The organism is Rhodococcus sp. AB351 (genome assembly GCF_049538275.1).
Lineage (GTDB): Bacteria > Actinomycetota > Actinomycetes > Mycobacteriales > Mycobacteriaceae > Rhodococcus.
This window is the reverse complement of the sequence record NZ_JBMVFW010000009.1, coordinates 57,304-108,326: the sequence shown is the minus strand read 5'-3', so window position 1 is coordinate 108,326 and position 51,023 is coordinate 57,304. Positions and strand designations below refer to the sequence as shown.

49 protein-coding genes and 1 tRNA gene (1 of these 50 running past the window's edge) are annotated in these 51,023 nt (G+C 68.5%); 12 read left to right on the top strand and 38 right to left on the bottom strand.

Annotation, left to right across the window (positions count from 1 at the left end):
• Positions 1 to 291: 291 nt before the first annotated feature.
• Entirely contained in the window at positions 292 to 1,572 is a 1,281-nt protein-coding gene (gene murA, locus ACPCXD_RS17940; protein ID WP_088899309.1) for a UDP-N-acetylglucosamine 1-carboxyvinyltransferase, read from the bottom strand.
• Between the two features lie 58 nt (positions 1,573 to 1,630).
• Between murA and ACPCXD_RS17935 the strand changes: the two genes are divergently transcribed.
• On the top strand, positions 1,631 to 2,203 hold the full coding sequence (locus ACPCXD_RS17935) for a cob(I)yrinic acid a,c-diamide adenosyltransferase (protein WP_026061187.1): 573 nt from the start codon (positions 1,631 to 1,633) through the stop codon (positions 2,201 to 2,203).
• 10 nt (positions 2,204 to 2,213) lie between these two features.
• Here ACPCXD_RS17935 and ACPCXD_RS17930 read toward each other — a convergent pair whose 3' ends face one another.
• From ACPCXD_RS17930 to prmC, 13 genes are all read right to left on the bottom strand, one after another.
• Positions 2,214 to 2,612 carry a DUF2550 domain-containing protein gene (locus tag ACPCXD_RS17930; RefSeq protein WP_370670867.1) on the bottom strand — a complete coding sequence of 133 codons (399 nt, stop codon included), beginning with the start codon at positions 2,610 to 2,612 and terminating at the stop codon, positions 2,214 to 2,216.
• A gap of 75 nt (positions 2,613 to 2,687) precedes the next feature.
• On the bottom strand, positions 2,688 to 3,056 hold the full coding sequence (locus tag ACPCXD_RS17925; RefSeq protein WP_006552597.1) for a F0F1 ATP synthase subunit epsilon: 369 nt from the start codon (positions 3,054 to 3,056) through the stop codon (positions 2,688 to 2,690).
• Positions 3,057 to 3,062: 6 nt separating this feature from the next.
• Positions 3,063 to 4,511 carry a F0F1 ATP synthase subunit beta gene (atpD, locus tag ACPCXD_RS17920; protein WP_016692470.1) on the bottom strand — a complete coding sequence of 483 codons (1,449 nt, stop codon included), beginning with the start codon at positions 4,509 to 4,511 and terminating at the stop codon, positions 3,063 to 3,065.
• 6 nt (positions 4,512 to 4,517) lie between these two features.
• Entirely contained in the window at positions 4,518 to 5,501 is a 984-nt protein-coding gene (locus tag ACPCXD_RS17915) for a F0F1 ATP synthase subunit gamma (protein WP_006552595.1), read from the bottom strand.
• A gap of 48 nt (positions 5,502 to 5,549) precedes the next feature.
• Positions 5,550 to 7,193, bottom strand: a complete 1,644-nt coding sequence (gene atpA, locus ACPCXD_RS17910; protein ID WP_016692469.1) for a F0F1 ATP synthase subunit alpha — start codon at positions 7,191 to 7,193, stop codon at positions 5,550 to 5,552.
• A 60-nt stretch (positions 7,194 to 7,253) separates the two neighbouring features.
• Complete coding sequence (locus ACPCXD_RS17905; protein WP_088899335.1) at positions 7,254 to 8,069, bottom strand: F0F1 ATP synthase subunit delta; 816 nt, start codon at positions 8,067 to 8,069, stop codon at positions 7,254 to 7,256.
• Positions 8,070 to 8,074: 5 nt separating this feature from the next.
• Positions 8,075 to 8,635 carry a F0F1 ATP synthase subunit B gene (locus ACPCXD_RS17900; RefSeq protein ID WP_016693805.1) on the bottom strand — a complete coding sequence of 187 codons (561 nt, stop codon included), beginning with the start codon at positions 8,633 to 8,635 and terminating at the stop codon, positions 8,075 to 8,077.
• Positions 8,636 to 8,648: 13 nt separating this feature from the next.
• Positions 8,649 to 8,897, bottom strand: coding sequence for an ATP synthase F0 subunit C (locus tag ACPCXD_RS17895; protein ID WP_006552591.1), 249 nt, complete (start codon positions 8,895 to 8,897; stop codon positions 8,649 to 8,651).
• Positions 8,898 to 8,987: 90 nt separating this feature from the next.
• Positions 8,988 to 9,767: a F0F1 ATP synthase subunit A gene (gene atpB, locus ACPCXD_RS17890; RefSeq protein ID WP_170318521.1), complete on the bottom strand. Its 780-nt coding sequence runs from the start codon at positions 9,765 to 9,767 to the stop codon at positions 8,988 to 8,990.
• Positions 9,768 to 10,094: 327 nt separating this feature from the next.
• Complete coding sequence (locus tag ACPCXD_RS17885; RefSeq protein WP_020371189.1) at positions 10,095 to 10,574, bottom strand: Cg1360 family ATP-synthase-associated protein; 480 nt, start codon at positions 10,572 to 10,574, stop codon at positions 10,095 to 10,097.
• Positions 10,575 to 10,585: 11 nt separating this feature from the next.
• Positions 10,586 to 11,791, bottom strand: coding sequence for an MraY family glycosyltransferase (locus ACPCXD_RS17880; RefSeq protein WP_016693802.1), 1,206 nt, complete (start codon positions 11,789 to 11,791; stop codon positions 10,586 to 10,588).
• Between the two features lie 19 nt (positions 11,792 to 11,810).
• Positions 11,811 to 12,473: an L-threonylcarbamoyladenylate synthase gene (locus ACPCXD_RS17875; RefSeq protein ID WP_016693801.1), complete on the bottom strand. Its 663-nt coding sequence runs from the start codon at positions 12,471 to 12,473 to the stop codon at positions 11,811 to 11,813.
• A 51-nt stretch (positions 12,474 to 12,524) separates the two neighbouring features.
• Positions 12,525 to 13,448, bottom strand: coding sequence for a peptide chain release factor N(5)-glutamine methyltransferase (gene prmC, locus ACPCXD_RS17870; RefSeq protein ID WP_016693800.1), 924 nt, complete (start codon positions 13,446 to 13,448; stop codon positions 12,525 to 12,527).
• A 184-nt stretch (positions 13,449 to 13,632) separates the two neighbouring features.
• Between prmC and ACPCXD_RS17865 the strand changes: the two genes are divergently transcribed.
• Positions 13,633 to 14,103 (top strand): hypothetical protein, encoded by a 471-nt coding sequence (locus tag ACPCXD_RS17865; protein ID WP_160877206.1) that lies wholly within the window; start codon positions 13,633 to 13,635, stop codon positions 14,101 to 14,103.
• A gap of 33 nt (positions 14,104 to 14,136) precedes the next feature.
• Here ACPCXD_RS17865 and prfA read toward each other — a convergent pair whose 3' ends face one another.
• The 8 genes from prfA to argS form a co-directional block, all read right to left on the bottom strand.
• Positions 14,137 to 15,216 carry a peptide chain release factor 1 gene (gene prfA / locus ACPCXD_RS17860; RefSeq protein WP_016693798.1) on the bottom strand — a complete coding sequence of 360 codons (1,080 nt, stop codon included), beginning with the start codon at positions 15,214 to 15,216 and terminating at the stop codon, positions 14,137 to 14,139.
• Positions 15,217 to 15,304: 88 nt separating this feature from the next.
• Positions 15,305 to 15,538, bottom strand: a complete 234-nt coding sequence (rpmE, locus tag ACPCXD_RS17855; RefSeq protein WP_006552583.1) for a 50S ribosomal protein L31 — start codon at positions 15,536 to 15,538, stop codon at positions 15,305 to 15,307.
• A 122-nt stretch (positions 15,539 to 15,660) separates the two neighbouring features.
• On the bottom strand, positions 15,661 to 17,631 hold the full coding sequence (gene rho / locus ACPCXD_RS17850; RefSeq protein ID WP_237451359.1) for a transcription termination factor Rho: 1,971 nt from the start codon (positions 17,629 to 17,631) through the stop codon (positions 15,661 to 15,663).
• A 515-nt stretch (positions 17,632 to 18,146) separates the two neighbouring features.
• Complete coding sequence (thrB, locus tag ACPCXD_RS17845; protein WP_016693796.1) at positions 18,147 to 19,076, bottom strand: homoserine kinase; 930 nt, start codon at positions 19,074 to 19,076, stop codon at positions 18,147 to 18,149.
• 37 nt (positions 19,077 to 19,113) lie between these two features.
• The gene (gene thrC, locus ACPCXD_RS17840) at positions 19,114 to 20,205 is read right to left on the bottom strand and encodes a threonine synthase (RefSeq protein ID WP_016693795.1); all 1,092 of its coding nucleotides are present in this window, start codon (positions 20,203 to 20,205) and stop codon (positions 19,114 to 19,116) included.
• Positions 20,202 to 21,488 carry a homoserine dehydrogenase gene (locus ACPCXD_RS17835; protein ID WP_016693794.1) on the bottom strand — a complete coding sequence of 429 codons (1,287 nt, stop codon included), beginning with the start codon at positions 21,486 to 21,488 and terminating at the stop codon, positions 20,202 to 20,204. Before ACPCXD_RS17835 ends, thrC begins: the two co-directional genes overlap by 4 nt.
• Positions 21,489 to 21,526: 38 nt before the next feature.
• Positions 21,527 to 22,948, bottom strand: coding sequence for a diaminopimelate decarboxylase (gene lysA / locus ACPCXD_RS17830; protein WP_145691566.1), 1,422 nt, complete (start codon positions 22,946 to 22,948; stop codon positions 21,527 to 21,529).
• Positions 22,945 to 24,597 (bottom strand): arginine--tRNA ligase, encoded by a 1,653-nt coding sequence (gene argS, locus ACPCXD_RS17825; RefSeq protein WP_277371383.1) that lies wholly within the window; start codon positions 24,595 to 24,597, stop codon positions 22,945 to 22,947. Before argS ends, lysA begins: the two co-directional genes overlap by 4 nt.
• Before the next feature lie 155 nt (positions 24,598 to 24,752).
• Between argS and ACPCXD_RS17820 the strand changes: the two genes are divergently transcribed.
• The 3 genes from ACPCXD_RS17820 (at position 24,753) to ACPCXD_RS17810 (ending at position 26,487) form a co-directional block, all read left to right on the top strand.
• Positions 24,753 to 25,574, top strand: coding sequence for a thioredoxin-like domain-containing protein (locus ACPCXD_RS17820; RefSeq protein WP_160877198.1), 822 nt, complete (start codon positions 24,753 to 24,755; stop codon positions 25,572 to 25,574).
• A 2-nt stretch (positions 25,575 to 25,576) separates the two neighbouring features.
• Complete coding sequence (locus ACPCXD_RS17815; RefSeq protein WP_423660569.1) at positions 25,577 to 26,290, top strand: DUF305 domain-containing protein; 714 nt, start codon at positions 25,577 to 25,579, stop codon at positions 26,288 to 26,290.
• Between the two features lie 121 nt (positions 26,291 to 26,411).
• Positions 26,412 to 26,487, top strand: a tRNA-Arg gene (locus ACPCXD_RS17810).
• Between the two features lie 64 nt (positions 26,488 to 26,551).
• On the opposite strand, the gene ACPCXD_RS17805 is transcribed toward ACPCXD_RS17810, so the two are convergent.
• From ACPCXD_RS17805 to ACPCXD_RS17780, 6 genes are all read right to left on the bottom strand, one after another.
• On the bottom strand, positions 26,552 to 26,914 hold the full coding sequence (locus tag ACPCXD_RS17805; RefSeq protein WP_016693789.1) for a nuclear transport factor 2 family protein: 363 nt from the start codon (positions 26,912 to 26,914) through the stop codon (positions 26,552 to 26,554).
• Positions 26,911 to 27,909 carry an MBL fold metallo-hydrolase gene (locus ACPCXD_RS17800; protein ID WP_088899317.1) on the bottom strand — a complete coding sequence of 333 codons (999 nt, stop codon included), beginning with the start codon at positions 27,907 to 27,909 and terminating at the stop codon, positions 26,911 to 26,913. The genes ACPCXD_RS17805 and ACPCXD_RS17800 overlap by 4 nt, the downstream gene beginning before the upstream one ends.
• A 52-nt stretch (positions 27,910 to 27,961) precedes the next feature.
• Positions 27,962 to 29,143: a 3'(2'),5'-bisphosphate nucleotidase CysQ gene (locus ACPCXD_RS17795; RefSeq protein WP_423660566.1), complete on the bottom strand. Its 1,182-nt coding sequence runs from the start codon at positions 29,141 to 29,143 to the stop codon at positions 27,962 to 27,964.
• Positions 29,140 to 30,975: an adenylyl-sulfate kinase gene (gene cysC / locus ACPCXD_RS17790; RefSeq protein WP_423660564.1), complete on the bottom strand. Its 1,836-nt coding sequence runs from the start codon at positions 30,973 to 30,975 to the stop codon at positions 29,140 to 29,142. The genes ACPCXD_RS17795 and cysC overlap by 4 nt, the downstream gene beginning before the upstream one ends.
• Positions 30,975 to 31,907 carry a sulfate adenylyltransferase subunit CysD gene (gene cysD, locus ACPCXD_RS17785; protein ID WP_423660562.1) on the bottom strand — a complete coding sequence of 311 codons (933 nt, stop codon included), beginning with the start codon at positions 31,905 to 31,907 and terminating at the stop codon, positions 30,975 to 30,977. Before cysD ends, cysC begins: the two co-directional genes overlap by 1 nt.
• A gap of 115 nt (positions 31,908 to 32,022) precedes the next feature.
• Positions 32,023 to 32,964 carry an IclR family transcriptional regulator gene (locus ACPCXD_RS17780; RefSeq protein ID WP_088899321.1) on the bottom strand — a complete coding sequence of 314 codons (942 nt, stop codon included), beginning with the start codon at positions 32,962 to 32,964 and terminating at the stop codon, positions 32,023 to 32,025.
• 82 nt (positions 32,965 to 33,046) lie between these two features.
• Between ACPCXD_RS17780 and ACPCXD_RS17775 the strand changes: the two genes are divergently transcribed.
• From ACPCXD_RS17775 to ACPCXD_RS17760, 4 genes are all read left to right on the top strand, one after another.
• A complete protein-coding gene (locus tag ACPCXD_RS17775; protein ID WP_088899322.1) occupies positions 33,047 to 34,213 on the top strand; it encodes a hypothetical protein in 1,167 nt (388 codons plus the stop codon).
• On the top strand, positions 34,210 to 35,001 hold the full coding sequence (locus ACPCXD_RS17770; protein WP_145691559.1) for an SDR family oxidoreductase: 792 nt from the start codon (positions 34,210 to 34,212) through the stop codon (positions 34,999 to 35,001). Before ACPCXD_RS17775 ends, ACPCXD_RS17770 begins: the two co-directional genes overlap by 4 nt.
• Positions 35,002 to 35,013: 12 nt before the next feature.
• Positions 35,014 to 36,162 carry a sulfotransferase family protein gene (locus tag ACPCXD_RS17765; RefSeq protein WP_145691558.1) on the top strand — a complete coding sequence of 383 codons (1,149 nt, stop codon included), beginning with the start codon at positions 35,014 to 35,016 and terminating at the stop codon, positions 36,160 to 36,162.
• Between the two features lie 72 nt (positions 36,163 to 36,234).
• Complete coding sequence (locus ACPCXD_RS17760) at positions 36,235 to 36,762, top strand: MarR family winged helix-turn-helix transcriptional regulator (protein WP_006552564.1); 528 nt, start codon at positions 36,235 to 36,237, stop codon at positions 36,760 to 36,762.
• Positions 36,763 to 36,836: 74 nt separating this feature from the next.
• On the opposite strand, the gene ACPCXD_RS17755 is transcribed toward ACPCXD_RS17760, so the two are convergent.
• The 8 genes from ACPCXD_RS17755 to ACPCXD_RS17720 all read right to left on the bottom strand — a co-directional run bounded on the left by ACPCXD_RS17755 (position 36,837) and on the right by ACPCXD_RS17720 (position 46,677).
• Entirely contained in the window at positions 36,837 to 37,613 is a 777-nt protein-coding gene (locus ACPCXD_RS17755; protein ID WP_006552563.1) for an enoyl-CoA hydratase, read from the bottom strand.
• Positions 37,610 to 38,518 (bottom strand): 3-hydroxyisobutyrate dehydrogenase, encoded by a 909-nt coding sequence (gene mmsB / locus ACPCXD_RS17750; protein ID WP_145691556.1) that lies wholly within the window; start codon positions 38,516 to 38,518, stop codon positions 37,610 to 37,612. Before mmsB ends, ACPCXD_RS17755 begins: the two co-directional genes overlap by 4 nt.
• Positions 38,515 to 39,579: an enoyl-CoA hydratase/isomerase family protein gene (locus ACPCXD_RS17745; protein WP_145691555.1), complete on the bottom strand. Its 1,065-nt coding sequence runs from the start codon at positions 39,577 to 39,579 to the stop codon at positions 38,515 to 38,517. Before ACPCXD_RS17745 ends, mmsB begins: the two co-directional genes overlap by 4 nt.
• Entirely contained in the window at positions 39,576 to 40,730 is a 1,155-nt protein-coding gene (locus ACPCXD_RS17740; protein ID WP_088899327.1) for an isobutyryl-CoA dehydrogenase, read from the bottom strand. The genes ACPCXD_RS17745 and ACPCXD_RS17740 overlap by 4 nt, the downstream gene beginning before the upstream one ends.
• Before the next feature lie 11 nt (positions 40,731 to 40,741).
• Positions 40,742 to 42,274 (bottom strand): CoA-acylating methylmalonate-semialdehyde dehydrogenase, encoded by a 1,533-nt coding sequence (locus ACPCXD_RS17735; RefSeq protein WP_145691554.1) that lies wholly within the window; start codon positions 42,272 to 42,274, stop codon positions 40,742 to 40,744.
• A gap of 163 nt (positions 42,275 to 42,437) precedes the next feature.
• Positions 42,438 to 42,989, bottom strand: coding sequence for a DUF1360 domain-containing protein (locus ACPCXD_RS17730; protein ID WP_145691553.1), 552 nt, complete (start codon positions 42,987 to 42,989; stop codon positions 42,438 to 42,440).
• A 109-nt stretch (positions 42,990 to 43,098) separates the two neighbouring features.
• Entirely contained in the window at positions 43,099 to 43,869 is a 771-nt protein-coding gene (locus ACPCXD_RS17725) for an SWIM zinc finger family protein (protein WP_145691552.1), read from the bottom strand.
• On the bottom strand, positions 43,870 to 46,677 hold the full coding sequence (locus tag ACPCXD_RS17720) for a DEAD/DEAH box helicase (protein ID WP_202400356.1): 2,808 nt from the start codon (positions 46,675 to 46,677) through the stop codon (positions 43,870 to 43,872).
• Positions 46,678 to 46,726: 49 nt separating this feature from the next.
• Here ACPCXD_RS17720 and ACPCXD_RS17715 point away from each other — a divergent pair, with 49 nt between their 5' ends.
• Positions 46,727 to 47,650 carry an alcohol dehydrogenase catalytic domain-containing protein gene (locus tag ACPCXD_RS17715; RefSeq protein ID WP_160877182.1) on the top strand — a complete coding sequence of 308 codons (924 nt, stop codon included), beginning with the start codon at positions 46,727 to 46,729 and terminating at the stop codon, positions 47,648 to 47,650.
• 70 nt (positions 47,651 to 47,720) lie between these two features.
• Positions 47,721 to 48,392, top strand: coding sequence for an HNH endonuclease family protein (locus ACPCXD_RS17710; RefSeq protein WP_160877210.1), 672 nt, complete (start codon positions 47,721 to 47,723; stop codon positions 48,390 to 48,392).
• A 62-nt stretch (positions 48,393 to 48,454) separates the two neighbouring features.
• Here the strand turns inward: ACPCXD_RS17710 and ACPCXD_RS17705 are convergent, their stop codons facing one another.
• Entirely contained in the window at positions 48,455 to 49,237 is a 783-nt protein-coding gene (locus tag ACPCXD_RS17705; RefSeq protein ID WP_088899332.1) for an enoyl-CoA hydratase/isomerase family protein, read from the bottom strand.
• 92 nt (positions 49,238 to 49,329) lie between these two features.
• Between ACPCXD_RS17705 and ACPCXD_RS17700 the strand changes: the two genes are divergently transcribed.
• Positions 49,330 to 50,148, top strand: a complete 819-nt coding sequence (locus ACPCXD_RS17700) for a shikimate 5-dehydrogenase (RefSeq protein WP_229567806.1) — start codon at positions 49,330 to 49,332, stop codon at positions 50,146 to 50,148.
• Positions 50,149 to 50,176: 28 nt separating this feature from the next.
• Here ACPCXD_RS17700 and ACPCXD_RS17695 read toward each other — a convergent pair whose 3' ends face one another.
• Positions 50,177 to 51,023: the 3' portion of a DUF5995 family protein gene (locus ACPCXD_RS17695; protein ID WP_423660555.1), read on the bottom strand. 5 nt of this gene lie beyond the right edge of the window; the window shows 847 of its 852 coding nt (coding positions 6-852); its start codon lies beyond the right edge, outside the window; the stop codon is at positions 50,177 to 50,179.

Genomic DNA, 51,023 nt, shown 5'->3' with positions numbered 1-51,023 from the left:
AGGAGGTGTCTTCGACCTCCGGGGCCACCGACCTTACCAGAATAATCGGGGGCTCGTAACCAAGTTCAGGCGCCTTCGTCCAACCTCGTTGTCCCGTTCCTCTCGGCCCGGGTCGGTGTCCGTGTCGCTCTGACCTGGAATAAGTTACGCGAGGATCAACTGCCTGCCAAATCGCCTGGTCGGAGGGGGTAAGCCTCGAGGAAAGCCCAGGTGGATGTCCGTGAAAGGCGCCGACCGGACCGAAATCGCCTCCGGTGACGCCGGACACAGGCCACGATCAAGGGTTTCTCCCTAGTGCGACAGGAGCCGGCCTTCTTCGACACCCACCCGCTCGATGGTTCCGCCGAGCTCCTGGAGGATCTCGACGAACCGCGGATAACCACGATCGATGTGGTAGACGTCGTGCACTTCCGTGACCCCGTCCGCACACAGGCCGGCGAGCACCAGACCTGCGCCCGCACGGATGTCCGATGCCCACACGGGAGCACTCGACAACTGCTCCACTCCCCGCACGACCGCGTGATGACCGTCGGTGCGGGCGTCCGCTCCGAGACGCACCATCTCCTCGACGAACCGGAACCGCGCTTCGAAGACGTTCTCGGTGATCATCGACGTCCCGTCGGCGATCGCCGCGAGACCGATGGCCATGGGCTGCAGGTCGGTCGGGAATCCCGGATACGGCAGCGTCGCGAAGTTGACGGCACGGGGCCGCTCCTTCTGCACGACATGGAATCCGTCGGCCAACGGCGTGACTTCGGCGCCGGCACTTCGCAATTTGTCCAGCACCAACGCGAGGTGCTTCGGATTGACGCCACGGACGGTGAGGTCGCCCCGCGTCATCGCTGCTGCGATCCCCCATGTGGCCGCGACGATCCGGTCGCCGATGCACCGGTGTTCGGTGGGACGGAGGGACGAGACTCCCGAGACCCGCAGCGTCGTACTGCCCGCTCCGGTGATCCGCGCCCCCATGCGGACGAGCATGTTGCACAGGTCGACGATCTCGGGTTCGCGGGCCGCGTTGTCGATGGTCGTGTCCCCCTTGGCGAGGACCGCGGCCATGAGGATGTTCTCCGTCGCTCCCACCGAGGGGAACGCCAGGCGGATGGTCGCGCCGTGCAGGTCGTCCGCTTCCGCCACGACGCACCCGTGCTCGATCGACGAATGGGCGCCGAGCAGGCGCAGACCCGCCTGGTGCATGTCGAGCGGACGGGAGCCGATGGCGTCGCCGCCGGGCAGAGCCACGATCGCCTTGCGGCAGCGTGCGACCAGCGGGCCGAGTACACAGACGGACGCCCGGAACTGCCGGACGGCCGCGAAGTCGGCGCGGTACTCGGGTTCGGCAGGCGTGGTGATGCGCACGGCGTCGCCTTCGAGTACGACCTCACATCCGAGTCCGCGCAGGACATCGGCCATCAGGGGCACGTCGAGGATGTCGGGGCAGTTGGTGATCGTGGTGGTGCCCTCGGCGAGCAGCGCCGCAGCCATCAACTTGAGGACGCTGTTCTTGGCGCCCCCGACGACGACGTCGCCGGAAAGGCGGTTCCCACCTGTGACAAGAAAGCGTTCACTCACAACGACACAGCGTAACGGGCGTGTCCGTGGGGAGAGCAGAGCCGGTACCGTGACGCTCATGGCAGTCCACTTGACACGGATCTATACCCGCACCGGAGACGACGGAACGACGGGGCTCAGCGACTTCTCGCGCGTCTCGAAGAACGACCCTCGTCTGGTCGCCTACGCCGATTGCGACGAGACCAACGCGGCGATCGGTGTGGCGCTCGCACTGGGAGCGCTCCCGGAACGGCTCGTCCCGGTACTCCGGCAGATCCAGAACGATCTCTTCGATGCCGGCGCGGATCTGTCGACGCCCGTGGTCGAGAACCCGAAGTACCCGCCGCTGCGGATCACCCAGCAGTACATCGACCGGCTCGAGGGCTGGTGCGACGAGTTCAACGAGGAGCTGGAACCGCTCAACTCGTTCATTCTTCCGGGCGGCACGCCGGGGGCTGCTCTGTTGCACACCGCCAGGACGGTGGCACGACGTGCGGAACGGTCGGCGTGGGCGGCGGTGGACGCGGCTCCGGACGACACGAACGTCCTGCCGGCGAAGTACCTGAACCGGCTCTCGGATCTGCTGTTCATCCTGTGCCGGATCGCGAACCCGGACGGCGACGTGCTGTGGAAGCCGGGAGCGGGCGCGTGAGGAAGTCCCTCTAGAGGGGGCGGCGGCGCTGCGACCGGCCGTCGGGCCTGGATTCGACCCAGGACATGAAGGCCATCAAAGCGCCGCTGTCGAGCGCGATCTCGTAGGAGTCGTCGCGGTCGATCACATCGAGGATCACGATGTCCTCGGTCATGATGTCGAATTCACTGCCTTCCGGCTTGCGTCGCGAACGCACATCGATGCCCTGACGGGTCAGTCGTACGTCGGGTCCGGGCCGAAGGCTCGAAAGCTTGTAGAACGCGAGTGTCTCGTCGCCGTACCGAACGATTCCATGCCTCCAGCCGGAACCCTCGTTCTGAGGCATCACTCGCAGAATGGCGGCGGTACCCCCGCCGCGCAGGGTGAAGAGGCGGTACAACAAAGCCGCGACGGAGACCGCGAGCAGCACCACAAGGATATTGAGAATCAGAAATCCAGGTGACACTGCTCGTCGGCTCCGTCGCGGCTTCTCGTTGTTCGACGATCAGGCTCGTTCGACAGCCCGCAGGCGGCCGCGGGCCGCTGCGATCTCCGACTCGTCACGATCTGCATCGTTCAGAGTCGACTTGGCTGCCTCGACGTCGATGTCCTCCACGCGGTCGGCGGCTTCGGCGAGCACCGTCACCGTCGTCGCGGTCACCGAGAGGAATCCGCCATGGACGGCCATGACGATCCGCTCACCGTCCGCCGTCCTGACGGACACGACGCCACCCTCGACGAGCTGGCCGAGCACGGGCTCGTGACCGGGCATGATGCCGATCTCGCCCTCGGTGGTCTGGGCGGTGACGAGAGTCGCCGATCCGGACCACACACGCTCCTCGACGGCAACGATGTCCACGCTCATCTCAGCCACGGTGGCCTACTTTCCGGCGATCTTCTTGGCTGCAGCCTCGACGTCGTCGAGTCCACCGCAGCTGTTGAACGCCTGCTCGGGCAGGTGGTCGAACTCGCCCTTGCACACGCGGTCGAAGGCCTCGATGGTGTCGGCGAGCGGCACGACCGAACCCGGCTGACCCGTGAACTTCTCGGCGACGATGAAGTTCTGGCCGAGGAACTTCTGGAGACGACGGGCACGGGCGACCGTGACCTTGTCCTCTTCGGAGAGCTCGTCCATACCGAGGATGGCGATGATGTCCTGCAGTTCCTTGTACTTCTGCAGGATGCGCTTGACCTCGTTGGCCACCCGGAAGTGATCGGCACCGACGATGCCCGGCTCGAGGATTCGCGAGGTCGACGTCAGCGGGTCCACAGCGGGGTAGATACCCATCTGCGAGATGGGACGCGAGAGCTCGGTGGTCGCATCGAGGTGAGCGAACGTCGTGGCCGGCGCGGGGTCGGTGTAGTCGTCGGCGGGCACGTAGATCGCCTGCAGCGAGGTGATCGAACGGCCACGCGTCGAGGTGATGCGCTCCTGGAGCTCACCCATCTCGTCCGCGAGCGTGGGCTGGTAACCCACGGCCGACGGCATACGACCGAGGAGGGTCGAAACCTCCGAGCCGGCCTGCGTGAAGCGGAAGATGTTGTCGATGAACAGGAGCACGTCCTGTCCCTGGACGTCGCGGAAGTACTCCGCCATCGTCAGGGCCGACAGGGCGACGCGCATACGCGTTCCCGGCGGCTCGTCCATCTGACCGAAGACAAGGGCGGTGTCCTGGAGGACGCCCATCTCTTCCATCTCGAGGTGGAGGTCGGTGCCCTCACGGGTGCGCTCACCGACGCCGGCGAACACCGACGTACCGGAGAACTCACGCGCGATACGGGTGATCATCTCCTGGATCAGAACGGTCTTGCCGACACCGGCACCACCGAACAGACCGATCTTGCCGCCCTTCACGTACGGGGTCAGCAGGTCGATGACCTTGATGCCGGTCTCGAGGATCTCGGTCTTGCCCTCGAGCTGGTCGAAGGCCGGGGGCTTGCGGTGGATGCCCCACTGCTCGCCGTCGCGGCCGGTGCCCGGCGCGTCGAGGCAGTCGCCCAGCGCGTTGAACACGTGGCCCTTGACGACGTCGCCGACGGGAACCGAGATCGGCTTGCCGGTGTCGCTGACGGGGGCGCCACGCACCAGGCCGTCGGTGGGCTGCATCGAGATCGTGCGGACCAGGTTGTCACCCAGGTGCTGCGCGACCTCGAGGGTCAGGGTCTTCGCCACGGACGGCAGAGTGACCTCTGCGTGCAGGGCGTTGAACAGCTCGGGCACGGCGCCACGCGGGAATTCCACGTCGACGACGGCGCCGATGACGCGGACGACGCGCCCGGCAAGGGCCGACGCCGCACCGGCGTTGTTGTCGGTTACTGCTGCGGTCATTGTGGTTCAGTCACTTCCTGCACTCGAGGCGAGCGCACCGGCACCGCCGACGATCTCGCTGATTTCCTGGGTGATCTGGGCCTGGCGGGCCTGGTTCGCCTGACGGCTGAGGGTGTTCACCAGTTCCGTGGCGTTGTCCGTCGCGGCCTTCATGGCGGTACGACGGGCTGCCGACTCGGAGGCCGCCGCGTCCAGCAGCGACGCGTAGATGCGCGTGCTGATGTACTTCGGCAGGAGAGCCTCGAGCAGAACTCCGGCCTCCGGCTCGAAGTTGTACACGGCCTGCGGTCCCTCGTTGTCCGTGGCGCGGCGTCCGTCGGTGAGCATGTCCTCGCCGAGGTCGATCTCGTCCTCGGTGATGCTCACCTCGAGCGGAGCCATCCTGCGAACCTGGGGGGTCTGGGTCAGCATCGACACGAAGCGGGTGTAGACGATGTGCAGTTCGTCGACGCCCTCGATGGTGCCCTCGCCGTTCGGGGCGGGCACCTCGGTGCCCGAACCCGCCATGAACAGTTCGACCAGGTGACGGCTCGCCTTCGCGGCGTCCGTGTAACGGGGGTCCTGCGAGAAGCCCGTCCAGGCAGCGGCCACTTCACGCTCACGGAACGTGTAGTAGCCGAGGCCCTTGCCGCCCATCACGTACAGCACAGGCTCCTTGCCCTCGCTGAGGAGCAGCTGACGCAGCTCCTCGGCTTCCTTGAGGACGTTGGAGTTGTAACCGCCGGCCATACCGCGGTCGCTGGTCACGACCAGCACTGCGGCACGCTTGGGGTTCTCGCGCTCGTTGAGCAGGGGGTGATCCAACGAGGCCGACGCACTCGCCAGCTCGGAGAGCACCTTGGTGATCTCCTCGGCGTACGGCTTGGACGCTGCCACTCGGGCCTGGGCCTTCGTGATACGCGACGTCGCGATCAGTTCCTGCGCCTTGGTGATCTTCTTGGTCGAGTTGACCGACTTGATCCGCGAGCGCAGTTCGCGCAAGTTCGCCATTCGTCGATCACACTCCCTTCACTGGACGCTGGGTCATGGACTCCCCGCTCACTTGCGAACGGTGGTGCGCTTGACGGAGACCTGCTCCTGCTGGACCTCGTCGGCACCGAGGGCCTCGGCCTCTGCCTCGTTCACGACACGGCTGCCGTCGGAGGCGATGAAGCCCTCCTTGAACTTGGCGGTCGCGGCGGTGAGAGCCTCGATCGACTCGTCGGACAGGGCCTTGCCACCGGCGATCTGCTCGTAGACGCCTGCGGCGTTGCGGTGCAGATCCTCGAGGAGCTCGGTCTCGAAGCGACGCACGTCCTCGACCGGAACCGAGTCGAAGACACCTTCGCCGGCGAGGTAGATCGACACGATCTGGTCCTCGACCGCGATGGGCGCGTACTGGTCCTGCTTGAGGAGCTCGACGAGACGCTGACCGCGCTCGAGCTGAGCCTTCGAAGCGGCGTCGAGGTCGGAGGCGAAGGCGGCGAAGCCTTCGAGCTCACGGAACTGCGCGAGCTCGAGGCGCAGCGAACCGGAGACCTTCTTCATGCCCTTGGTCTGGGCGGCGCCACCGACTCGGGAAACCGAGATACCGACGTTGATGGCGGGGCGGACACCCTTGTTGAACAGGTCGGACTCGAGGAAGACCTGGCCGTCGGTGATGGAGATGACATTGGTCGGGATGTAGGCCGACACGTCGTTCGCCTTGGTCTCGATGATCGGCAGGGCCGTCAGCGAGCCGCCACCGAGCTCGTCGGAGAGCTTGGCGGAGCGCTCCAGCAGACGCGAGTGCAGGTAGAACACGTCGCCGGGGTATGCCTCGCGGCCCGGCGGACGACGCAGCAGCAGCGAGATGGCGCGGTAGGCCTCGGCCTGCTTGGTCAGGTCGTCGAACACGATGAGGACGTGCTTGCCCTGGTACATCCAGTGCTGGCCGAGGGCCGAACCGGTGTAGGGGGCGAGCCACTTGAAGCCGGCGGAGTCGGAGGCCGGAGCCGCGACGATGGTGGTGTACTCCATCGCGCCGTTCTCCTCGAGTGCCTGCTTGACACCCGCGATGGTCGAGCCCTTCTGGCCGATCGCGACGTAGATGCAGCGGACCTGCTGCTTCGGGTCGCCGGTCTCCCAGTTCGCCTTCTGGTTCAGGATCGCGTCGATGCAGACCGCGGTCTTGCCCGTCTTGCGGTCGCCGATCACGAGCTGACGCTGGCCGCGGCCGATCGGGGTCATCGCGTCGATGGCCTTGATGCCGGTCTGCAGCGGTTCCTCGACCGGCTGGCGCTCCAGCACGGTCGCGGCCTGCAGCTCGAGGGCGCGGGTCTCATCGGCTTCGATGTCGCCGAGACCGTCGATCGGCTGACCGAGCGGGTTCACGACGCGACCGAGGAAGTTGTCGCTCACCGGCACCGACAGAACGTCGCCGGTCCGCTTGACTTCCTGGCCTTCTTCGATGGTCTGGAAGTCGCCCAGGATAACGGCACCGATCTCGGTGGCCTCGAGGTTGAGGGCCACGCCGAGGACGCCACCGGGGAACTCCAGCAGCTCGTTCGCCATCGCCGACGGCAGACCGCTGATGTGCGCGATGCCGTCACTGGTGTCGACGACCACGCCGACCTCCTCGCGGGAGGCCTCCGGGGAGTAGCTCGCGGTGTAATTGTCAATCGCGCTACGGATCTCGTCGGAGGAGATCGTCAGCTCCGCCATGTTCTTCCTGCTCTCGGTATCTGGTCTTCGAAAAGATCTATGTGTGTGTTCGGTAGTGGACTACGTGAGGCTCTTGCGCACTGCAGCGAGTCGACCCGCGGCACTACCGTCGATGACCTCGTCGCCCACCCGGACGACCAATCCACTGAGAAGCTCGGGATCGACCTCGACGTGCACCGTCACAGGCTTCCCGTAGATGCGGGTCAGGGTCGCGGTGAGCCGCTCCTCCTGCTTCGCATCGAGCGGTGCCGCACTGCGGACGTGCGCGACGGCACGGTCCCGCTGGGCCGCGGCGAGCGCCGACAACTCGTCGAACGTCTCGGCCGGCGACTTGCTCAGCCGACCGACCGCGTGGACCGCCAGCGCCTCGGTGACCGCGGTCACCTTGCCGTAGAGCAGGCGCGTCAGCAGATCGCGCTTGGCCGAAGCCGGGGTGCTGCGATCCGAGAGCGTCTGCTCGAGCTCGGGGTCGCCGGCCACGATGCGACCGAGGCGGAACAGTTCGTCCTCGACGGTGTCGAGCTGGTCCTGGTCCGCTGCGGCCTTCAGCAGTGCCTCACGGCCGAGCTGGACGAGCGAGCCGGTCAGGTCGGACTGTGCCGACCAGTCCTGCCCCGCTGCGGCCTTGACGGTCGCGAGGGTCTGGGCCGAAACCTTGCCGCCGAAGACCTGCTCGGCCAGCCGCTCGCGAACGGCAGCCGGGGCCGAGGCGTCGGCCAGCGCGGTCCGGAGAGCCCGCTGGCTGTCGAGCGCCTCGACCACCGAGAAGAGTTCGGAACCGGCCTGAGCCGCAGCGGCAGTCGCGGCACCCGAGCCCAGGGCGGACTGCAACGCGGAACGCGTATGAGCGAGTGCCTCACGGCTTGCTGCGTACATGGTGCTCACTTTCCGGATGCAGAGTCAGCGCTGAGGGAGTCGAGTTCGTCGAGGAACCGATCGATCGAGCCGGCACGCTTCACGTCGTCCGCGAGCGCTTCGCCGAGGATCTTCTCGGCGAGATCCACGGAGCTGCGTCCGAGATCGCTACGCAGCTCGGCCACGATCTGCTGGCGCTGGGCCTGCAGCTGGTTGTGACCGGCGGCGACGATACGGTCGCTCTCCTCCTGGGCCTGCGCCTTCATGTCGGCGATGATCTGCTGGCCCTGTGCACGGGCCTCTTCACGGATCTGCGCCGCCTCGGTGCGGGCCTCGGCGAGCTGGCTACGGTACTGCTCGAGCGCGGCCGCAGCCTCCGCCTGAGCTTCCTCTGCCTTCTTGATGCCGCCTTCGATCAGCTCCGAACGCTCGTCGAGCACCTTCTGGAACATCGGAAGCACGAACTTCCAGAAGACGAATCCGACGAGGATCAGGGCGACCAGCGACCAGACGATGTCGTACGTCGCGGGGAGGAGAGGATTCTGGTCCTCCGCCTCTGCCGCGAGAATCAGGATGCTGTCAGCCATTGTGATCGTCGGATCAGAAGATGAAGCCGGCGACGATGCCGATCAGCGCGAGGGCCTCGGTGAATGCGATACCGAGGAACATCGTGGTGCGCAGCTGGCCGGCCATCTCGGGCTGACGAGCCATGCCCTCGATCGCCTTGCCGACGACGATGCCGATGCCGATGCCGGGGCCGATGGCGGCGAGGCCGTAGCCGATGGCGCCTGCACCCGAGATCGTGGTCTCCTGGGCGAGGACGTCTGCTGCCTGAAGCGCAACGCTCATTGGTGTTCCATTCCCTTTCTTGTGGCTCGGCCCCGGGAGTCGGCAACCGAGTCAGTCTGTGTGTAGATGTAGGTCGTGCCGTCCGTCGAGCTAGTGCTCTTCGGCGTGCAGGGCCAGATCGATGTACACCGCGGTGAGCAGCGCGAAGATGTAGGCCTGCAGGACGATCACCAGGAGCTCGAAGAAGGTGAACGCGATTCCGCCGATGAGAGAACCGATACCGAACACCTTCATGAAGCCGTCGGAATCGAAGAAGAAGAACTGGGTGGCGCTGAAGAACAGCACGAGCATGATGTGACCGGCCAGCATGTTGGCCATGAGACGAATGGTCAGCGTGAACGGCCGCAGAATGAAGGTCGAGACGAACTCGATCGGGATCACCAGGACGTGGAGAGCCGGCGGCAGGTTCGGAATGACGATGCTGCTCTTGACGTAACGGAAGAATCCGTACTTCTTGATGCCCACGTAGTTGAAGACGATGTAGGCCAGTGCCGCGAGCACGATCGGCATACCGATTCGTGCGTTGGACGAGATGTTGAGGAACGGGATGACCGAGGTCAGGTTCAGACCGACCACCAGGAAGAAGATGGTGACGATCACCGGGAGAAACCGGCGTCCCTGTTCCTTACCGAGGATGTCCTCGGCGATGTGGATCCGGACGAAGTCGAGCATGATCTCGGCGACGTTCTGCACGCCCCGCGGCACGATCTTCGGACTCCGCAGTGCGAAGAAGAAGAACAGCGCAACGATCAGGGCGACGGCGACGCGGATGAGCATCAGCCGGTCCATCTCGAAGGGGGTGCCTTCGAACAGGACTGCCGGTGGGAAAAAATCAGCTAGTGACGGCGCGTGGAATTCTCCGGCTGCCAAGGTGGTGACGCTCAGCGCTCTCTCCCGTAGTCGGCCGCAGGCATGCCGTCTGCGGTTCGATCGGACATTGACGATCCTGAAGTCGACCAGGTCGGCTCGCGTATTCGCCAGTGGTCCGAACCGAGTGAACGGTCCCGCTTCCTGCCGGTGTCGGCGACTCTCGTCGACTCGGCGGCCATTTGAACACGACCGCCTACGAAGTCACAACTGCGCACCCTCTTCAAACCCGATGCGTGCAGCGTCACTCTCGTAGAACTCACCCTACCAACTGCTCTACGACAGTGCGTAGGTGGGTTCCTACGTGGGGGTTATGGACAAGCGGCACTACTACCGATCGTCGTTGTCGGATCCGGACGACGCCTGGGGATCCACGTACAGCGCGCGCTGCGAGAGCACGCCGTAGGTCTCGGCCCCCAGAACGATGACCAGGGCGAACACGATCGTGAGGACGAGTGCGTTGCGGTTGTAGAAGTCGAGCGAGTCGAGCGAACCCATCACGACGATGGCGAGGATCAGTTTCAGCAGCCACGTGCCGAGAAGTACTGCTCCGGCGGTCATCGCCGGCAACTTCGACGTCAGGAGAACGCCGAGTGCGGTGAAGAGGATGAAACCTCCGCCGACGGCCGCTCCGATGAGCGCACCCCACAGGCCGGGCATCCCGGCGACGAGCACCGAGACCACCGACGCCACGACGGCGAGCGCGAGAAGACCGAGGGCGCCGTACCGCACGGCCGCGCGCATCGGTGCGATCGGGTCGGGCAGCGAGGGCAGACCGTGGTCGGGTTCGGGATGATCCGGGTTCGTCACGATATCCGAGCCTAACCGACCTCTCGGGAGTGCTCCGGTGGCGTCTCCCCCGACTCGTCGTGCCGCCGTAGCGACGGCACGGCGGTCACGACGAGGGCGAACACGAGACCGCCCGCGAGGATCAACACCACCGCCCGCCGATCGAGCAGCGAGGAACCGACGGCTCCGAAGGCCAGGATGCCGACCCACAGGTAGAGCAGCAGCACCACGCGACGGTGCGAGTGCCCGATCTGCAGCAGGCGGTGGTGGAGGTGCATCTTGTCGGGGCTGAACGGGCTGACGCCGGCCCGGGTGCGCCGCACGATCGCGAGGAGCAGGTCGAGGATCGGGATGAACATCACGGCACCGACCAGGATCAGCGGCGAGAGCAGACCGAGCAGGTCGCGCGAACCGTAGGCGCTGAGCGGGATGAGGCCCGAGGCGCTCGTGGAGATCGCGGCGAGCATGAGACCGATGAGCATGGACCCGGAGTCGCCCATGAAGATCCTGGCGGGCTGGAAGTTGTGCGGCAGGAAGCCGAGGCAGGCGCCGGCGAGGGCCGCGGCCATGAGGGCCGGCGGGTAGGCGGAGACGTCGCCGCCCTGATCGAGCAGCAGACCCACGGAGAACGCGCAGATCGCGAGTGCGGCGATGAGACCCAGTCCGGCCGCGAGACCGTCGAGCCCGTCGACGAAGTTCATCGCGTTGATCGTCACCGCGGCGACGGCGACGGTGATGAGACCGCCCTGGAGCTGGTCGAGCACGAGTGTCGAGGCACTGAACGGGTCGTAGATGACGATCCAGCTCACGCCCATGATCACGAGCACGCCGGCCGCGGTGACCTGGCCGACGAACTTGGTGAGTGCGTCGAGTCCCCACCGGTCGTCGACGATGCCGACGACGACGATGATCGAGGCCGCGACGAGCGCCGCCCCCATATCCGGGGTGAATTCGAAACCCCTTGTCAGAGCAGGTAATTGCTGAGCGAACACGATTCCCGCGACGAGGCCGATGTACATGCCGACCCCACCCATCCGCGGAGTCGGGGTCACGTGCACGTCGCGGTCGCGGGGCACGGCGACCGCTCCGAACTTCAGCGCGAGGATCCGCACCACACCGGTCGCGAGGAAGGTCACCACCGCGGCGGTGAGCAGGACGAGGAGAAGCTCCCGGATGGGAACGCCGGCGCCGCGCCCGGCCTGGGCGAGCAGTACGGCGGTGGTGTCGGCTGCAGTCACGTGCTCCGTTCCTCCGCCGCTACTCCCCGCCGGACCGAAGGCGCTCGGGATCGTCGCCGAGCACCTCCGCGAGTGCTTCGGCCGTCACCGCACCTTCGCGCAGGATGCGCGGGCGGTCGCCGGTGAGGTCGACGATCGTCGATGCCACCCCGTGCTCGGCGGGGCCACCGTCGAGATAGACACTCGCCGACGCTCCGAGTTGCTCACGCGCCTCGGTGACGTCGGTGGCAGGAGGCCGGCCGGAGACGTTGGCGCTGGAGACCGCGAGCGGACCGACCTCGCGCAGCAGCTCCAGGATGACGGGGTGCAGCGGCATGCGGAGCATGACAGTGCCGCGGGTGTCGCCGAGATCCCAGGCCAGCGACGGCGCCTGGTGCACCACGAGGCTGAGCCCGCCCGGCCAGAACGCGCGGATCAACTCCCGCGCCTCGGGACGCACCGAGGCGACGAGGCCGTCGATGGTCGTCCAGGAGCCGACGAGGACCGGAACCGGCATGTCACGGCCGCGTCCCTTCGCGCGTAGCAGCGCGGTCACGGCGTCGGAGTCGAACGCATCGGCCGCGATGCCGTACACCGTGTCGGTGGGTACGACGACGAGTCGTCCGGCTTTGAGTGCGCCGCGCGCCGCGTTGAGTCCGGCGGCGCGCGAAGCTTCGTTGTTGCAGTCGTACACGGTGCTCACGCGCTCATCCTTCCACTTCGGCCGCAATCGGCACCGGACGGGTCCTGCCCGTCAGCCGTCCGCCGCAGACCGTACCGACTTCATGCGGTCGGCCTCCACCGCGGTGGGCACACGATGTGCGGTCACGAATCGGGCCTTCCCGGCGAGGTCGGGGTGCCGTACGACGTCGCCGAACACCCGACGCTGCTCGAACAGTTCGGCGACCAGCAGGCTGTGCGTGTCGTCGTGCTCGACCGCTGCCGCTCCCCCGATCCGCAGCCACCGCGCGATGTTGGAGACCATCGGCCGGATGACGGACAGTCCGTCCGCTCCCCCGAAGAGCGCCGAATGCGGATCGTGTTCGATCACCTCGGGTTCGAGGTCGGCCCCCTCCGGGATGTAGGGCGGGTTGGCGACCACCAGGTCGACACTGCCCTCGAGGTTGGTGAGCAGGGTGCGGTCGGTGACGTCGCCCTGGTACAGCCGGATCGGGGTGTCCCCCTCGTCCGCGCGGGTCTCGGCATTGCGTCGTGCCCACGCAAGGGCCTTCGCCTCGAGCTCGACGGCGTGGACCTCGGCGTCGGGACGCGCATGAGCGATCGCCAGGGCCAGCGCGCCGGATCCGGTGCACAGGTCGAGGACGACCGGGTTGCGGCTGCCGTGGCGTTCGAGGAAGGCCAGCGCCCATCCGAGCAGCAGTTCCGTCTCGGGCCGCGGGACGAACACCCCCGGCCCCACCGCGAGGTCGATCTCCCCCATCGGCGAGGTACCGATGATGTACTGCAGAGGAATTCGCTTCGCCCGCTGTTCGACCATCGACCGGTAGGCGTCGATGGTCGTCGCGTCGACGAGCGGGACCAGACCGAGTCGCCCCCGCTCGATGCCGAGCAGGTGCGCTGCGAGAAGTTCGGCGTCGACCCGGGGACTCGGGACTCCTGCTTCCTCGAGGACCGATGCCGCTTCGATGATGGCCAGGCGCAGAGGTTGACGGCTCACGCCTTACAGCGTGCCACGACCTCGGACCAGCACTACGCCGAGGTAGCCCTCGCATTGCACGCAGAAGTCACGGACCGGACATCGGGGGTGTTTCCGGCAACGTGATTGACAGCACGCCGGGAGGGGCACCCGAACGAGGACCGATACCTTCCGGTCGGTTTCATCGACAGAAAGGGATTGCTTCATGAAGACGCGGACTGTGCGTGGAATCACCGTTCTTGCCGCTGCGGGCGCGACCGCCTTCGCGGCCCCTGCTCTCGCGAGTGCCGAGCCCATCGACTTCCAGCCGATCCCCATCGGATGCCCGGCGGGCATCGGCTCGGTCGACACGGAGACCGTTCTCGCCGAGGAGGACGCGGAGCCCGGCCAGATCGAGTACGAGATCGAGCAGGAGGGCAGCGGAGGAGGCCAGATCAACTGGCTGAACCTGAGGACGCTGCAGCTGGGCGACGGTGTCCTTCCGGAAGCAATCGACGAGGAGGAGCCTGCGGTCGCCCTCCAGACCGGGGACGGACTCGTCGTCAGCGCAGTCTGGGGCGCCCATCAGAACGCCGACGGTCAGGGTTGCTTCCTGCTGCCGGGCGTCGATCTCACGAATGTTCCGCCGGCAGCGGCACCCGAGGAGAACGAAGACACCGACCCGACGGTGGAGTAGAGCCCCACTCCCCCGCCAGAGCCCGGTTCGCGGTTACTCCGCCGCGAGCCGGGCTTCTCTGTCCGCAGCGCCCAGGGCGTCGAGCAGCGCGTCGAGTTCGCCGTCGAGCACCGCGTCGAGGTTGTGGGACTTGAAGCCGATGCGGTGATCGGTGATCCGGTTCTCCGGGAAGTTGTAGGTGCGGATGCGTTCCGACCGGTCGACGGTCCGGACCTGGCTGGCGCGACCCGCCGATGCCTCGGCCTCGGCCGCCTCTTCCGCCGCCGCCTGCAGGCGCGCCGCGAGGACCTGCATCGCGCGGGCCTTGTTCTGCAGCTGCGAGCGTTCGTTCTGGCAGGTCACCACGATTCCGGTGGGAAGGTGCGTGATGCGCACGGCCGAGTCGGTGGTGTTGACGCCCTGACCACCCTTGCCGGACGACCGGTAGACGTCGATGCGCAGGTCGCCCTCGTCGATCTGCACTTGCTCGACCTCGTCGGGCTCGGGATAGACGAACACCCCGGCCGCGGAGGTGTGCACGCGTCCCTGCGACTCGGTGACGGGCACACGCTGGACACGGTGCACGCCGCCTTCGAACTTCAGACGGGACCACACGCCGTCGCGCACGTCGGTCCGCGACTTGATCGACAGCGTGACGTCCTTGTAGCCGCCGAGATCGGAGTAGGTGGCACCGAGAACCTCGACGCGCCAACCGGCACGTTCGGCGTAGCGCGTGTACATCCGGGCGAGATCACCGGCGAACAGAGCGGACTCCTCGCCGCCCTCACCGGACTTGACCTCGAGGACCACGTCGTCGCTGTCGTGCGGGTCGCGGGGCGCGAGCAGGTCGGTCAGCGAACGGTCGAGCTCGGCGACCTGCGCCTCGAGGTCGTCGACCTCGGACGCGAACGACGAGTCGTCGGCGGCGAGTTCGCGCGCCGCCTCGAGATCCTCGCGGGCCTGCTTCAGAGCGTTGTAGGTCGACATCACGGGGGCGAGCTCCGCGAACCGCTTACCCACCCGACGCGCTGCCGCAGGATCGTCGTGCAGCGACGGGTCGGACAGCTGCTGCTCCAGACCCGCGTGTTCGGCCAGGATGTCGTCGATGGCCGACGGCTTGGTCTGCCCCGCCATGAGTGTGCTCCGCTCTGATTTCGATCCTTGCAATGAAAAAGCCGACGCCCGGCCTGCACGAGGGCAGTACCGGGCGTCGGCGTGACAGCTAGCTGTCGGAAGCGGCCTTCTTCGGCGCACGCTTGCCGTAGCGAGCCTCGAAGCGCGCGACGCGTCCACCGGTGTCGAGGATCTTCTGCTTGCCGGTGTAGAACGGGTGGCAGTTGGAGCAGACTTCGACGTTGATACGTCCCGACTCCTTGGTGCTGCGCGTCTCGAACGTGTTACCGCAACCGCAGACGACGGTCGTCGTCACGTAGTTGGGGTGGATTCCTGCCTTCATGGTGTCCCTTTCGTGGCCGCCGGGTCGCCTTCGCGGGTCGAAGACGTGAACCGGAGCCGGACTGAGCCTGTCGATTATGCCAAACGTAGGGCCCCGGGAAGAAATTCCCCGGGGCGCCGACGTCAGTCGTCGAGTGCCCCCGGTGCGGTCTTCGCCACATTCATGAGGAACTCGATGTTCGTCTTGGACTTCTTGAGCCGATCGATGAGCAGATCGATCGCCTGGTGCGAATCGAGGCCCGAGAGCACGCGGCGCAGCTTGTGCACCACGGCGAACTCGTCGGGGCTCATGAGCAGCTCGTCCTTGCGGGTACCGGACGGGTTGACGTCGACCGCCGGGAACACGCGTCGCTCGGCGATCTTCCGGTCGAGCTTGAGCTCGGCGTTACCCGTGCCCTTGAACTCCTCGAAGATCACGGTGTCGCCGGTGGAACCGGTCTCGACCATCGCGGTGGCGATGATCGTGAGCGATCCGCCGTTCTCGATGTTGCGGGCAGCACCGAGGAAACGCTTCGGCGGGTACAGCGCGGTCGAGTCGACACCACCGGAGAGGATGCGTCCGGATGCCGGCGACGAGTTGTTGTACGCGCGGCCGAGACGGGTGATGGAGTCGAGAAGCACCACGACGTCCTGGCCCATCTCCACGAGGCGCTTCGCACGCTCGATGGCGAGCTCGGCGACCGAGGTGTGATCCGACGGCGGCCGGTCGAAGGTCGAGGCGATGACCTCGCCCTTCACCGAACGCTGCATGTCGGTGACCTCTTCGGGACGCTCGTCGACGAGCACGACCATCAGGTAGCACTCGGGGTTGTTGACGGCGATCGCGTTCGCGATGTCCTGGAGGACCGTGGTCTTACCGGCCTTCGGCGGCGACACGATCAGCGCGCGCTGACCCTTACCGATCGGCATGACCAGGTCGATCACGCGCGTGGTGAGGATGTTCGGCTGGGTCTCGAGCCGCAGACGCTGGTTGGGGTACAGCGGCGTGAGCTTGTTGAACTCGGGGCGGCGCTTGGCCGAATCCACATCGCGGCCGTTGACCGTGTCGAGGCGGACCAGCGGGTTGAACTTCTGACGCTGGTTGCTCTGCTCGCCCTCGCGGGGAACCCGCACGGCACCGGTGATGGCGTCGCCGCGGCGCAGGCCGTTCTTGCGCACCATGTTCATCGAGACGTACACGTCGTTCGGGCCGGCGAGGTAGCCGGACGTGCGGACGAACGCGTAGTTGTCGAGGACGTCGAGGATTCCGGCGACCGGCTGCAGGACGTCGTCCTCGCGGATCTCGGGCTCGCGCGAGTCCGAACCGCTCTCGCCGCGGTCGCGTCCACGACGACGCTCACGGAAGCGACGACCCCGGCGGCCGCGGCCGCCTTCCTCGTCGTCTCCCCCACGATTGTCCTGGCCCTGGCGCGGACCCTGGTTACCGCCGTCGCGATCGCCACCGTCCTGGTTGCGGTCGCCCTGGTTGCGGTCGCGGCGCGAGGAGCCGTCGCCGGAGTTACGGTCCTGGCCACGCTCGCGCTGCGAGTCGCGATCCTGACCCTTGTCGCGCTGCGAGTCGCGATCCTGACCCTTGTCGCGCTGCGAGTCGCGATCCTGGCGACCGTCCTCGGACGCGTCGGTGCCCTCGGTCTGCTGGTTCTGGTCGGCGTTGTCGCCACCGCGGCGTCCGCGACGGCCACGGCCGCGACGGTTCCCGTCGGATTCGTTGTCGCCGCTGGAGGTCTGGCCGCCCTGCGGCTTCTCCTGCGAGCCCTCGTCGCCGGACTTCACGTCGGCCTTCTGCTCGGCCGGCGCGGCGTCGGCCTTCTGCTCGGGCGCGGCGGTCTCGTCGGCGGCGGCACGGCCACGGCGACCGCGGGTGCCACGCGAGGGCGCTCCCTCGGGCTTGTCGGCCGTCTCGGTCTTCGCTGCTGCTTCGGCCTTCTCGGGCGCAGCCGTCTTCTCGGCGCCGGAGGCAGGCTGCTCGGCAGGTGCGGCGGCGCCGCCTCCCTGCTTCTCCTTGATCGCAGCGATGAGATCACCCTTGCGCATCCCGGAGGTGCCCTTGATTCCGAGCTCGGCGGCAAGAGTCCGCAACTCGGCGAGCACCATGCCCGAAAGGCCTGCTCCGCGGCGACCGCGCGTGGTCGTCCGGCTACCGGCCTCGGGAATGTCGAGTGCAGGTGTAGTGATCAGGTCCGTATCTGTCACGGAGATCCTTCCTTCCCTCGCTCGCTCATGCGCAGCAGAGGGTTCGTCCCGCAGATCAGTTCGTCCACTGAGCTGGGATTTGCCGTACGAGTTCAGGGAAAACGAACGGTCGGCACGTCCGCCACCACACCGAAATCCGGTAGGTGCGGTCTGTCCCCCTCCCGGATCCGGGAGCAGGTGAGGATCGATCCAGGCTCGACGCCCCGATGGAGCTGGAGTGATTGCCCTGGAGAATCCGGCGACTGATACGCACGACGTGCGGACACCCCACAGAATAGCGACGATCTGTACGTAGAGCAAGAATCGCCGTGCCGGATGGGACGTGTGTGTTGCACCACCCGTCGACCCCCATCCGGCCCCGCCCCTCGGGCCCGTCCAGCACCGCCCCTCGGGCCGTCCAGCACCGCGTGTCGGTCTCAGTCGACCTGGACGCCCTCGGCGATCTCGAGGTCGAGCACCGTCAGTTCGTCGGCCTCGGCGGCGGCCCGCAGCTCGTCGGGCAGCGCGGAGGTCGTGAGCGCGAGGACCGTCGGCCCGGCGCCCGAGACGACGGCGGGGATGCCCGCCTCGCGCAGTGCTGCCACCCATTTGGTGGTGAGCGGCAGTGCGGGCGCCCGCTGGGCCTGGTGGAGCAGATCCTGCGTCGCCGGCATCAGCAGTTCGGGGCGCTCGGTGAGCGCGACGACCGCCAGAGCCGCCCGGCTGACGTTGAACGCCGCGTCCCGGTGCGGGACGAGTTCGGGCAGCAGGCCCCGGGTGTGGGCCGTCGACGAACGGACCGACGGGACGAAGGCGTACGCCTTGATGTCCGGGTGCACGCGCAGGTTCACCGCGCGGTAGGTCCGCTGCTCGGAGTCGACCTCGGCCTCGGTCCACGACACCACTGCCCCACCGAGGACGCTCGCGGAGGCGTTGTCGGGATGGCCCTCGAACTCGGAGGCGAGCTGCACGAGCTGCTCGTCGTCGAGGACGCGCTCGGGAGCGATCTTGCGGACGAGCCCGTTGGCCGCCGCCAGTCCTCCCACCGCCGCCGAGGCGGAGGACCCCAGGCCACGCGAGTGCGGGATGACGTTGTGGCACACGACGTCCAGTCCGTCCGCCCACACACCGGCGGCCTCGAGTCCTCGCTCGACGGCACGGACCACGAGGTGCGAGGGTCCCCACGGAACCTCCTGGGCGCCTTCCCCCTCCACCTTCACGTCGAGCCCGGAAGCCGTTGTGGTGACGGTGATCTCGTCGTACAGACCGAGGGCGAGACCCAGGCAGTCGAAGCCGGGGCCCAGATTCGCGCTCGAGGCGGGAACCCGTGCCGTCACCGAAAGCCCCACGGGCAACGTCTGCGTCATGTCCTGATTCCCAACGGAGGAAGGCGTGGCGGTCAACTCAGGCCAACTCGAGCGCGGAGGCGACCGCGACCGGGTCGACCGGGATGGGCTCGACCACGGGCACGTCGCGCAGGGCCGTATCGGGATCCTTGAGACCGTTGCCGGTCACGGTGCACACGACCTTGAGGCCGCGCTCGAGCCAGCCTTCCTTGCTCGCGGCGAGCAGGCCGGCGATGGACGCGGCCGAGGCCGGCTCGACGAAGATCGACTCGGACTTCGCGAGCAGCCGGTACGCCTCGAGGATCTCCTCGTCGGTCGCCGCGCGGAACGCGCCGTTCGACTCCTCCTTGGCGGCCACCGCGCCGTTCCACGATGCGGGGGCACCGATGCGGATGGCGGTCGCGATGGTCTCGGGATCCTTCACGGGATGGCCGAGGACGAGCGGTGCGGCACCGGCCGCCTGGACGCCGAGCATGCGCGGGCGGCGCGTGCTGAGGCCGTCGGCCGCGTACTCGCTGTAGCCCTTCCAGTAGGCCGTGATGTTGCCGGCGTTGCCGACGGGCAGGATGTGCACGTCGGGAGCGTCGCCGAGCGCGTCGACGATCTCGAAGGCCGCGGTCTTCTGGCCCTCGATGCGCACCGGGTTCACCGAGTTGACCAGACCGATGGTGGAGAACTCGGCGGTGGTCTTGCGGGCGAGTTCGAGGCAGTCGTCGAAGTTGCCCTCGACCTGGACGATCTTCGCGCCGTGCATGACGGCCTGGGCGAGCTTGCCCATCGCGATCTTGCCCTGCGGCACGAGCACCGCGCAGCCGATACCGGCGCGGGCGGCGTAGGCGGCAGCCGACGCGGAGGTGTTGCCGGTGGAGGCGCACAGCACGGCCTGCTTGCCGGTCGCGAGGGCCTCGGTGACCGCCATGGTCATACCGCGGTCCTTGAAGGAGCCGGTGGGGTTGAGCCCCTCGACCTTCACGTGGACCTCGCAGCCGGTGATCTCCGACAGACGCGGAGCCGGGAGCAGCGGCGTGCCACCCTCGCGCAGCGTGACCGTCTTCCAGTCGTCACCGATCGGCAGGCGCGAACGGTACGCCTCGATCAGGCCCGGCCACGGCGTGTGCACGGGGGTGGTGTTCTTCTCGGCCGCGCTCATTCGGCGGATCCCTCCAGTCTCAGGACGCTGGTCACAGCGATCACGGATTCGAGTTTGTCGAGCGCTGCGACGGTATCCGCCAGCGCACGGTCGGTGGCCTGATGGGTGAGTACCACCAGACGGGCAGCGTCGCCGGCGCCTTCCTGGCGGACCGCTGCGATGCTCACGCCCCGCGTGGCGAACTCGGCGGCGACCGCAGAGAGCACGCCGGCGCGGTCGGCGACCTTCAGATTGACGTAGTAGCGGGTGAGGATGTCGCTCATGGGCGCGATCTCCAGCTGCGCGTACTTCGACTCACGCGGACCACGACCACCCTGCACCCGGTTGCGGGCGGCCATCACCAGGTCGCCCATCACGGCGGAGGCGGTGGGGGCGCCACCGGCACCCTGGCCGTAGAACATGAGCCGGCCCGAGGACTCCGCTTCAACGACGACGGCGTTGAACGCGCCGTTGACCGAGGCCAACGGATGCTCGCGGGGCACGAGGGCCGGGTAGACCCGGGCGGACACGCGGTCCTTGCCGTCGGCGGACGGGACTCGCTCGCACAACGCGAGCAGCTTGATCGTGCAGTTGAGCGCGCGCGCCGAGGTGAGGTCGGCGGCGGTGATCGACGAGATGCCCTCGCGGTAGACGTCGGCTGCCGTCACGCGGGTGTGGAAAGCGATCGACGCGAGGATCGCCGCCTTCGAGGCCGCGTCGAAGCCTTCGACGTCGGCGGTGGGATCGGCCTCGGCGTATCCGAGGCGGCCGGCCTCGGCGAGCGTCTCGCCGTAGTCGGCGCCCGTCTCGTCCATGGCCGAGAGGATGTAGTTCGTGGTGCCGTTGACGATGCCGACGACCCGGTTGACCTTGTCGCCCGCGAGCGACTGGGTCAGCGGACGGATCACCGGGATCGCACCGGCCACGGACGCTTCGAAGTAGAGGTCGACGTTGCGGGCCTCGGCCACCTCGGCCAGTTCGCCGGTGTAGGCGGCGAGCAGTGCCTTGTTGGCGGTGACGACGGACTTGCCGGCGTCGAGCGCCGTGCGCACGAGCTTGCGGGGCAGTTCGATGCCACCGATGAGTTCGACGACGATGTCGACGTCGTCGCGGCGGATCAGCGCCTCGGCGTTCGTCGTGACCAGCTCCGCAGGAAGACCCCGGTCGCGGGCGGCGTCGCGCACGGCGACCCCCCGCAGCTCGAGGGGGGCACCGATGCGCGCCTCGAGATCCGCGGCGTCCTCGCGGATGATCCGCGCGACCTCGGCACCGACGGTGCCGTGCCCGAGAACCGCCACACCCACCGGACGCCGGCCCGAAGCATCGGTCGCCGTTGCACTGGTCACTCCGAAACCTCCAAGTTGAGCAGATCTTCGAGGGTCTCGCGGCGCAGCAGAACGCGCGAGACACCGTCCTTGACCGCCACGACGGCGGGGCGAGGAAGCAGGTTGTACCTGCTCGACATCGAGTAGCAGTATGCACCCGTCGCCGCGACCGCCAGTAAATCACCGGCTGCGACGTCCGCGGGCATCCAGGCGTCGCGGATGACGATGTCGCCGCTCTCGCAGTGCTTGCCGACGACGCGCGAGACCACCGGCTCGGCGTCGCTCACTCGGGAGACGAGGCGCGAGTCGTACTCCGCCTGGTACAGCGAGGTGCGGATGTTGTCGCTCATGCCGCCGTCGACGCTGATGTAACGGCGGACGTGCCCGGAACCGACCTCGACGTCCTTGAGGGTTCCCACCTCGTAGAGCGTCACCGTGCCCGGCCCGGCGATGGCGCGGCCCGGTTCGACCGCGAGGGTCGGGGCCGGCAGCCCGGCGAGCGCGGACTCGGTGCGGACGATGTCGTTGAGCTTGGCTGCGAGATCGGCGACCGGTGGCGGGTCGTCGCTCGGCACGTACGAGATGCCGAGGCCACCGCCGAGATCGACGATGTTCATCTGCGAGGTCTTGTCGACACCGAACTCGGCGACGATGTCGCGCAGCAGGCCGATGACGCGGTGGGCGGCCAGTTCGAAGCCGTCGACGTCGAAGATCTGCGAGCCGATGTGGCTGTGCAGACCGACGAGGCGGAGATTGTCGGCCGCGAAGACGCGGCGCACGGCCTGCATGGCGTTGCCGCCGGCGAGCGAGAGCCCGAACTTCTGGTCCTCGTGCGCGGTGGAGATGAACTCGTGGGTGTGGGCCTCGACGCCCACGGTCACGCGGATGAGCACGTCCTGGACGACACCGGCCTCACCGGCGACCGCGTCGAGCCGGTCGATCTCGGCGAGCGAGTCGAGCACGATGTGCCCGACCCCGGCGGTCACGGCGGCCTGCAGTTCGGGGACGGACTTGTTGTTGCCGTGCATCGCGATCTTCCCGGCGGGGAAGCCGGCGTGCAGGGCCACGGCGAGCTCACCACCGGACGAGACGTCGAGCGAGAGCCCTTCCTGATGGACCCACCGCGCGATCTCGCTGCACAGGAACGCCTTCGACGCGTAGTGCACCTTCGCCGACGGACCGAAGGCCTCCGCGATCTCCCGGCAGCGGGAGCGGAAGTCGTCCTCGTCGACGACGAACAGCGGGGTGCCGTACTTCTCGGCGAGCTCGGTCACCGGGATGCCGGCGATGCGCATGACGCCGTCCTCGCCGCGCGACGCGTTGCGCGGCCACACCTGCGGGGCGAGCGCGTTGAGCGCCGCGGCGTCGGTGGGCCGTTCGGGCAGGTTCGGGGCGTGCGGGATCTGGGCGTGGCGCGGTCCCGCCGGATGCGCGTTCACATCCGCTCCGGGGCGGTGACGCCGAGCAGGCCGAGGCCGTTGGCGAGGACCTGACGTGCAGCCGCGCACAACGCGAGTCGCGCGGTGTGCAGCGGGCCGGCCTCCTCGTCGCCCTGCGGAAGGATCCGGCAGGCGTCGTAGAAGCGGTGGTAGGTGCCCGCGAGTTCCTCGAGGTACCGGGCGACGCGGTGCGGTTCGCGCAGTTCGGCCGCCTTCGCGAGCACCCGGGGGTACTCGCCGAGGGTGCGGATCAGGTCGCCCTCGCGCTCGTGGGTGAGCAGTGCGAAGTCGGCGCCCTCGGTGGTCAGGCCGAGATCGGCGGCGTTGCGCGCGATCGACGACAGCCGCGCGTGGGCGTACTGCACGTAGTAGACCGGGTTCTCGTTCGTGGTGCTCGCCCACAGTTCGAGGTCGATGTCGATGCTCTGGTCCACCGACGACCGCACGAGCGAGTAGCGCGCGGCGTCGACGCCGATCGCCTCGACGAGGTCGTCGAGGGTGATGACGGTGCCGGCCCGCTTGCTCATCTTCACGGCCTCGCCACCGCGGACGAGGTTGACCATCTGGCCGATCATCACCTCGACGGTGTCGGGGTCGTCGCCGAAGGCCGCCGCGGCGGCCTTGAGGCGCGCGATGTAGCCGTGGTGGTCGGCCCCGAGCATGTAGATGCACAGGTCGAAGCCGCGCGAGCGCTTGTCCTGGAAGTAGGCGATGTCGCCGGCGATGTAGGCGGCGTTGCCGTCGGACTTGATGACGACGCGGTCCTTGTCGTCGCCGTAGTCGGTGCTCTTGAGCCACCAGGCGCCGTCTTCGAAGTACAGATTGCCCGACGCCTTGAGGGTCTCGACGGCCTTGTCGACCGCTCCGCTCTCGAAGAGGGAGTTCTCGTGGAAGTACACGTCGAAGTCGACACCGAACTCGTGGAGGGTGCGCTTGATGTGCGCGAACATCAGGTCCACGCCGATCGAGCGGAACGTCTCGTGGCGCTCGTCGTCGGGGAGCTCGAGGGCGTCGGGGCGCTGCTCGAGCACGGAGGAGGCGATGTCGACGATGTACGCGCCGGCGTAGCCGTCCTCGGGGGCGGGCTGTCCGAGCGCGGAGGCGATGAGCGACCGGGTGAAGCGGTCGATCTGCGCGCCGTGGTCGTTGAAGTAGTACTCGCGGGTGACCTCGCCGCCCTGGGCGGTGAGGATGCGGCCGAGCGCGTCGCCGACCGCGGCCCAGCGGGTGCCACCGAGGTGGATCGGGCCCGTGGGGTTGGCCGAGACGAACTCGAGGTTGATCCTCGTGTTCGCCAGGTCGCTGCCGTTGCCGTAGGCGGCGCCCTCGGCGAGTACCTTCGCCACGATCGCTCCCTGGGCGTCGGCGGCGAGTCGGATGTTGAGGAAGCCGGGGCCCGCGACCTCGGCGGAATCGATGCCGTCGGCGGCGGTCAGGGCCTCGGCGAGCCAGGTGGCGAGTTCGCGGGGATTGACACCGACCTTCTTCGCGACCTGCATCGCGACGTTGGTCGCGTAGTCGCCGTGCTCCGGATTGCGCGGGCGCTCGACGGTGAGGGTCTCGGGAAGAACGGACGCGTCGAGACCACGGTCGGTGAGGACACCGGCGGCGGTTCCGCGGAGCAGCTGAGCAAGGTCGGAGGGAGTCACAGGTGTCCATCCTATTGGCTGGTCGATCGCGGCGCCGACGCTCCCCCTACCGGCAGCTCCGGGCACCGCGCGGGAGCACGCCCGTAGAGTTGTGGGTGTTTGTGCGCCCGATGGGCGCGCGTCCGCCTGTCCACCCGTCGAAAGAGCACACAGCGATGCCCAGCGGTTCGGTTAGTGGCGGCTCCGGTAACAAGAAGACCGGAGCCAAGTCGTCGAAGGCCATCCAGGCCGCCAAGAAGAAGAGCGGCGGCGCTCGCGGGGTCCCCGCGCAGCGTCAGATCCCGTGGTTGACGATCGGCGGCGTGGCCCTGGTCGTCGTGCTGGTCGGCGTGATCGCTGTGAGCCTGATCCCGAAGTACCAGAACCAGCAGGAGATGTCGGCGTGGACGCCGTCGGAGTCCAATCAGGACCCGTCGGACGACATCGAGGGCGTGCTGAAGATCGAGTATCCGGCCGGTGTGCACGTCGCGCCGGGCCAGCGCGTCGCCTACGACCAGTCGCCGCCCTTCGGTGGCCCCCACGACTCCGTCTGGGCGACCTGCACCGGCACGGTCTACGAGCAGCCGGTCCGGAACGAGAACATGGTGCATTCGCTCGAGCACGGCGCGGTGTGGGTGGCCTACAACCCCGATCTGCTCGACGACGCCGAGGTCGACACGCTCCGCGCGAAGGTCGACGGCCGCACCTACATGGTGATGTCACCCTATCCGGGACTCGAGGCTCCCGTCTCACTGCAGTCGTGGGGTCACCGGCTCGAGGTCGAGAGCGTCGACGACGAACGCATCGACCAGTTCATCAGTGCGCTGCGTCTGAACCAGTACACCTATCCCGAGGTGGGTGCGAGCTGCTCGACGATCCCCGGCTCGTTCGATCCGGCGAACCCGCCGCCCTTCGACGCCTCCGAGCCCGGCCCCGACGCGGTGCCGATGAACGGGGAATCCATCGGCGACATGCAGCAGGCACCGGCCGGGAGCTGACGATGAGCGAAACCTCCTCGGACATCTCCACCACCGAGCGCGGTGGGCACAACCGGCTGCTGCTGGTGCTGCTCACCGTCGCCGCGGTCGCCGTCGGCTTCCTCGCGGGGTTCCTGTCCCGGATCCCCTTCGAGGACTCCGCGCAGGCGGCGCCGGAGGCCGGTTCGGTGGACGTCGGATTCGCGCAGGACATGATCGTGCACCACGACCAGGGCGTCGAGATGGCCGCCGTGGTGGTCTCCAATTCGGAGGACGATCGGATCCGCAACATCGCGTACGACATCCTCACCACCCAGCAGAACCAGATCGGTCAGATGCAGGGCTGGTTGTCGCTGTGGGGACAGCCGGCGCTGCCGACGGGCGAATACATGGAGTGGATGACCGAGACGGAGACGGGTCACGGCCACGGCGGTCACGGCGCGACGACAGAGTCCGAGGATTCGGACGGCTCGCACCTGATGCCGGGCATGGCGACCTCCGAGGATCTCGCGAATCTCCGGGCCGCTCGCGGTCCCGAACTGGACGTGCTCTTCCTCCAGCTGATGCTGCGCCACCACGAGGGTGGTCTGCCGATGATGGAGTACGGCGAGCAGTACGCGAGCACCTCGGCGGTGCGCAATCTGGCGGGCACGATGGTCGCCACACAGCAGGGCGAGTCGGATCTGATGAGGTCGCTGCTCGCCGAGCGCGGCGCCGAACCCCTGTCCCTCAACTGAGCCACCGATCGGGTGAAATCGCGACTTCGGACCGAAAACCGGCTCTGACCTGGCGATGTGGAGTTGAGCGCTCGATGCGCTAGGCTAACTCCCGCACCTCCGGTCATCCGGTGGTCCGGATGCCCTCGTAGCTCAGGGGATAGAGCGCTTGCCTCCGGAGCAAGAAGTCGCAGGTTCGAATCCTGCCGAGGGCACCACGAAGGCCCCGCTTCTCACGAAGCGGGGCCTTCGGCGTTCCAGGGAGTCGACTACCGGTGCCGGTCAGTTGCCGGCGGTGAAGGGTGTGGGATCGAAATAGTCGCGGCAGGCCGCGATCTTCCCGTCCACGATCTCGAAGACGCCCGTGACGGGCAGTTCGATCGTCCGGCCGTTCATCGTGAACACATCGGTGCGTTCGTTGAGCACGACGTTGCCGGAGACCGCCTGATGGTGGATGCGGTAGTCGATCGCCCCGAAGGACGTCACGAAGCCCGCGATGTACTCCTCGATGGCCGCGCGGCCGCGGATCGGTTCCATCGGGATGTTGTGGAAGACGGCGTCGTCGGCGAAGAAGGCCGCGAGTTCGGCAGGATCGGGATCGGCCCAGCGCCGGCAGAACTCGGTGACCAGCTCCTCGGGGCTCATCGGGTCTGCACGCGCGCGAAGCGGGCGGGTTCCGTACCGGGCACGCGACGGACCCGTCCCCGCTCGATGAGCTGCCGGACGTGCGCCGATCCCTCCGCGAGCGCCATCCGCTTGCCGTGCAGGGGGGTCTCGTCCCACGGCCGGTACCAGCGCATCCGGGCGGTGGCCTCCCACAGCGTGAGCTCCTCGTCGCCGAAGGCGTCGTAGAGATCGTCGAGGCGCTGGTCGTGGTGGGCGATCAGTTCGCCGACGCGGTGCGGCAGGTCGTCGATCTGCTGCCGGTGCGCGGGCAGTGCGCGTCGCACGGGCAGGTCGGCGACCGCACGCAGCGAGTCGAGGTACTCCCCCAGCGCGTCGCGTTGCGGCAGAGGGAAATCGAACTCGCCGACGTGCGGGGTCGTGGTCGCGAGGACGTGGTCGCCGCTGAACAGCACACCGTGTTCCTCGAGCAGGAAACACGCGTGGCCGGCCGTGTGACCGGGGGTCAGCACGGTGCGCAGTGACCGCCCCGTCAGCGGGATCGCCTCGTCGGCACCGAGTTTGCGGTCGGGCAGCGCGTCGGGACGGCCGACCGCCGGTACGAGGGTGGCGAGCGATTCCTCGATCGTGTCCTCGGGTGCCCCGGCGCGGCGCAGCAGATCGGCTTCCTGAGGACGGCGGTCGTCGTCGGAGAGCATGACCTCGAGGTGGGCGAAGTCGGCCTCGTTCATCGCGACCCAGCAGCCGGAGGCCTCCCGGATGCGCCCGGTGAGCCCGACGTGGTCGGGGTGGAAATGGGTGACCACCACGCCCTCGACGTCGGTGACCGACAGGCCGGCGGTGGCCAGGCCGTCCTGCAACGCTGCCCACGACCGGTCGTCGTTCCAGCCGACGTCGACGAGGACGACGCCGCGCGGGGATTCCATCACGTAGACCTGGGTGTCGCCGACGGGTAGGTCCGCCACCGGGACGGGAACGACGTGGATGCCGTCCCCGATGTCACGCGCTTCGGCCATGGTGATGCCTCTCGGTCATGGTGACTTTCTTTCGAAAGCTACAACAATGAATTCAACTATTACCCTGCGCGGGCTCGATGATCGCGACGATCGACCTGATCTCCCCCGCCGGGATGTCGAAGTGCTCCGTCACCGCGACCGACGTCTCGGCGCCCGGACCCGCCGCGATGTCCAGGACGAACCGCGCGACGACACTGTGGTGCCATTCGCGGAACTGCAGGTCGCGGACACGGCGGATGGGCCGGTATTCCGGGCCGTTCTCGAGGCGGTCGCGGATCTCGATGCCGCTGTCGCCGGTGCGCTCCCCGTTCTCGACCCGCCAGGCGTCCTCGGCGAGCCGGACGTGGGACGCGTCGTGACTGACCAGGGATCGGATGTACGCGCGTGCCATCGCGACCCGAGGGCTGTCGGTCGGCCCGGTGGCGTGCACGGCCAGCGCGGACATCACCTCCGGCGCCCAGTCGGCGCGGCAGATCACCAGGTCGGGCAGATACGGATGCGGCCGGTTGTATTCGAGTTCGCTGCCGTCGATGCGGGCGCAGTGCAGACCCGCGGCACGCGCGACCGCGACCGGCGCCGCCGAATCCCACTCCCACTGACCACCCGCGTGGATGTAGGCGTCGGCCTCCCCGCGCACCACCGCCATCGCCTTGGCACCGGCCGAGCCCATCCGGATCAGGTCGGCACCGAGATCGCGGGCCAGATCGAACACGAAGGCAGGCGGCCTGCTCCCGCTGATGACGATGCGGGGGCGACGGCGGGCCGGCCGCGGCGCCGGAACCGGATCTGCGGTGCTGTGGACGACGCCGATCGCCGGTTGCGCGACCGCGGCGGCGGTGAGCCCTCGCCCTGCCTCCCAGAGCGCGATGTGGACCGCCCAGTCGACATGGTCGGGCATCCCGTACTCCTTCGACCCGTCGAGCGGGTCGATGATCCAGACGCGGTCGGCGCCGACCCGCGCCGGATCGTCCGCGGATTCCTCCGAGAGCACCGCGTCGCCGGGGCGCGCGGCCGCCAGCCGTTCGAGGATGTACGTGTTGGCGGCGTGATCGCCGCGCCGGCCCAGCTCGCGCCCGGTGAGGGCATCCGATTCGATGGCGCGGACCGTGAGCAACAGTTCACCTGCGCCGGAAGCCGTCTCGGCTGCGAGTCGGGCGTCGTCGCCCCCGGCCGCGGGTCGAGCGTCGTCGCCCCCGGCCGCAAGGCGGGCATCGTCGCTGTAGTCGTGCGTCATGTCCTCAACAATTCCACGACGAGGCCCGCCTGCACGGCAGGCGTGCCGTCGTGGGGGCGCACGACCAGTTGGGGATCGGACGGTGGTTCGTAGGGATCGTCGACGCCGGTGAATCCGGTGATCTCGCCGGCGCGTGCCCGCGCGTACATGCCTTTCGGATCGCGGGCCTCGCAGTCGGCGAGCGGGGTGTCGACGAAGACCTCGACGAAACGGATCCCCGCCTCCTCGTGCTGGCGGCGGATGCGGTCGCGGTCCTGTCGGTAGGGGCTGATGAGCGCACAGATCGCGACGAGTCCGGCGTCGGCCATCAGTTGTGCGACCGCGCCGACGCGGCGGACGTTCTCCGCGCGGTCCTCGGGGCCGAATCCGAGGTCGGCGTTGAGGCCGTGCCTGAGGTTGTCGCCGTCGAGGCGGTAGGCGGGGATGCCTTCGGCGAGCAGTCGTCGTTCGAGTTCGACGGCGAGCGTGGACTTGCCGGAGGCGGACAGCCCCGTGAGCCACACCGTCGCCCCGGCTCTCCCCCGTTCGGTCCGCGAGACCGCCGCCGAGTGCCAGACCACCCGGCTGTCCGCCAGCGTCGGCCCGGTGATCATCCCGGCCGCGACGGTGTTGCCGGTGGGTTCGTCGACGAGCACGAAGCTTCCGGTGGTGCGGTTGCGCCGGTAGGGGTCGAACAGCAGCGGCTGTTGCGTACGCAGTTGCACGCGGCCGATCTCGTTGAGGCCGAGCGTCGTCGCGGCCTCGTCGCGGTGCAGGCTGTTGACGTCGAGCCGGTAGTCCAGCCGCGCGACCCGCGCGGTGGTCGAGCGGGTGGTGTGCAGCAGGGCGTAGCGGGCGTCCGGGTCGAGTGCGGAGCGTTCGTCGAACCAGCACACCATGGCGTCGATCTCGTGCCCGACGAGTGGACGGTTGTTGGGGCGGCACAGCATGTCACCGCGTCCGACGTCGAGGTCGTCCTCGAGTTCGACGCACACCGCCGCACCGGCGAAGGCGTGCTCGAGTTCCGTTCCGCCCGGCCCCCACAACGTCCGTACCCGTGTTCCGAAACCGGAAGGGAGAACGACCACGTCGTCGCCGGGTGCAAATCCGCCGGCGGCGACCGTTCCGGCGTAGCCGCGGAAGTCGCGGTGCTCGCCCTCGCCCGGGCGGATGACGTACTGCACGGGCAGTCGCGCGTCGATGAGGTTGGTGTCCGACGCGATGTGGACGTGTTCGAGGTGATGCAGCAGCGAAGTCCCCTCATACCACGGCATGTTCGCGGTGCGGGAGACGACGTTGTCGCCGTGCAGCGCGGAGATGGGAACGAACGCGAGGTCGGGCATGTCGAGCTTCGCCGCGAAATTCCGGAAATCGTCGCAGATCTCGTCGAACCGGCTCTGCGACCAGTCCACCAGGTCCATCTTGTTGATACACAGCACCACGTGCCGCACCCCGAGCAGCGACGCGAGGAAGGCGTGCCGGCGGGTCTGCTCGACGATGCCGTTGCGGGCATCGACGAGGACGAGCGCCAGGTCGGCGGTGGACGCCCCGGTGACCATGTTGCGCGTGTACTGCTCGTGACCGGGAGTGTCGGCGATGACGAATGTTCTGTGCGCCGTGGCGAAATAGCGATAGGCGACGTCGATCGTGATGCCCTGTTCGCGTTCGGCGCGCAGGCCGTCGGTGAGCAGCGCGAGATCGGCGCGGTCGGCGCCGCGGTCGAGGCTCGTGCGGGTCACCGCCTCGAGTTGGTCCTCGAAGACGGCCTTCGAGTCGAACAGCAATCGGCCGATCAGCGTGGACTTGCCGTCGTCGACGCTGCCGGCGGTGGCGATGCGCAGCAGGCGGGACATCAGAAATATCCTTCCCTCTTGCGGTCTTCCATCCCGGCGTCGGAGATCCGGTCGTCCGCCCGCGTCGCGCCGCGTTCGGTGACCCGGCTGGCGGAGACCTCGGTGACCACCTCGTCCGCGGTGGTGGCGGCGGATTCGACGCAGCCGGTGCACGTCGCGTCCCCGACGGTGCGGAATCGGACGAGGCTCTCGCGCGGGGTCTCCCCGGGGAGGAGGGTGAGAAAGCGGGTGTGTGCGAGCAGCATTCCGTCGCGCTCGATCACCGGGCGCCGGTGGGCGTAGTACAGGGACGGCAGGTCGACACCCTCGTCGCGGATGTACCGCCAGATGTCGAGTTCGGTCCAGTTGGACAGCGGGAAGACCCGCATGTGTTCGCCGAGGCGGTGCCGGCCGTTGTACAGCTGCCACAGTTCGGGTCGCTGCGCCTTCGGGTCCCACTGCCCGAACTCGTCGCGCAGGCTGAAGACGCGTTCCTTCGCGCGGGCCTTCTCCTCGTCGCGACGAGCACCCCCGAAGACGGCGTCGAATCCCCCTTCCTGCAATGCGCGCAGGAGGGTTCCGGTCTGCAGCCGGTTGCGGGTCGCGTGCGGTCCGTCGTCCTCGACGGCACGCCCGGCATCGATGTCGTCCTGCACCGAGGCGACGATCGACCGGAGTCCCAGGCGCTCGACGGTGCGGTCGCGGAAGTCGATCACCTCGTCGAAGTTGTGCCCGGTGTCGATGTGCAGCACGGGGAACGGCAGCGGCGCGGGCCAGAACGCCTTGGCCGCGAGGTGGAGCATGACCGCGGAGTCCTTGCCACCCGAGAACAGCAGGACGGGACGGGAGAAGGTCGCGGCGACCTCGCGGAAGATATGCACGGACTCGGCTTCGAGCGCACCGAGCAGCGAAAGTTCGTAGATCGGTGGTCGTTGCGGTGGCACCGTGGTCACTCGTGCCCCTCTCACCCGGCTCGGTACACATGTGTACCGATGCGGTCGAAGATTACTCCGTAACAGTAGAACGAGTTTCAATTCCAGGTCAACGGGTAGTCTCCGCAGCGCTCCGTCAGCGCGCCGGCCGGCGTCCGCCGAGATCCGCGGTGATCGCATCCGCGACCGCCACGAGCGCCGCACCGCACCGCTCGATCCCGGCCGCGTCCACCTCCCGTTCGAGGTGCAGCGTGAGCACGAGCGACTGGTGGCCGTCGGGATCGTAGGCCGGGGCGGCCATGAGGTTGACCGCCCGCTCTTCCCCCGCGGCGAAGGCGTCGGGCAGCAGCACGCGCTCACCGGGGCTCGCCACGAGTTCCGCCAGCATCTCCCGCATCTCGGGCGCGAGATCGTGCGAGACCACCCCGGCCATGAGCGCGTAGAGGCGGCGGCCGCCGGGCGTGAGGGACTCGGCCAGATAACCCGTCCGGCGACATTCGGTGACGATCCGCCACAGGTCGTCGCGGTCCACGGTGACCGGCAGGGTCGGCTCTCGCCGCAGCCACTGTTCGATGCGCTCGTCGGTGTCCCACAGCACGTACATCAGCCCCACCGGGGGTGCGAAGGGATAGACCTCCCCCACACGCGCCGCCGCGGCCGTGCCGTGGCCACCGACGACGTCGAGCACCGCGATCCGGTCGCCGACGACCGCCGACGCGGAGCACATCACGCCGAACTCCTCGGCGAGTGCGGCGAGATGACGGTGCGCGACCGGCCCGGACGCGAAGCCGCGCTGGGCGGCGCGTCCCGCGACGATCAGCGCCGGACCGAGCCCGTAGGTCTTGTCGACGGGGTCGCGGATCAGATAGCCGGCGTCGGCGAGGACGGTGAGGATGCCCAGACAGGTGGGCTTGCTCAGGTCGAGTTCGCGTGCCAGTTCCGACAGTCCGAACCGGACGCCGGGTCGCGCGACGAGGTGGTCGAGGACCTGCACGACGCGTTCCGTGGGTGGCGACCGGCGGGCTGCTCCCGCCCCGGCGGTGGACTCTCCGAGCGTTCCGGTCTCGCGACGAGCCATTGACCCTCCCTGGAACACGTTCTACTCTCAGCGCAACGGAAGACTACCGCAGCGGTACATATTTGGACCACAGGAGATCGCAGTGCTCACCGATCCGCTCACCGCGGCGATAGCCGAGGCCGAGAAACTCGTCGCCACCGCCCCGCACATCCGCACCGAACAGGACCTCGTCGAGGGATACGGATATCTGGCCGGTGGGATCTCGGCGTGCGTGCACGCCACCTTCGCGTACAGCCGCTCCCATCCGGTCTTCGTCACCGGCACCGGTCCCTACGCGAAGATGGGCCTCGACAATCCCGACACCCTATACTGGGGCGCGTCGATCCGCGACGACGCCGAGTACGTCGTCACCGGGCGCCGCGGCACGACCTGCGATCTCAGCTTCCAGGTGCTGGCCGGCAACTACACCGATGCGGAGGTGCCCGGCAACGTCACGGCCTTCGACGACCGCGCACTGAACATCGCCGACGACGGCACCTTCGAGGTGCGATTCGGACCCGGCCCGCGCGATCCGGAACGGAACTACTTCCCGCTCGCGCCCGGCTCGTCGCAGCTCGTGGTCCGCGAGGTCTACAGCGACTGGACGCAACGCCGCGGCACACTGAGCATCCACCGGCTCGACAGCCTCGGCACCCCGGCTCCCGAACCCACCCACCAGGACGTGGTCACCCGTTACGAACGTGCCGGTCGCGCGCTGGTCTCGCGGGTGAAGACCTGGCTGCAGTTCCCCGAGTGGTTCTACCTGAAGCTGCCGGTGAACACGGTGACCGAGCCGCGCCGCACCCCCGGCGGCCTGGACACGCAGTACTCGTCCGTCGGGCACTACGAACTCGCCGACGACGAGGCGATGGTCCTGACCCTCCCGGCGAGCGACGCGCCCTATCTGGGCTTCCAGATCGGCAGTCTCTGGTACATCTCCCTGGACTACATCCACCACCAGACCTCCCTGAACAACAGTCAGGCGCAGGTCGATCCCGACGGGATGGTCCGGATCGTGGTCTCGGCTCGCGATCCGGGGCTGACGAACTGGGTCGAGACCCTCGGCCGCAGCCGCGGGATCCTGCAGTTCCGCTGGCAGCGCCTCGATCGCGAACTGACCGCGGCCGACGGCCCGACCGCCGAGGTGGTGCCGTTCGATCGGCTCCCCGAGGTCCTGCCCTTCCACGACTCGAATCGCATCACACCCGAGGCGTGGGCGCAGCGCATCGCGGAGCGCCAGCGGGGCGTCGCCGATCGGATGCTCGCATGAGCGCGGCAGCGGGACTGCTCCGCGACCGCGTCGTCGTGGTCTCCGGTGTCGGTCCGGGACTGGGGCGCACGCTCGCGCTGCGGTGCGCCGAACACGGCGCCGACGTGGTGCTTGCCGCCCGGACCCGGGAGCGGCTCGAGAAGGTTGCAGCGGAAGTCGAGAGCACGGGCCGCCGGGCACTGGTCGTGCCCACCGACATCACCGACGACGAGTCCGCCGCCGCACTCGTCGAGGCGGCGGTCTCGGAGTTCGGGCGTGTCGACGTGCTCGTCAACAACGCCTTCTCCGTTCCGTCGATGAAGCCGTTGTCGCGCACCGACTTCCAGCAGATTCGCGACAGCGTGGAACTCACCGTCCTCGGCGCGCTGCGGCTCACACAGTTGTTCACCCCCGCCCTCGCCGAGTCGGCCGGCGCGGTGGTCAACATCAATTCGATGGTGCTGCGTCACTCCCAGGAACGTTACGGCAGTTACAAACTCGCGAAGTCGGCGTTGCTGGCGATGTCGCAGTCCCTGGCGACCGAACTCGGACCGCAGGGAGTTCGAGTGAACTCTGTTGCACCGGGGTACATCTGGGGTCCGATTCTGCAGGGGTACTTCGAACACCAGGCGGGAAAGTACGGCACCACCGTCGAACAGATCTACGAGCACACCGCCGCCGCTTCCGATCTGAAGCGTCTCCCGACCACCGAGGAGATCGCGGATGCGGTGATCTTCCTGGCCTCGCCGATGGCGTCGGCGATCACCGGCCAGTGCCTCGACGTCAACTGCGGCGAATACCACCACTGAACGGGACAGCACATGAGCGAACGCACCACCGTCGGCACCGTCGAGGACCTGCACGCCTCCGCGACCCGTTTGACGGGCCTGACCGGTTTCGGCGACGACGACTACCGTGACGGGCTCGGGATCCTGCTCGAATCGTATGCGCGGGACGAGAAGCTCACCCCGCTCGGCAGCAAGATGTCGCGGGTCTTCCTGCGCGGCGCCCTCGTGGCGCGGTTGCTGTCGGAATCGGCCTGGGCCGCCCATCCCGAGCACGCCGACGTCCCGATCACCCGGCCGATCTTCGTCACCGGCCTGCCCCGCACCGGCACGACGGCACTGCACCGCCTGCTCGCCGCGGATCCCGCCCATCAGGGACTCGAGATGTGGCTGACCGAGATGCCGCAGCCCCGGCCGCCCCGCGAGACCTGGGCGGAGAACCCGGTCTTCGCCGGTATCGAGGCCGGGTTCGCGCAGCACCACATCGAGCATCCCGAATTCATGGGTGTGCACTACATGTCCGCCGCCGAGGTCGAGGAATGCTGGCAGCTTCTGCGCCAGTCGTTCCGCTCGATCTCCTACGAGTGCCTGGCCCACCTGCCCACCTACTCGCAGTGGCTCGCGGAGCAGGACTGGACGGCGGCCTACGCCCGGCACCGGAGGAACCTGCAGCTCATCGGGCTGCCGGACGCCGACAAGCGGTGGGTGCTCAAGAATCCCAGCCACCTGTTCGCACTGGACGAACTGCTCGCGGTGTATCCGGACGCGCTCGTCGTCGTCACCCACCGCGATCCGCGCACCGTGATCCCGTCGGTGTGCAGCCTCGCAGCGCAGGCCACGGAAGGATGGTCCGAAGCGTTCGTCGGCGAGACGATCGGGCGCAGCCAGCTCGACCTCTGGGCACGGGGTTTCGATCATTTCACCGAGGTGCGCCGCCGGCACGATCCCGCCCGTTTCGTCGACGTGGACTACCGGGATTTCGTCGCCGATCCGCTCGGCACCGTCGGCGGTCTGTACGACCGGTTCGGTCTGCCGTTCACCGCGGAAGCCGAACGCGCGATGGCCGACCTGCACGAAGAAAGCCGCAGCGGGGCAAGGAAACCCGCGCACCGGTACACGCTCGAGGAGTTCGGGCTGAGTGTGGGCGAGGTCGACGAGCGTTTCCGCGACTACGCGTACCGCTGAACCCGGCACGAAAGGCACCGGAAACCGGTGTGCCCTGGCTACCTGCGCGTTCGTCCGTGGGATGATGGAGGCATGCCCGCACCACTCCCCCTCGACCCCATCGCCGAAGCCCACCGCCAGTGGACCGCCCACGGCTGGGGCGAAGTCGCCGACGGCATGGCCGCGGTCACCTCGGTGATGCGGGCGCAGCAGATCATGATGGCGCGGGTCGAGGAGGTGCTCAAGCCCTTCGGCCTGACCTTTGCCCGCTACGAACTCCTCACGCTGCTGCATTTCACCAGGTCGGGGGCGTTGCCGATGGCGAAGGCCAGTGCGCGCCTGCAGGTGCACCCCACCAGCGTCACCAACGCCGTCGACCGCCTCGAGAAGGCCGGACTGGTCCGGCGTACCCCGCATCCGAGCGATCGACGGGCCACACTCATCGAACTCACCGACGAGGGACGGGCATTGGCGATCCAGGCAACCGAGAAGCTCAACACGGAGGTCTTCGCCCGGCCGGGTATCCCCGAGGAGCACATCGACACACTGCTGCGCATCATCGCGACGATGCGGCACGACGCCGGCGACTTCGACACCGGCGGTGCGCCTTCCAAGTGGTGAGGCGCAAGAGACGGCCGAGAAACGAGAAGGGCCGCCCCGTTCGGGGCGGCCCTTCGTCGTACAGATGGTGCGGATCAGGCGTGCTTGAACTCCGGCGCGCGCTTCTCGACGAAGGCCGCCATGCCTTCCTTCTGGTCGGCGGTGGCGAACGTCGAATGGAACACGCGGCGCTCGAACTTCACGCCCTCGGCCAGCGTCGTCTCGAAGGAGCGGTTGACGGCCTCCTTCGCCATGATCGCGACGGGCAGCGACATCGACGCGATGGTCGTCGCCGTCTCGAGTGCCACGTCGAACAGTTCGGCGGCAGGAACGATGCGCGAGACGAGTCCGGCGCGCTCGGCCTCCTCGGCGTCCATGTTGCGGCCGGTCAGGCACATGTCCATGGCCTTGGCCTTGCCCACGGCGCGGGTGAGGCGCTGCGATCCGCCGATGCCCGGGATGACGCCGAGCTTGATCTCGGGCTGACCGAACTTGGCGGTGTCGGACGCGATGATGAAGTCGCACAGCATCGCCAGCTCGCAGCCGCCGCCGAGCGCGTAGCCCGACACCGCGGCGACGATCGGCTTGCGGACGGACGAGAGCCGATCCCACTGCGAGAACAGGTCTTCCGCGTAGACCTCGGCGAAGGTCTTCGGAGCCATCTCCTTGATGTCGGCACCGGCGGCGAACGCCTTCTCCGAGCCGGTGAGCAGGATCGCACCGATCTCGTCGTCCGCGTCGAGTTCCTCGACGGCGGCGACGACCTCACGCATCAACTGGCTGTTGAGGGCGTTGAGCGCCTTCGGCCGGTTGAGGGTGACGATGCCGACGCGGCCCTTGCGGTCGAGCAGGATGGTCTCGAAATCGGTCACTGGCTGTCCTTCGCGGTCGAGCGGTCTCGGATGTCGGTGATGATGGCGGAGAAGTCGAGTCCTCCACCACCCTCGGTGTTGAAACGATGGTAGAGCTCGGCTGCACGCAGTCCGAGTTCGGCCTCGACACCGTTGGCCCGCACCGCGTTCGCGGCCAGTCCGAGATCCTTGTCCATGAGCGCGGCCGCGAAGCCCGGCTGGTAGTCGTTGTTCGCGGGGGTGGTCGGGACGGGGCCCGGCACCGGGCAGTTGCTCGTCAGCGCCCAGCACTGACCGGACGCGTTGGACGCGACGTCGAACAGTGCCTGGTTGTCGAGGCCCAGCTTCTCGCCGAGGACGAACGCCTCGCTGATGGCGATCATCGAGATGCCCAGGATCATGTTGTTGCAGATCTTCGCGGCCTGGCCGTTGCCCGACCCGCCGCAGTGGACGATCTTGCGTCCCATGGCCTCGAGCAGCGGCTTCGCGGTGGCGAAGTCGTCCTCGCTGCCGCCGACCATGAACGCGAGGGTGCCTGCGGCGGCACCGGCGACACCGCCGGAGACCGGGGCGTCGACGGCACGGTGACCGGCCTTCTGAGCCTTCTCCGCCGCCGCGCGGGCGTCGGCGACGTCGATCGTCGAGCTGTCGACGAACAGTGTGTTCGCCCCGGCCGCGGGCAGGATCTCGTCGTACAGGTCGAGGACGAGCTTGCCGTTGGGCAGCATGGTGATCACGACCTGGGCACCGCGCACCGCATCGATCGCGGCCTCGGCGACGGTGATGCCGTTCTTCGTGGCCTCTTCCTGCGCAGCGGGAACCGGGTCGTACCCGGTGACGGTGTACCCGGCGCGGACGAGGTTCGCGGCCATCGGCCCGCCCATGTGTCCGAGGCCGAGGAAGGCGACGGTGGGAAGTTCACTCATCGGTCGTTCTCCTTGGGAGCGGCGAGCCCGAGTTCGAGATCGCCGAGCGGCTGGAAGTAGGCGTCGACGTCGGCCTCGGTGACATCGGCGAGGGTCGCCGGCGACCACTGCGGGTTGCGGTCCTTGTCGACGACCTGTGCGCGGATGCCCTCGACGAGGTCGTGCGACTTCAGCGAGGCGGTCGAGACCCGGAACTCCTCGTTCAGCACCTCTTCGAGGCTGCCGAGCTGCCGGGCGTGACGCAGCGACCGCAGGGTCACCTTCAGTGCGACAGGCGATTTCGCGAGCACCTGGTCGGCGGTCTCGCGTGCCTCCGGAACATCGGAGGCCTGGAGGCGTTCGACGATCTCCTCGACGGTGTCGGCGGAGTACGCCGCGTCGATCCACTCGCGCTGTGCGAGCAGCGCCGATTCCGGTGCGGGCTGCGAGTATTCGGCGAGCGCGTCCTCGAGCGAGCCGGATTCGAGTGCGGCGACGAACTTGTCGAGTGACTCGGACGGCAGGTAGTGGTCGGCGAAGCCCAGAGCGATGGCGTCGCCTGCCTTCATCCGTCCGGTGGTCAGCGCGATGTGCGTGCCGATCTCGCCGGGCGTGCGCGAGAGCAGGTAGGTGCCGCCGACGTCGGGAACGAATCCGATTCCGGTCTCGGGCATCGCGATGCTCGAGCGTTCGGTGACGATCCGGACGTTGCCGTGCGCCGAGATCCCGACGCCGCCGCCCATGACGATGCCGTCCATGATCGCGATGTACGGCTTCGGGTAGCGACCGATGGCAGCGTTGAGGATGTACTCGTCGCGCCAGAAGTCCTGCGATCCCGTGCCGCCGTCCTTGGCGTCGTGGTAGATCGAGACGATGTCGCCGCCGGCGCACAGACCGCGCTCACCGGCACCGCGCACCAGCACGGCACGCACCGAATCGTCGTTCTCCCACGCGCTCAGGGCCTTCGACATCTCGAGGACCATGGCGTGGTTGAGGGCGTTGATGGCCTTGGGCCGGTTGAGCGTGATACGGCCGATGCCGTCCTTCACGTCGATGAGGATCTCGGGTTCCTGCCCGGTCATGCCGCTCCGTTCTGCGCTGCGGCCACCACGCTCCGCGCGACGACCACCCGCATGATCTCGTTGGTTCCTTCCAGGATCTGATGCACGCGCAGGTCGCGCACGATCTTCTCGATCCCGTACTCGGCAAGGTAACCGTATCCGCCGTGCAACTGCAGCGCCTCGTTCGCGACCTCGAAACCGGTGTCGGTGGCGAAGCGCTTGGCCATCGCGCACAGCTCCACGACGTCGTCGGCGCCACGGTCGAGCGCGTCGGCGGCACGCCACAGCATCGTGCGTGCGGCCTCGAGTTCGATCCGCATGTCGGCGAGGCGGAACTGCAGCGCCTGCGAGTCGAGCAGCCGCTCGCCGAAGGCCTTGCGCTCGGCGAGGTAGGCGACCGCCCGGTCGAGGGCGGTCTGGCCGCCACCCACCGAGCACGCCGCGATGTTGATGCGGCCGCCGTTGAGACCGTGCATGGCGATCCGGAAGCCGCCGCCCTCGGTGCCGAGGAGGTTCTCGGCGGGCACGCGGGCGCCGTCGAGGATGACCTGGCGGGTGGGCTGCGCGTTCCAGCCCATCTTCTTCTCGTTGGCACCGAAGGACAGCCCGGGGGTGTCCTTCGGGACGATGAACGCCGAGATACCGCGGGCGCCGGTGTCGCCGGTGCGGGCCATGACCACGTAGACGTCGGACGTGCCGGCTCCGGAGATGAACTGCTTGACCCCGGTGAGCACGTACTCGTCGCCGTCACGAACGGCCTTGGTGCTCAGGGCCGCTGCGTCGGATCCGGCGCCCGGCTCGGTGAGGCAGTAGCTCGCGAGATGCTCCATCGTGCACAGCTTCGGGATCCACTGCTTGCGCTGATCGTCGTTGCCGAACTTGTCGATCATCCACGTGACCATGTTGTGGATGGAGATGTACGCGGCGATGGACGGGCAGCCCTTCGCGAGTTCCTCGAAGATGCGGACGGAGTCGAGGCGTCGCAGCCCCGATCCGCCCACGTCCTCGCGGACGTAGATCCCGCCCATGCCCAGTTCGGCAGCCTTGCGCAGCACGTCCACGGGGAAGTGCTTGCTCTGGTCCCACTCGACCGCGTTCGGGGCCAGATATTCGGTGGCGAAGTCGCGGGCGGTGTCGCGGATCGCCCGGTCGTCGTCGGTGAGAACGAACATCGATGGACCGCCTAGTTCATCGTCGGGATGACGAAGTGGTCGGTGTCGGCCACGTGCGCACCCTCGATGTCGCCTTCCTTGACACCGGACGGCCAGCGCTGCGTGACCGTCTTGGTCTTGGTGTAGAAGCGGAAGGCGTCGGGGCCGTGCTGGTTGAGATCGCCGAAGCCCGACGCCTTCCAGCCGCCGAAGGTGTAGTACGCGATCGGGACGGGGATCGGAACATTGATGCCGACCATGCCGACCTCGACGCGGGCCGCAAAGTCGCGGGCGGTATCGCCGTCGCGGGTGAAGATCGCGACGCCGTTGCCGTACTCGTGCTCGGTCGGCAGGCGCAGGGCGTCCTCGTAGTCGCGCGCACGCACCACGGTGAGCACGGGGCCGAAGATCTCCTCCTTGTAGATGGACATCTCGGGGGTGACCTTGTCGAACAGGGTGGCGCCGGAGAAGAAGCCGTTCTCGTGTCCTTCGAGGACGAAGTCGCGGCCGTCGACGACCAGTTCCGCGCCTTCCTCGACGCCCTGGGCGATGTAACCGTGCACGCGATCGCGGGCGGCGGCGGTCACGAGCGGACCGAAGTCGGCCTTCTCGTCGAAGCTGGTGCCGATACGCAGTTCGGCGATGCGTTCGGTGAGCTTGGCGACGAGCCGGTCCGCGGTCTCCTCACCGACGGGGACGGCGACGGACAGCGCCATGCAGCGCTCACCGGCCGAGCCGTAGGCGGCGCCGACGAGTGCGTCCGCGACCTGGTCGAGGTCGGCGTCGGGCATGATGATCGCGTGGTTCTTCGCACCACCGAAGCACTGCGCGCGCTTGCCGTTCTTCGCGGCCGTCTCGTAGATGTACTGCGCGATGGGGGTCGAGCCGACGAAGCCGATCGCCTTGATGCGCGGGTCGTTGAGCAGGTAGTCGACGGCGCTCTTGTCGCCGTTGACGACGTTGAACACACCGGCGGGCAGACCGGCCTCGAGGAAGAGCTCGGCCAGGCGGAGCGGCACGGAGGGATCGCGCTCGGAAGGCTTGAGCACGAACGCGTTTCCGGCGGCGAGAGCCGGGCCGGCCTTCCACAGCGGGATCATGGCCGGGAAGTTGAACGGGGTGATGCCGGCGACGACGCCGAGGGGCTGACGCATCGAGTAGACGTCGATTCCGCCGCCCGCGGACTCGGTGTACTCACCCTTGAGCAGGTGCGGGGCTCCGATGGCGACCTCGATCACCTCGAGGCCACGCTGGATGTCGCCCTTCGCGTCGGGGACGGTCTTGCCGTGCTCGCTCGACAGCAGGTGGGCGAGCTCGTCCATGTTCTCCTGCACGAGGTACACGAACTTCATGAGGACGCGCACGCGCTTCTGAGGATTCCAGGACGCCCACACCTTCTGCGCCTCGGCGGCGTTGGCGATGACGGCGTCGACCTCGGAGTCGGCCGCGAGCGGCACGCGCGCCTGGACCTCTCCGGTGTTGGGGGCGAAGACGTCGGCGAAGCGGCCGGAGGTGCCGGCGACGTGCTGTCCGCCGACGAAGTGGGTCAATTCTCGAACGCTCATGTCCGATCCCGTCCTTTACTGGTGTGCGATGACGTGGGATGTGCGATTCTCGGCGCGAACGGGCGAAGGCCCGAAGTCTTCGCTCATCCTATAGTTGGAAGTCCACGTATGTCTACCGTCACACCGGACCGGATCGGCCGGCACCCCTCACGAAGGGTCGATATCAGCCCTCGGCGAGCTGCTGCGCCTTCGCGTACGCCAGGTGCAGGAAGTCCGCTCCGGTCAACGCCGCGAACGACCCCGCCACCAGACGCGTGAGATTCGGAGCGTAGACACGGCCGAAGACCAGCGCCGTCACCGTCCACAGGTCGAGGCAGAAGGGGCACGCCAGCAGTTCCCCGACGGCGTGACGGACCCGCGACGACTTGCGGGGCTGCTCCATCACCTCGGCCGGACCACCGGGGCCGTCGAACTTGGTGAACGGTGCCCGGACCGGGCTGGTCACCGCCGCCTTGCTCACGATGCGGGAGATCTTGTGGCTCGCGAGCGCGGTGACGACGAGATCGCCGGCATCGGGCCTCGGCATCGGCCGCCCTCGCTTGGCCGCGACGGCGCCGAGCGTGCCGACGATGGTGGCGTACACGGACATGAGCACCGCATATCCGCCGAGGGGTCGATCCTCTCCGTTCCGATAGGTGTCGACCTCGTCCTGGACCGCATGGACCGCACGTTCTGCGTTCTCTCGCGCTGTCGACGGTGCTTCCGGTGTCCGCATGAATCCTCCACTCGTGGCATGTGCTGTCGGTGGCGCGACCGGAGCCGTCACCTTCATCGGGCGGCATACCCCGGGGGCGGACAGCACAACCACCGGCGCCCGATCGCGGTCAGCGCATGCGGCGGTAGAGATCCTCGAGATCGGTGATGCCGCGGATCACCACGGCTTCGTCGGTTCCACCGGCCCGCAACGCGCGGCGCAGCAGCATCGGGTCGAGGTCCTCGGGTGCGGGGCGGAACCGTTCCGTGGGCAGCTCGGGCAACTCGGTGTCGTCGCCGTAGAAGTCCTGCGCTGCGGCCGGGTCGTCGTCGGCGTCCGCATCGTCGACGCCGCCGATCAGCGTCGCGAGGTCCACCCCGCGCAGGGTCAGGACCGCGAGCGGCTGGTCGTCGACGTGTTCTGCAAGCAGGTAGGCGACGGCCGCGGCGTGCTTGCAGGGCCACCCGTCGTCGGGGCACGTGCAGTCGAAGTCGAGCTCGCCCGCGCGTCGCGGCAGCAGGGAGGATCCCAGCTCCTCGGGAAGGATGCCCGCGGCGAGCCGCGCCAGCATGCCCGGCGACGAGCGGACGAGCGAGACGAGTTCGCCCACCGCCTCCTCGTCGAGCGTGCGCACCCGCACCGCCGAGGTGAACGGGGTGAGCTGACTGCCCTGCACATCTCCCACCGCCACTCCGGGTTCGAGTCGCATGGAGATCACCTGCCCGGCGCGCGCGTAGGCACGGCCCCGCGTCAGTCGCCCCTTCTCGGCGACCTCCTCCATCGTCGAGATCAGTTCCTTCGACCACCAGCTGCGGCCGATCGCGCCCCGCTTGGTGCGCGCCTCGATGCCGCCGTCGATCCGGCGGGCCGTGCCGTAGCGGCGTACGTTGCCCCGTGCCATCTAGTCCCCCACCGCGTCGTCGCCGAGGGTGAGCAGGGAGTGCAGCTGGTCGGTGGACAACTCGGTGATCCAGTTCTCCCCCGCCCCGACCACGATCTCGGCCAGTTCCTGTTTGCCGGTGAGCATCTCGTCGATACGCTCCTCCACCGTCCCCACACAGACGAGCTTGCGGACCTGGACGTCGCGGCGCTGCCCGATCCGGAACGCGCGGTCGGTGGCCTGGTTCTCCACCGCCGGATTCCACCACCGGTCGAGATGCACGACGTGGTTCGCAGCGGTGAGGTTCAGTCCGGTCCCGCCCGCCTTGAGCGAGAGCACCATGATCGGAGGACCGCCCTCTCCCTGGAAGCCGTCGACCATCGCGTCGCGCCGCCCCTTGGACACTCCCCCGTGCAGGAAGGGCACCGTCGTCGCGAACCGCTCCTCGAGATAGGGGACGACGAGCTCACCGAACTCGCGGAACTGCGTGAACAGCAACACCTTCTCGCCGTCGGCCAGCACCGACTCGACGATGTCCTCGACCAGACCGAGCTTGCCCGAGCGGTGCCGTCCGCGACGCAGGACGGGCGAGCCGTCGCCCAGATAGTGCGCCGGATGATTGCACACCTGCTTGAGCCGGGTCAGCGCCGCGAGCACCGCACCCTTGCGGGCCATGCCCTCCTTGTCGCGGATCCGGCGCATCATGTCGTCCACGACGGCCCGGTACAGGGCGGCCTGCTCGGCCGTGAGGTTGGCGCGCACGGTCTGCTCGAACTTCTCGGGCAGATCGGAGATCACGTCGGGATCGGTCTTGACGCGGCGCATCACGAACGGTGCGGACAGCGCCCGCAACCGCGCCGCGGCGACGGCGTCGTGATCGCGCTCGATCGGCACCGCGAACCGGGCACGGAAGGACGCCGCGCTGCCGAGCAGGGACGGATTCGCGAAGTCCAGGATCGCGCGCAGCTCCTCGAGCCGGTTCTCCACCGGGGTGCCGGTGAGTGCGATCCGGTGCGCCGCGGGCACGGCGCGCGTGGCGCGGGACTGCGCCGTCGCGGTGTTCTTCACGTGCTGGGCCTCGTCGAGGACCACGCGTTGCCAGGTCAGCGTCGCGAGCTGCGCGACGTCGCGGGCGGCGATGGCGTAGGTCGTCACCACGAGATCATGGTCGGCGGCAGCGGCGGCGAGTGCCGGTCCGCTCAGCCGCTGGGCGCCGTGGTGGACGTGCACCCGCAGGTCGGGCACGAACCGTTCGGCCTCGCGCTGCCAGTTGCCCACCACCGACATCGGGCAGACGAGCAGTGTCGGTGCCTTCCGCAGGTTCGACTCGCGTTCGTGGGCGAGCAACGCGAGGACCTGGATGGTCTTGCCCAGGCCCATGTCGTCGGCGAGCACGGCACCGAGACCGAGCCGGCTCATGAACGCGAGCCAGTCGAGGCCGCGCTGCTGGTAGGGACGCAGTTCGGCGTTCAGTCCCGCCGGCACGGGGACCGACTCGGGGTGCGCCTGACCGTCGAGCAGCATCTCGACCCAGCCGGAAGCGGAGATCTCGGTGACCTCCGCGGGCGGAGCATCGTCGCCGGTGAACTGGGCGAACAACGACCCGAGGGTCGCATCCTCGGCGGAATGCGCCGTGACGTACCGGGCCGCGCGGGCCAGTGCCTCGGCATCGGCCCGCACCCACTTGCCGCGCAGCTTGACCAGGTCACTGTTGGCCGCGACGAGCTCTTCCATCTCCGAGGGTGTGAGCAGCATGTCGCCGACGGCGAGCTGCCATTCGTACGAGACGATCGCGCTCATCCCGACCACGCTGTCGTCGGCGCTCACAGGGGCGACGGGCGACTCGACCTGCAGACGCAGCGACGGATCGACCCGGGTCCAGGCGCGCGGCAGCAGCACCGCGATGCCCGCGGCGTCGAGCTCCCGGGCGCCGTGTTCGACGAGGTCGACGACGACCGGGGTGGGCAGCAGCAGGTCGAGACTGTCGGGATCGCGGGGCACGTCCTGCAGGCGGGGATAGGCCTGGAGTGCGATCCCGAGCTTGCGCACGCCGATCTGGAGCAGGTGCGGGTCGGTGTCCTCGACGGGCAGCGGCGTCGGGGACTGGCCCTCCGGTCGCAGGCACACCTCGAGCCGCCAGATGGAGTCGGCTCCGACCCCGTCGTCGGCATCGTCCGGCTCGACGAGGCGCAGCACGAGGTCGGGTTCGTATCCGGCGAGGCTGGCACGCCATTCCTCGAGCGCATCGGCCATGCGCTGGGTGCCGCGGGGATGGGGACTCCCCTCGGCCAGTGCGGCGACGAGCGGGTGCAGCGAGGTCGACGAGCCGTGGAGGGTGCGCACGATCGGGTCGGTCAGTTCGCGGCACAGATCGTCGAGGAGATCGACCGGTCGACCGAGCTGTCGCTGCGCCGGAGACATCGCGGCCGCCAGTTCGGCGGACCAGGCCCGCGTCTTCTCGCCACCGAGCAGACGCCACCGCGCCCACCACTGCTTCTCGACACGCACGAGCTCCGGTGCGACGCGGCCGGCCTGCGCCCACCTCTCGATGCCGCGGGCGACGTGCGCGAGATACCGCAGGTCGCCACCGACACCCCCGGGACGGCGCGGCATGTCCAGCAGGAGCTCGGCTGCATCCGACGGCGCGACCGCGACGGCGGGCAGCGTGCTCGGCTCGGTCTCCGTGGGGAGAGTGAGGGTGACGCGATGGCGGAACGGGCGGTCGATCCACCGGCGCAGCGCAGACGGCAGCGCGTCGGGATCGGGCTCTGCGGCGGGGTCCCACCACAGCATCAGGCCGGATCCCGGTGACCACAGCCCGTGCAACATGCCCACTATCGTGCCAGCCGCACCCGACCCCGATGGCAGGCTGGGTCCCATGGCACGCGCATACGGCTTCGCGGAGTACGGCGGTCCGGAGACACAGCAGCTGTTCGACACCCCCGTCCCCTCGCCCGGTCCGGGGCAGCTCCTCGTGGCGGTCCGGGCCGCGGGCGTGAATCCCGCCGACTGGAAGGTGCGGTCCGGACGGCGCACAGGCAGCGTCACGGTGCACTTCCCGGCGGTGCTCGGACGGGAGGTCGCGGGTGTGGTGGAGGCCGCCGGTCCGGACACCGGCTTCCGGCCGGGCGATGCCGTCTTCGGGGCCACCGCGGAGGGCTACGGCGGCTACGCCGAGTACACCCTCGTCGACGCGCGGGCTGCCGCGCTCGTGCCCGAGTCGGTGCCGTTCGAGGTGGCGGCAACCCTCCCGGTCGCGGCCGGAACGGCCTTCGACATCGTCGAGCACCTCGAGATCGTCGATGCGGACACCGTCCTCGTCCTGGGTGCCGGTGGGGGCGTCGGGTCGGCGGTGACGCAGCTCGCGCACAACGCCGGTGCCGCCGTGCTCGGCGTGGCGAGTGCGGGGAAACGGGATCTCGTCGAGTCGTGCGGCGGTCTGTGGATCGAGTCCGGCGACGGGTTCGACGCGCGGGTCGCGGCCACCGCGGAGCGGTGCGGGGCGGTGACCGCGGTCGTCGACCTCGTCGGCGGCGACGTACTCGAGCGGGCGGTCGCGCTGACGCGGGCGCCGGAACGGGTCGTGAGTGTCGCCGATCCGGCCCGCGCGGCGACGCTGGGCGGTTCGGGAATCACGCGGCGACGGACCCGGGAGGTGTTCGAGCGGGTCGCGGCGTTCGTCGAGCGTGGTGCCCTCACGCCGCGCATCGAGCGGACCTTCCCGCTCGCCGAGGCCGGGGCCGCGCTGGAACTCGTCGAGTCCGGGCACGCCGGCGGGAAGATCGTCGTCACCGTGCCCTGAAGATCCTGTCGGCAGGGCATGCCAGGATCGCCGCGTGCGTGGGGGGAACGCGACGTGGTGGGTGGCGGCAGTGGTGATCGCGGTGGCGGTGTCCTGGCTGTGGGACCGCACCGCGCCGGAGTCCGGGACGGTGCCGGGCAGCCCCACCCGAGCCGAGGTGCATGCTCTGCTCGAGCAGGTGACGGTGGTCGAGCAGCGCCGACGGGTGCCCGGCTATCAGCGGGGCTGCGGCCCGGGCGAGCGATGCGTGTTCGGCCCGGCCTGGTCCGACGATCACCCCGGTGCCGGTGGGCACGACGGCTGCGACACCCGCAACAACGTCCTCGCGCGCGACCTCACCTCCCCCACCTTCCGGGCCGGTAGCGACGACTGTGTCGTGACGAGTGGGGTCCTGAACGATCCGTACACCGGGGCGCGCGTGGAGTTCCGGCGTGCCGAGGCGATCGCCGTGCACATCGATCACATCTATCCGCTCGCTGCGGCCTGGGATCTCGGTGCCGCAGCATGGCCCGCCGAACGTCGACTCCGGTTCGCGAACGACATCACCTACAACCTCGTCGCTGTCGACGGGCAGGCCAACCTCGACAAGCGCGACGGCACGCCGGCCCAGTGGCTGCCACCGGCCGCCGGTTACCGCTGCTGGTTCGCCGGCCGGTACCTGACCGTCGCGGTGCGTTACGCGTTGCCGATCACGGTCGACGACCACCGCGCCCTGGTGAGCGCGGCGGAGTCGTGCCCGTGACACCGTCGCGGCGGAGCCGTGCCCGTGACACCGTCGCGGCGGAGCCGTGCCCGTGCCACCGCTCAGGCGGGAAGGTTGCGCGGGATCCAGTCGGGTTCGCGTTTCTCCATGAACGCCCGCATCCCTTCGCGGGGTTCGGGTGAGGTCTCGAGGGCACCGAACATCGTCTGGTAGTCGAACTGTCCGTAGCGCTCGTTGAGCATGCGCTTGACCTGGGCGCGCGCGATGGGTGCGGTGCGCAGGACCTGCCGCGCGGCCTCGAGTGCGGCCTCGCGCAGTTGCTCGTGCGGGACGACGCGGGAGATGACACCCAGACGCTGCGCCTCGTGGGCGTCGAAGACCCGCGCCGACAACAGCAGGTCGCGGGCGACGGCGAGACCGACGTGCGCGGGCAGCGCGGCGGCGAAGGTCGCGTCGGGGATGCCCCGGAGGAGTTCGGGGACACGGAAGGTCGCGCGCTCGCTGGCGACGGCGATGTCGGACATCATCGCGACCAGCAGTCCCCCCGCCTGGCAGATGCCGTTGACGGCGGAGATGACGGGGGCGCGACTGTCGCGGATGGTCAGGAACGGGACGACGTCCACTCCCGAGAGGCCCTCGGGCAGATCGTCGCCGGGTTCGGCGCGACCGCCGAGGTCACCGCCGGGCGCGAAGACGTCGTCGACACCGGTGATGACGAGGGCGGCGAGGTCGGGATCGGAATTGACCAGTCGCACCGCACGTTTGAGCCCGTAGTACATCGCCGGGGTGAACGCGTTGCGTGCTGCGGGCCGGTCGATGATGCACCAGCCGATCGCGCCTTCCCGTTCGAATCTCAGTCCACCTGCACCCAGATCGTCTCCCATGCATCGGACAGTATATCATTCTTTCCAGTGAGAACAGCATGCTCGTCCGAGAACATCGATGTTTCCGCATGCGTCGGGTCTACGGTGAGGAAATGCTCGAGCGCATCTCCAAGGACACCCGGCTGTGCATCTCGATGTCCGGCCGTCCCAGCAACATCGGCACCCGGTTCCACAACTATCTCTACGAGGAACTCGGCCTCGACTTCGTCTACAAGGCGTTCGCGCCCGCGAACATCGAGGACGCCGTGGCGGGGATACGCGGCCTGGGCATCCGCGGCGCCGGGGTGTCGATGCCGTTCAAGGAAGCCGTACTGCCCCTCGTCGACGTACTGCACGATTCGGCGCGGGCCATCGAGTCCGTGAACACGATCGTCAACGACGACGGCGTCCTGCACGCCTACAACACCGACTACCAGGCGGTGAGCGATCTGCTCGTCGAGCACGGCGTCGACTCCACCCTGCCCGTCACGGTGGTGGGCAGCGGCGGCATGGCGAAGGCAGTGACAGCGGCGCTGCGCCACAACGGATTCACCGACGGAACGATCGTCGCGCGCAACGAGGACACCGGACGGCCGCTCGCGCGCAAGTACGGCTACGAATGGCGCGCCGACACGAGCGACGTCGCGCCCGGGCTGATCGTCAACGCCACTCCGATCGGGATGACGGGCGGCGCCGAATCGGGCGACCTGCCGCTCCCCCACGACTTCGTCGCCGCAGCGTCGACCGTCTTCGACGTCGTGGCCGTCCCGCCGGACACCCCGCTCGTCCGCTTCGCCCGCGAGCACGACATCCCGGTGATCACGGGCGACGAGGTCATCGCGCTGCAGGCGGCCCTGCAGTTCGAGCTCTACACGGGGGTGACCCCGACGCGCGAGCAGGTGCGCCGCGCGTCGGAGTACTCCCGTTCCTGAACGGCAGGAACCGAGGACGACTCCGCCGTCAGACGATTCCGCCCTGCTCGAGACCGTCGAGCACCACGGTGGCGGCGTCGACCGCGACGTTCATCTCGAGGCGGGTGATGTCGTGCGTGGCGGGGTTCTGCAGACCGAAGTTGTTGACCCACGCGGCCGTTCGTGCCGACTGGAACATGAACGTGGTGGTCTCGGTGTCCCCCACCAGGTCGCCGACGAACCAGCCGGTGAAGAACGGTCCGAGGTCGACGCTGTAGACCGCCTCGAACTCCTCGGCGATCACGGGCGCAGCATCGACGAGCGCTTCACCGAAGGTGTAGAAGTCGCGGGTGTGCTCGGGCGTCGATCCGATGGTCACGAGCGCTTCCGGGAAGTCGACCACCAGGTGGGCGACGATCGCGCCGAGCAACACGCGACCGGGGCTGCGGTCGCACTGTTCGGTGAGCGCGAGCGCGTCCGCCCAGTGCGGCGCCGGCGACCCGCCGGCCACGTACTCGTGCAGATTCGCCAGGTAGAGACGCACCACTTCGACGGCGAGCGCGGACGCCCATTCCGGATCGTCGTAGATCCCGGAGTCGAGCGTCGGGCCGGTGAGTTCGAGGATCTCGTCGAAGGCCAGCACGAACGTGCCGCGGTAGTCGTCGCTGCGGGTGAGGAGGTCGCGCAGCTCGGCGATCCGGGTGCGGGCGTCGTCGAAGGTGTCGATTCCCGCGGGATCGGTCAGCGCAGCGATCTCAGCCTGGGGAGCGGCGGATACGCAGCGGGACGGTACCGGATCGGCCGGCACCGGCGCGGCCGATCCGGTCGGTGCGGCGAGCAGAGTCGCCAGGACTGCGGCACCTACCGTGATCGCCGTACGGCCTCGGGCGAAATGT

Excerpts from the sequence above, each read along its gene's own strand:
- ACPCXD_RS17935 (WP_026061187.1), top strand. The coding sequence starts at position 1,631 with ATGGCAGTCCACTTGACACGGATCTATACCCGCACCGGAGACGACGGA.
- atpD (WP_016692470.1), bottom strand. The coding sequence starts at position 4,511 with ATGACCGCAGCAGTAACCGACAACAACGCCGGTGCGGCGTCGGCCCTT.
- ACPCXD_RS17915 (WP_006552595.1), bottom strand. The coding sequence starts at position 5,501 with ATGGCGAACTTGCGCGAACTGCGCTCGCGGATCAAGTCGGTCAACTCG.
- atpA (WP_016692469.1), bottom strand. The coding sequence starts at position 7,193 with ATGGCGGAGCTGACGATCTCCTCCGACGAGATCCGTAGCGCGATTGAC.
- ACPCXD_RS17905 (WP_088899335.1), bottom strand. The coding sequence starts at position 8,069 with ATGTACGCAGCAAGCCGTGAGGCACTCGCTCATACGCGTTCCGCGTTG.
- ACPCXD_RS17900 (WP_016693805.1), bottom strand. The coding sequence starts at position 8,635 with ATGGCTGACAGCATCCTGATTCTCGCGGCAGAGGCGGAGGACCAGAAT.
- ACPCXD_RS17895 (WP_006552591.1), bottom strand. The coding sequence starts at position 8,897 with ATGAGCGTTGCGCTTCAGGCAGCAGACGTCCTCGCCCAGGAGACCACG.
- ACPCXD_RS17865 (WP_160877206.1), top strand. The coding sequence starts at position 13,633 with ATGAAGACGCGGACTGTGCGTGGAATCACCGTTCTTGCCGCTGCGGGC.
- prfA (WP_016693798.1), bottom strand. The coding sequence starts at position 15,216 with ATGGCGGGGCAGACCAAGCCGTCGGCCATCGACGACATCCTGGCCGAA.
- rpmE (WP_006552583.1), bottom strand. The coding sequence starts at position 15,538 with ATGAAGGCAGGAATCCACCCCAACTACGTGACGACGACCGTCGTCTGC.
- rho (WP_237451359.1), bottom strand. The coding sequence starts at position 17,631 with ATGGTGCTCGCCGAGTTGCGGACTCTTGCCGCCGAGCTCGGAATCAAG.
- thrB (WP_016693796.1), bottom strand. The coding sequence starts at position 19,076 with ATGACGCAGACGTTGCCCGTGGGGCTTTCGGTGACGGCACGGGTTCCC.
- thrC (WP_016693795.1), bottom strand. The coding sequence starts at position 20,205 with ATGAGCGCGGCCGAGAAGAACACCACCCCCGTGCACACGCCGTGGCCG.
- ACPCXD_RS17820 (WP_160877198.1), top strand. The coding sequence starts at position 24,753 with ATGCCCAGCGGTTCGGTTAGTGGCGGCTCCGGTAACAAGAAGACCGGA.
- ACPCXD_RS17815 (WP_423660569.1), top strand. The coding sequence starts at position 25,577 with ATGAGCGAAACCTCCTCGGACATCTCCACCACCGAGCGCGGTGGGCAC.
- ACPCXD_RS17805 (WP_016693789.1), bottom strand. The coding sequence starts at position 26,914 with ATGAGCCCCGAGGAGCTGGTCACCGAGTTCTGCCGGCGCTGGGCCGAT.
- ACPCXD_RS17800 (WP_088899317.1), bottom strand. The coding sequence starts at position 27,909 with ATGGCCGAAGCGCGTGACATCGGGGACGGCATCCACGTCGTTCCCGTC.
- ACPCXD_RS17795 (WP_423660566.1), bottom strand. The coding sequence starts at position 29,143 with ATGACGCACGACTACAGCGACGATGCCCGCCTTGCGGCCGGGGGCGAC.
- cysC (WP_423660564.1), bottom strand. The coding sequence starts at position 30,975 with ATGTCCCGCCTGCTGCGCATCGCCACCGCCGGCAGCGTCGACGACGGC.
- ACPCXD_RS17780 (WP_088899321.1), bottom strand. The coding sequence starts at position 32,964 with ATGGCTCGTCGCGAGACCGGAACGCTCGGAGAGTCCACCGCCGGGGCG.
- ACPCXD_RS17770 (WP_145691559.1), top strand. The coding sequence starts at position 34,210 with ATGAGCGCGGCAGCGGGACTGCTCCGCGACCGCGTCGTCGTGGTCTCC.
- ACPCXD_RS17765 (WP_145691558.1), top strand. The coding sequence starts at position 35,014 with ATGAGCGAACGCACCACCGTCGGCACCGTCGAGGACCTGCACGCCTCC.
- ACPCXD_RS17760 (WP_006552564.1), top strand. The coding sequence starts at position 36,235 with ATGCCCGCACCACTCCCCCTCGACCCCATCGCCGAAGCCCACCGCCAG.
- mmsB (WP_145691556.1), bottom strand. The coding sequence starts at position 38,518 with ATGAGTGAACTTCCCACCGTCGCCTTCCTCGGCCTCGGACACATGGGC.
- ACPCXD_RS17745 (WP_145691555.1), bottom strand. The coding sequence starts at position 39,579 with ATGACCGGGCAGGAACCCGAGATCCTCATCGACGTGAAGGACGGCATC.
- ACPCXD_RS17740 (WP_088899327.1), bottom strand. The coding sequence starts at position 40,730 with ATGTTCGTTCTCACCGACGACGACCGGGCGATCCGCGACACCGCCCGC.
- ACPCXD_RS17735 (WP_145691554.1), bottom strand. The coding sequence starts at position 42,274 with ATGAGCGTTCGAGAATTGACCCACTTCGTCGGCGGACAGCACGTCGCC.
- ACPCXD_RS17730 (WP_145691553.1), bottom strand. The coding sequence starts at position 42,989 with ATGCGGACACCGGAAGCACCGTCGACAGCGCGAGAGAACGCAGAACGT.
- ACPCXD_RS17725 (WP_145691552.1), bottom strand. The coding sequence starts at position 43,869 with ATGGCACGGGGCAACGTACGCCGCTACGGCACGGCCCGCCGGATCGAC.
- ACPCXD_RS17720 (WP_202400356.1), bottom strand. The coding sequence starts at position 46,677 with ATGTTGCACGGGCTGTGGTCACCGGGATCCGGCCTGATGCTGTGGTGG.
- ACPCXD_RS17715 (WP_160877182.1), top strand. The coding sequence starts at position 46,727 with ATGGCACGCGCATACGGCTTCGCGGAGTACGGCGGTCCGGAGACACAG.
- ACPCXD_RS17705 (WP_088899332.1), bottom strand. The coding sequence starts at position 49,237 with ATGGGAGACGATCTGGGTGCAGGTGGACTGAGATTCGAACGGGAAGGC.
- ACPCXD_RS17700 (WP_229567806.1), top strand. The coding sequence starts at position 49,330 with ATGCTCGAGCGCATCTCCAAGGACACCCGGCTGTGCATCTCGATGTCC.